A 57671-nucleotide genomic window follows, 5' to 3' on the forward strand; every position below is an offset into this window, starting at 1 on the left:
CGCCCGGTTACATTCCGAACCCGGAAGCTAAGCCTTACAGCGCCGATGGTACTGCAGGGGGGACCCTGTGGGAGAGTAGGACGCCGCCGAACAATTATTCCGAAAAGACCCCCTCCCGTCCGGGAGGGGGTCTTTTTGCGTTAACCTCTGCCAACACACGAACCAGAGTTTGTCGGAGAGGCGCGATCCGTTGCAGAACCTGACCCTTACCTGGCAGTCCGCCGGGGGCGCCGCGGTCGCTCTCTACGGCGGGGCGTACGCCGCCGCCAGGGTCCGGAAGCCGTCCTTGTCGGCGCTGTTGCGGGAGGCCGGCACGCTGCTGGCACTGTTCGCGCTCTGGCAGCTGGTGGGTCACCTCTCGGTGATGAGCGGGGACCACGCGCTGGACCGGGCGGATTGGATCCACCGCACCGAGTCGGCGATCGGTCTACCGGACGAGGCGTCCTGGCAGGCGGCCGTCACGCCGTACCCGGTGCTGGTGAGGCTCGCGAACTACTACTACGCGGCGATGCACTTCGCGGTGATGCTGGCGGTGCTGCTCTGGGTGTTCGTGCGGCACCGGGAGCGGTACGCGTGGGTGCGGAACACGGTGGTGATCACCACGGCGGTGTGTCTGCTGGTGCAGTTCATCCCGGTGGCGCCGCCCCGGATGCTGCCGCAGCACGGGTTCGTCGACGTGGCCGCCGAGTACGGGCAGTCGGTGTACGGGGGCGCGGTGGGCGGTGTGGTGGTGGCCGACCAGCTGTCGGCGATGCCCTCGGTGCACGTCGCGTGGTGCGTGCTGGCGGCGGTCGCGGTGGTGCGGGTCTCGCGGAGCCCGCTGCGGTGGGCGATGGTGCTGCACCCGGTGCTGACCGTCGCGGTGGTCGTGGTGACCGCGAACCACTTCTGGGCGGACGGCATCGTCGCCGTCGTGATCCTGCTGTTCGCGTACGCCGCCCAGGCCCTGGTGGCACGTCGCCGGGGTCGGGCCTCCGTCGACACGGAGGTCCGACCCCGGCGCGCCACGGCGGATCAGCCGCAGCGGGTCACTTGACGGGCAGGGCGATCCTGCCCCAGGAGCCGTTGCTGAGCGCGGAGGTGGCCCAGTACCAGGCGGTGAGCCCGGAGACGGCCGCGATCCAGCCGGCGAACTTGGCGAGGCCGCTGTAGCCGCCGAAGGCGGCGATGGCGTTCAGCAGCAGGGACAGCGTCAGCAGGCCGTAGACGGCGCGGCTGAACAGGCCCGCGCCCCAGCTGGCGGCGGTCAGGGTGAGGGCGAGCAGGGCCCAGAGCAGGAGGAACAGGCCGGCGGCGTTCTTGCCCGCCCCGCCGGCCGCCGACCAGGTCGCCCAGAAGGCGCCGAGGCTGGTGAAGGCCGTTCCGGTGAAGCCCTCGCCGCCGCGGAGCTGCCACAGGCCCGCGATGAAGAGGGTGACTCCGCCGACCAGGTGGGCGAGGTGTGCCGCGTCCCCGACCCCGGTGCCGCTCAGGACGCCGGTGGAGAGCAGGCCGTAGGCGAGCAGTGTGAGGCCGAGTGCGAGGTAGCCGAGGTTACCCGCGTCGGCTCCGGTGGAGCGGGCGTTCGTTGCCCCGGTAGCTTCGTTGCTCACCGGAGGCTCCTTTCACTTTGGGCGCGCGCAGGGCGCAGTCAACGCAGTGGTGTGGTCCGATGAGGTGGATGCGCGCGACCGCGCCGAGGGCGCACGGCTGGAGCGTGCGCGGGCTGCGGTCAGAAGTGATGGGCCGGCGGAAGAGCCGCCGGTCGTGTCCCCGCCGGGGGATTCCCCGGTGAGATCGGTGTACCCGGCCGTACTCGCTTGTACCCTTGTGAATATAACAATTTGTGACGATGTCAGTTGTGGAACGCTCAGGGCCGACCGGGACGCCGGGGGCTGACCGAGAGGCGGCGTCGGCTCACGAGGTGCGCTGGGTCGGCACCCGCAGGGTCAGGATGGCCATGTCGTCGGACGGCGGTTCCGGGGCAAAGCGCTCGACGGCGCGCTGCACCCGCATCGCGACCGCCCCGGCGGTCAGGCCGGTACAGCCCGTGAGCACCTCGGCGAGGCCGTCGTCGCCCAGCATCCGGCTGCCCTCGCGGCGTTCGGTGACGCCGTCGGTGACGCACAGCAGGACCTCGCCGGGGGAGAGCACCAGGCGCTCGGCGGTGAGGTCGAGGTCCTCCATGACGCCGAGCAGCGGCTGCGGGGTGGCGGCCCGGTCGACCTGGCCGTCGGTGCGCAGCCGGAGCGGCAGCGGGTGGCCGGCGCAGACCAGGGACAGTTCGGTGCTGCCGTCCGGGCGGGGCGTCAGCTCGCCGTAGAGCAGGGTGAGGAAGCGGCTGCGCGAACCCTCGTCCAGGATGGCCGCGTTGAGGCGGCGGAGCACCTGCGGTGCGTCCAGGCCCTCGCGGGCGAGCAGGCGCAGAGAGTGCCGGGCGAGGCCGGTGACCGAGGCGGCCTCGGGGCCGGTGCCGCAGACGTCGCCGATCGCGAAGCCGTAGGTGCCCTCGCGGATGGTGAACAGGTCGTAGAAGTCGCCGCCGACCTCGTTGCCCTCGCCGGCGGCCTGGTAGTAGACGTCGACCTCGACGCCCGGGATCTCGGGCAGGTCCGGCGGGAGCAGGCTGCGTTGCAGGGCCTGGCTGGTGGCGGTGCGCTCGGAGTAGAGGCGGGAGTTGTCGAGTGCGAGGGCGGCCCGGCGGGAGAGGTCCTCGGCGAGTTCGAGGATCTCCTGGCGGAACCGGACGCCGGCCGGGACGCCGAGCGCGAGCAGCCCGATGACCCGGTTGCGGGCGGTCAGCGGCAGGACGACGGTCTCGCCGAGCAGTCCGGCGAGTTCGGGGCTGTCGGTGAGGCCGCCGGCGGCGGCGGTCTCGGCGGGCGCCGACCAGAAGCGGACGCCGTGGGTCGGGCCGGCGTCGGGGGCCGGGGTCTTGTCGAGCAGGTCGCGCAGCGGGTCGATCCGGTCCTCGTCCTCGTGCAGGACGAAGGCGAGGCCGGCCGCGGCGCGGTGGTCGCCCTTGGTGTAGACGGCGCACCAGGAGGCGAGGGTGGGGACGGCCATCTGGGCCATCAGGGCGAGGGTCTGCTCGTGTTCGAGGGTGCCGGCGAGCAGGTCGGAGGCCTCGACGAGGAAGGACAGCGAGCCCCGGCGGAGTCGTTCGAGCTCGGTCAGCCGGGTGCTCTCGACGGCGAGGGCGACCCGGTCGGCGGCGAACTGCAGCCGCAGGGCGTCCTCGTTGTCGTAGCGGCCGGGCGCGGCGGTGGCGATGCCGAGCGAGCCGATCAGCCGGCCCTCGACCTTGAGCGGGACGGTGACCAGGGAACGCATGCCGCTGCCGGTGAGCAGGGGCAGGCCGGTCGGGCGGGCGGTGAGGTCCTCGTGGACGGAGGGCAGCCGGGCGGAGTCGTAGCGGCTGCCGGTGTCGACCGGGAAGCGGGTGTGCCGGCGGTGTCCGGAGGTGAAGCCGGTGGCGGCGCGGACCTCGAACTCGGTCTCGTCGTCGGTGGTCAGCAGCAGGTACGCGGCGTCGGCGTCGAGCAGGTCGCGGGCGCGTTCGACGGTGCGCTGGAGCAGGGTGTCGAGGTCGTCGGTGGCGACCGGGCCGGCCAGCAGGTCGAGTCGGGGGCCGGTCGGGTCGGAGCGCTCGCCGGGCAGGGCTCGGGCGGGGGAGCGGAGCACCGCGCGGTCGGGTTCGAGGACGAGCAGGCAGAGGGTGGAGGGGACGCCCTCGGTGTCGCGCACGCGGACCTGGACGCCGTACACCTCGACCTCGTGGCCGTCCGCGCGGCGGACGGCGTAGCCGCCCTCCCAGCGGGCCAGTCGCAGGGTGTCGGCGAGGCCGAGGCCGCGGCCGGCGGACTGCGGCCAGACGGCGAGGTCGGCCCAGGGGCGGCCGAGGACGGTGGTGGCGGGGTACTGGAAGAGCGCCTCGGCGTCCGGGTTCCAGGCGAGGACGCGGCCGTCCTCGTCGAGCTGGACGACGGCGACGTGCACCGGGCCGGGGCCGCTGGGCAGGTCGCTGCCGGGGGTCGCGGGGACGGCGTAGCGGGTGCCGGCCACGGGGGCGGGCAGGGCGAGCCGGAACCAGACGGTCTTGCGCCCGGCCGCGTACTCGACGCCCCAGCGCTCGGCGAGGGCGGAGCACATCAGCAGGCCGCGGCCGCCCTCGCCGTCGGGGTCGGCGTAGCGGTCGGAGGAGGTGACGGGGCCGTCGCCGAGGGAGGGCAGGCCGCGTTCGGGGTGGTGGTCGGTGACTTCGATCCGGACGGTGCCCTCCTCGCGCAGGCAGCACACCTCGGCGGCGGTGCCGGCGTGGACGACGGCGTTGGTGACCAGTTCGCTGACCAGGACGACGGCGTCGTCGACGACCTCGGGCAGACCCCAGCCGAGCAGCGCGTCCCGTACGAAGCCCCGGGCGGCGGCTGCGGACCGGCCGTCGGGGGCGAAGGTGGCGGCTGCGCGCGCGGTGACCACGTTGCCACTTCTCCTCTGCTGCTCTGGCCTTGACTGTCCGGGGCGTGGCGCCGACTCCCGGTGCGTGCCGCCGGGGTGGCGGCGCTGGGTCGGGTCATGGCCCGGTGCAGCGCTCCACCCTACTTTCCGCTTGGTTCCCCGTGGGGGCGGGGCGTTGAAACAGGCACCTGAGAGTGATTCTGCCCACCTGTTTCGGACGGTCGGCTACCAACCGGGCGCAACCGGCCGTATACCCGGCGCCGGTGCTGCCAGACTGGGGGGTCCGCGACGGCCGGTCGGAGCAGTACGGTCGATGCGGGTGCCGGTGTGCCGCGTGGGGCGCCGGTACGCAGCCCGACCGGGCCGGTGCCCCGGTGCGTGCCGTACCGGCACGGACGGTCACCGGAAAGTTCACGATGTGGGAGGGGCCCGTTGAGTTCGGCCACCAAGGACGCAACCGGTACGACGCCGCCCGTTCCGCGCGGTGGGCGGTCCGGGACCGCGCCGCGGAACGCGGCCGGCCGGCGAGTGAGCCACAACCGGGGGGCGGAGCCGGCCGAACTGCGGAAGCTGTTGGCCGCGCTGACCGCGATGCGGGACGGCAACTTCCGCCGCCGGCTGACGGTTCCGGGGGACGGGCCGCTGGCGGAGATCGCCGCGGTGTTCAACGAGGTCGCCGAGCGCAATCAGCACCTGACCGGAGAACTGGCCCGGGTGCGGCGGGCGGTGGGCCGCGAGGGCCGGCTGAACGAGCGGCTGGAGACCGGCGCGGGCGAGGGCGCCTGGATGGCGGCCGTCGACAACTGCAACGCGCTGATCGACGATCTGGCCCGTCCGATGGCCGAGGTGGGCCGGGTGCTCTCGTCGATCGCCGAGGGCGACCTGGACCAGAAGATGGAGCTGCGCTCGCTGCACAGCAACGGGGTGAGCCACCCGCTGCGCGGCGAGTACCTCAAGATCGGCCGGACCGTCAACGGGCTGGTGGACCAGCTCTCGGAGTTCACCGACGAGGTGACCCGGGTGGCCCGCGAGGTGGGTACCGAGGGCAAGCTGGGCGGCCAGGCCAAGGTCCGCAGTGTGTCCGGCAGTTGGAAGGACCTGGCGGATTCGGTCAACACCATGGCCGGCCGGCTGACCGCGCAGGTGCGCAACATCGCCCAGGTGACCACCGCGGTGGCCAAGGGCGACCTGTCCCGCAAGGTCACCGTCGAGGTGGCCGGCGAGATGCTGGAGCTGAAGAACACCGTCAACACGATGGTGGACCAGCTGAACGGGTTCGCCGCCCAGGTCACCGGGGTGGCCAGGGACGTGGGCACCGAGGGCCGGCTCGGCGGCCAGGCGCAGGTGCCGGGCGTGGCCGGGGTCTGGCGGGACCTGACCGACTCGGTGAACTTCATGGCCGACAACCTGACCGGCCAGGTGCGCAACATCGCCCAGGTGACCACGGCGGTGGCGCGCGGGGACCTCTCGCAGAAGATCGAGGTGGACGCGCGCGGCGAGATGCTGGAGCTGAAGAACACCATCAACACGATGGTCGACCAGCTCTCCGGCTTCGCCGAACAGGTGACCAGGGTGGCCCGCCAGGTGGGCACCGAGGGGCGGCTCGGTGGCCAGGCGCAGGTGCCCGGGGCGGCCGGGGTGTGGCGCGACCTGACCGACAACGTCAACTTCATGGCGAACAACCTCACCGATCAGGTGCGCAACATCGCGCAGGTGACGACCGCGGTCGCCAAGGGCGACCTGTCGCAGAAGATCCAGGTGGACGCGCGCGGGGAGATCCTGGAGCTGAAGAACACCATCAACACGATGGTGGACCAGCTGGGCGCCTTCGCCGACGAGGTCACCAGGGTGGCCCGGGACGTCGGCACCGAGGGCATCCTCGGCGGTCAGGCGAGCGTGCCCGGGGTGTCCGGGACGTGGAAGGACCTGACCAACAGCGTCAACCTGATGGCCAACAACCTGACCAGCCAGGTCCGCAACATCGCCGAGGTGACCACGGCGGTGGCGCGCGGCGACGTGTCGAAGAAGATCACCGTCGACGCCCGGGGCGAGATCCTGGAGCTGGTGACGACCGTCAACACCATGGTCGACCAGCTGTCGGCGTTCGCCGACGAGGTGACCCGGGTCGCCCGCGAGGTGGGCACCGAGGGGATCCTGGGCGGCCAGGCGCGGGTGCGCGGGGTGTCGGGGATCTGGAAGGACCTGACCGACAACGTCAACTTCATGGCCTCCAACCTGACCGGGCAGGTCCGCAACATCGCCGAGGTCGCCACCGCGGTGGCCCGCGGCGACCTGTCCAAGAAGATCACCATCGAGGCGCAGGGCGAGGTCGCCGCCCTCGCCGGGACCTTGAACACCATGGTCGACCAGCTCTCCTCCTTCGCGGTGGAGGTGACCAGGGTGGCCCGCGAGGTCGGCACCGACGGCACCCTGGGCGGTCAGGCGAGCGTGCCGGGCGTGGCCGGCATCTGGAAGGACCTGACCGACAACGTCAACCTGATGGCCAACAACCTCACCGGCCAGGTCCGCAACATCGCGCTGGTGATCACGGCGGTGGCCCGCGGCGACCTCTCGCAGAAGATCGACGTCGACGCGCGCGGCGAGATCCTCCAGCTCAAGACCAGCATCAACACCATGGTCGACCAGCTGTCGGCGTTCGCCGACGAGGTCACCCGGGTCGCCCGCGAGGTGGGCACCGACGGGCGGCTCGGCGGTCAGGCCCGGGTACCCGGCGTGGACGGCACCTGGCAGGACCTCACCGAATCGGTGAACGAACTGGCCAACAACCTGACCCGGCAGGTGCGCGCGATCGCCCAGGTCGCCACCGCCGTGACCAGGGGCGACCTGAGCCTGCGGATCGACGTGGACGCCGCGGGGGAGCTCGACGAGCTCAAGGACAACATCAACCAGATGATCGCCAACCTGCGCGAGACCACCCGCACCAACCAGGAGCAGGACTGGCTCAAGACCAACCTGGCGCGGATCTCCGGCCTGCTCCAGGGCCGCCGGGACCTGGAGGCCGTCGCCTCGCTGATCATGACCGAGCTGACCCCGGTGGTCTCCGCCCAGCACGGCGCCTTCTTCCTCGCCCAGCCGGCCGGCCGCACCGCCGAGCTGATCACCGAGGACGACGACGAGAACGACACCGTCCTGCGGCTGATCGGCAGTTACGGCTACCAGCGGCGCGCGATGCCGACCACCTTCCGGCCCGGCGAGTCGCTGATCGGGCAGGCCGCGGTGGAGAAGCGGGCGATCATCCTCAAGGAGGCGCCGCCCGGATACCTCAAGATCGCCTCCGGCCTCGGCGAGGCCTCGCCGGCCCACATCGTGGTGCTGCCGGTGCTGTTCGAGGGCCGGCTGCTGGGCGTGATCGAGCTGGCCACCTTCAGCTCCTTCACCACCGTCGCGCTGGACTTCCTCAACCAGATCGCCGACCTGATCGGCGTCACCGTCAACACCATCAGCGTCAACACCAAGACCGAGGGCCTGCTGCTGGAGTCCCAGCGGCTCACCGCCGAACTCTCGATGCGATCCGCCGAGTTGGAGGCGCGCCAGGAGGAACTGGAGCGCACCAACGAGGAGTTGCAGGAGAAGGCCGAGCAACTCGCCCAGCAGAACCGCGACATCGAGATCAAGAACAGCGAGATCGAGGAGGCCCGGCAGGTCCTGGAGGAGCGCGCCGAGCAGCTCGCCCTGGCCTCCCGGTACAAGAGCGAGTTCCTCGCCAACATGTCGCACGAGCTGCGCACCCCGCTCAACTCGCTGCTGATCCTGGCCAAGCTGCTCTCCGACAACAATGAGGGCAACCTCTCGCCCAAGCAGGTCGAGTTCGCCGACACCATCCACGGCGCCGGATCCGACCTGCTCCAGCTGATCAACGACATCCTCGACCTCTCCAAGGTCGAGGCCGGCAAGATGGACGTCCGCCCGGCCCGGATCGCCCTGGTCCAGCTGGTTGACTACGTCGAGGCCACCTTCCAGCCGGTCGCGCTGGACAAGAACCTGGACTTCGCCGTCCGGGTCTCGCCCGCCCTGCCGGTCACCCTGCACACCGACGAGCAGCGGCTCCAGCAGGTGCTGCGCAACCTGATCTCCAACGCCGTCAAGTTCACCGACGCCGGCGCGGTCGACTTCTCGATCTCCCCGGCAGGTGCGGAGGTCCCGCAGCACGTGCGCGAGCGGCTGCTGGAGTCCGGCTCGATCAAGGACCCGGACGACGAACTGATCGCCTTCGCGGTCTCCGACACCGGCATCGGCATCCCCGGCAACAAGCTGCGGGAGATCTTCGAGGCGTTCAAGCAGGCCGACGGCACCACCAGCCGCAAGTACGGCGGCACCGGGCTCGGCCTGTCGATCAGCCGCGAGATCGCGCGGCTGCTGGGCGGCGAGATCCACGCTGAGAGCGAGCTGGGCAAGGGCTCCACGTTCACGCTCTACCTGCCGCTGCGCACCGAGGCCCCGGACCCGACCCAGGTCGAGCGCCCGGTCGTGTCGAGCGTCCCGGCGCTGCGCGCCTCCGTCGGCGTGACCCCGATCGGGGTGCCCGTGCCGGTCGGCGAGAACCCGGCCGACCACTGGGCCCAGGAGGTCCGCGAGCTGGCCGAGGAGCGCCGCCGCGGCGCGGTGGAGCGCCGGCGCAGCGCCTCCCTGGAAGCCGCCGCCGGGACCCGCCCGGTGGAGCCCGCGCCGCCCCGCCCCAGCCGCAGCGACGTGCGTTTCGACGGCCAGCAGGTGCTGATCGTGGATGACGACGTCCGCAACGTGTTCGCCCTCACCAGCGTGCTGGAACAGCACGGCCTGACCGTCCTGTACGCCGAGAACGGGCGCGAGGGCATCGAGATGCTGGAGCAGCACGAGAACGTGGCGCTGGTCCTGATGGACATCATGATGCCGGAGATGGACGGCTACGCGACCACCGAGGCGATCCGCCGGATGCCCCAGTTCGCCGGCCTGCCGATCATCGCGCTGACCGCCAAGGCGATGAAGGGCGACCGCGAGAAGTCGCTGGAGGCGGGCGCCACCGACCACATCACCAAGCCGGTGGAGACCGACCACCTGCTGGCGGTGATGCGCGAGTGGCTGCGGGCGGACCGCACGTAGCGCCAGGGGAGGGCGCGAACTCCGGGGCGGGCTCCGGAGTTCGCGCCGTCCGGTGGGCCGGTTTGCTGGCGGTCGGGCCCGGGAACCGGGTAGGGTCACCGATCGTTGCGAACAGTGACCGGACGGCGACACATTGCTGAGCGTGCGCCGGAGCACTGGGCGCGCGCCGCTCCGGATCGGGTCACGACGGAGCGATGTGCCGGGCGAGGGGGTGCGGCTAGCATGACCGGGGTAGCGGTGGGCAGTACGCGAGTGCCATCACCGGGCGGCAGGCAGGCGACAGGAGGGCGAGCCCTGATGCAGAAGGCGAAGATCCTCCTGGTCGACGACCGACCGGAGAACCTGCTGGCGCTGGAGGCGATCCTCTCCGCGCTGGACCAGACGCTGGTGCGCGCCGTCTCCGGCGAGGAGGCGCTCAAGGCGCTGCTCACCGACGACTTCGCGGTGATCCTGCTGGACGTCCAGATGCCCGGGATGGACGGCTTCGAGACGGCCGCCCACATCAAGCGCCGCGAGCGCACCCGGGACATCCCGATCATCTTCCTGACCGCGATCAACCACGGCCCGCACCACACCTTCCGCGGCTACGCGGCCGGCGCCGTGGACTACATCTCCAAGCCGTTCGACCCGTGGGTGCTGCGCGCCAAGGTCTCGGTCTTCGTCGACCTGTACGTGAAGAACTGCCAGCTGAAGGAGCAGGCCGCGCTGCTGCGGCTGCAACTGGAGGCGGGCGGCGGCGAGCCGCCCCTCGGCGGGGCGCTGCTGGGCGAGCTGTCCGCGCGGCTGGCGGCGGTCGAGGAGCAGGCGGAGGCGCTGGGCAAGCAGCTGGACGGCGTCGAGGACGCCGGGGTGGCGGCCACCGCGGCGCACCTGGAGCGCAAGCTGGCGGGGCTGCGCCGGGCCCTGGACGCGCTCCGGCCGGGAACCGCGTAACCGATCGCCGGGGTTCACTCCCGCGGGTGAATTTCCGACGCGGCCGGGTGAAACCGGGTCAGCGTGACGGTGTGTCTGCGACACGTCCCCGAGCCCCGGCTCGGGCACATGTGCACTGGTGGCCCACCCCGGTAGGCTGCTGACCCATGGCCACTCGTACGCCCGGAAGCGCGGCACGCAACCCGAGTCCGGGACCGTCCAAGAAGGCCGCGGCGAAGGCCCCGGGCAAGCCGCCCGCGAAGAAGGCGGCGGCCAAGAAGGCGGCCCCGGCGAAGAGGGCGGCGGCCAAACCGGCCCCGCCGTCCCCGCCGCCGCCCAAGCCGATACTCTTCCGGGCCGTCCGGGCCGTCTGGCTCGGCGTGGCGAACAGCATCGCCGCGATCTTCCGGGGCTTCGGCGACGGAGCCAAGAATCTCCACCCCGCCCACCGCAAGGACGGGCTGGGCCTGCTGCTGTTCGCACTCGCGCTGGTGACCGCCGCCGGCACCTGGTTCAGCCCGCAGGGCTGGCTGGGCGAGGCGGCCACCGCCGTGGTGTCCGGGCTGTTCGGGCGGCTCGACGTGCTGGTGCCGTTCCTGCTGGCCGGGATCGCGGTCCGGCTCTGGCGCCACCCGGAGCTGCCGGAGGCCAACGGCCGGATCATGATCGGCCTGAGCGCGCTGCTGGTCGGCGTCCTCGGCCTGGTGCACATCGGCTGCGGCGCGCCCATGATGGGCAGCGGCGCCTCGCGGATACGGGCGGCCGGCGGGATCATCGGCTGGGCCGTGTCCACCCCGATGATGGCCGCCGCCGGGCCGGCGCTGGCCGTGCCGCTGCTCCTGCTGCTGTCCTTCTTCGGCCTGCTGGTGGTCACCGCCACCCCGGTCAACCGCATCCCCGAGCGGCTGCGGTCGGCCGGCGTGCGGCTCGGCGTGGTGGAGACCGGGCCGGAGGACGAGCTGCGCGAGGGGCGTACGCCGGAGCGCGACCTGTCCACCGAGCCGCCCGAGGACGCGGACCCCTCCGCGCTGCCGTTCACCGTGGGCAGCGAGGACCCGGGCGACGAGGTGGCCGCCCGCCGTCGGCGCCGCCGCCGCAAGCCGGCGGACGACGAGGACCAGCCCGATGCCGTCCGGGTGTCCCTGGACAAGGAGCCGCTGGACCCGTACGCCACCCGCGACCTCGCCGCCGGCGCCGCCGCCGACCTGGACGGGGCACTCGTCTACGGCGTGCCCGCCTCCTCGGCGGTGGCGAACATGATGCACCAGGTGCAGGACCGCACCGTCCCGCCGGAGGAGGCCGCCGTCCCGGCCGCCCGCAGCGCGGGCCCGGGCGCGCCCGAGGAGCACGGCCCGGCGCCGGTGCGGATGGAGCAGCTCCAGCTGGCCGGCGACGTCACCTACGCGCTGCCCCCGCTCGACCTGCTGGAGCGCGGCGGCCCGGCCAAGGCCCGCAGCGCCCTCAACGACGAGGTGGTGGCCCAGCTCAGCAGCACCTTCACCGAGTTCAAGGTGGACGCCAGGGTCACCGGTTTCACCCGGGGCCCGACGGTGACCCGCTACGAGGTCGAGCTCGGCCCGGCCGTCAAGGTGGAGCGGATCACCGCGCTCGCCAAGAACATCGCGTACGCGGTGGCCAGCGCCGACGTGCGGATCATCAGCCCGATCCCGGGCAAGTCCGCGGTCGGCATCGAGATCCCCAACCGGGACCGCGAGATGGTCAACCTCGGCGACCTGCTGCGCTCGCGCACGGCCGCCGAGGACACCCACCCGATGGTCGTCGGCATGGGCAAGGACGTCGAGGGCCAGACCGTGATGGCCAACCTCGCCAAGATGCCGCACATCCTGGTGGCCGGCGCGACCGGCGCGGGCAAGTCGTCCTGCATCAACTGCCTGATCACCTCGATCCTGGCCCGGGCCACCCCGGACGAGGTGCGGATGGTGCTGGTCGACCCCAAGCGGGTCGAACTGACCGCGTACGAGGGCATCCCGCACCTGATCACGCCGATCATCACCAATCCGAAGAAGGCCGCCGAGGCCCTCCAGTGGGTGGTCCGCGAGATGGACCTGCGCTACGACGACCTCGCGGCGTTCGGCTTCCGGCACGTGGACGACTTCAACGCGGCGGTGAAGGCCGGCACGGTCACCCCGCCGCCGGGCAGCGAGCGCGAGCTGACCCCGTACCCGTACCTGCTGGTGATCGTCGACGAGCTGGCCGACCTGATGATGGTGGCGCCGCGCGACGTCGAGGACTCGGTGGTCCGGATCACCCAGCTGGCCCGCGCGGCCGGCATCCACCTGGTGCTGGCCACCCAGCGGCCCTCGGTGGACGTGGTCACCGGTCTGATCAAGGCCAACGTGCCGTCCCGGCTGGCCTTCGCGACCTCCGCGATGGCCGACTCCCGGGTCATCCTGGACCAGCCCGGTGCGGAGAAGCTGATCGGCAAGGGCGACGCGCTGTTCCTGCCGATGGGCGCCGGCAAGCCGATCCGCCTCCAGGGCGCGTTCGTCACCGAGGCGGAGATCGCCGCGGTGGTGCAGCACTGCAAGGACCAGCTGACCGCCGTCTACCGGGACGACGTGACGGTCGGCGGCGGGGCCAAGAAGGAGATCGACGAGGAGATCGGCGACGACCTGGACCTGCTGATCCAGGCGGCCGAGCTGGTGGTCTCCACCCAGTTCGGCTCGACCTCGATGCTCCAGCGCAAGCTCCGGGTCGGCTTCGCCAAGGCGGGGCGGCTGATGGACCTGATGGAGTCGCGCGGGATCGTCGGGCCGAGCGAGGGTTCCAAGGCCCGCGACGTCCTGGTGAAGCCGGACGAGCTGGACGGGGTGCTGGTCGGCCTGCGCGGTTGACGACCCGCGCCCGCGGCGAGTGTTCACTCGTTCGGAGGAGGGTAGGCGCGTGCAGGGGAACCGAACGTCCGTACGCCGCGTCACAGGCCGGAAAGCGAACCCCCCGGGTTCCCCGTGCGGGCCCGCTGACGGCCGTTCAGCGGGGTGCCGGGCCCCCGTCGGGGCGGGCGCGCGCATTCGGGCCTGTTCCGCTTGAGAAACGATCCGCCCGCGCCCCTAGACTGTTCCCCAGCAGGTGGCCATCCGCTCGAAAGGCGTGCCCCGTGACCATCGGCAAGTCCCCCGACCGCGAGAACGCCCCGTCGTCCGTCGAGTCGACCGACGACGCGGTGCAGGCGGCCGATGCCCCGAGCATCGGCCGGGTGCTGTCCACCGCCCGGATCGAGGCCGGGCTCACGGTGGACCAGGTGAGTACGGCGACCCGGGTCCGGGTGCCGATCGTCCATGCCATCGAGGAGGACGACTTCGGCCGCTGCGGCGGCGACTTCTACGCCCGCGGGCACATCCGCGCGATCGCCCGCGAGGTCGGCGTCGACGGCGAGGCCCTGATCGCCCGGTACGACGCCGCGCACGGCGGCTCGCCCGCCTCCAAGCGGCCGACCCAGCTGATCGACAGCGGCCCGATCAAGGTGCCCGGCCGCGGCCGGCCGAACTGGGCGGCGGCCATGGTCGCCGCGATCGTCGTGGTGGTCGTCCTGATCGGCTTCAACCTGGTCAGCGGCAAGGACGGCCACACCGGCACCGGCTCCGCCAGCGCGCCGCTGCCCAGCGGCTCCGGCACCGGCTCGGTCGCCTCCGTGCCCTCGCCCACCGTGCAGCCGCCGGCGCCCGTGCCGAGTGCGGCCGCGATCGCCGCCGTCCCGGCTGACAAGGTCACCGTGAAGCTGGTCGCCGAGGGCAGCACCAGCTGGGTGTCCGCGGTGGACGGCAGCGGGAAGTCGCTGTTCCAGAACAACATCAGCGACGGCCAGGACCAGACCTTCACCGACGCCAAGCAGATCAAGCTGGTGCTCGGAAACGGCGGGGCCGTGCACGCGTACGTCAACGGCAAGGACCTCGGCCTCCTCGGCAAGGACGGCCAGGTGGTGCACGTCACGTACACCCCCGGCGATCCGCAGGCGGGCTGACCACAGGCCTGCGGAGGCCCTGGAGAGCGGCCCTGCGGCCTGGCGAAGATCTGGTAATCCGAGGCGCGCGGCCTCCGGGGCGAACGGCACCGGAGGCCGCGCGTTAATCTTGGCCCTATGCCTGAACGCCGTACTGTCGCCCTTGTCACGCTCGGATGTGCCCGCAACGAGGTGGACTCCGAGGAACTCGCCGGGCGACTGGAAGCCGACGGCTGGTTGCTCGTCGACGACGCCGCCGAAGCGGACGTCGCCGTCGTCAACACCTGCGGCTTCGTCGAGGCCGCCAAGAAGGACTCCGTGGACGCCCTGCTGGAGGCCAACGACCTCAAGGGGCACGGCCGCACCCAGGCCGTCGTCGCGGTCGGCTGCATGGCCGAGCGGTACGGCAAGGAGCTCGCCGACGCCCTGCCCGAGGCCGACGGCGTGCTCGGCTTCGACGACTACTCCGACATCTCCGACCGCCTCCAGACCATCCTCTCCGGCGGCCACCACGCCCCGCACCTCCCGCGCGACCGCCGCAAGCTGCTGCCGATCAGCCCGGCCGAGCGGCAGTCCGCCGCCGAGGCCGTCGCGCTGCCCGGCCACGGCGCCGCCGAGACCCCGGCCGAGCCGATCGCCGACCTGCCCGAGGGCCTCGCCCCGGCCTCCGGCCCGCGCACCCTGCGCAAGCGGCTCGACGACAACCCGGTCGCCTCGGTCAAGCTCGCCTCCGGTTGCGACCGGCGGTGCTCCTTCTGCGCCATCCCGGCGTTCCGCGGCTCCTTCATCTCCCGCCGCCCCTCCGACGTGCTGCACGAGGCCCAGTGGCTGGCCGAGCAGGGCGTGCGCGAGGTCGTCCTGGTGAGCGAGAACAACACCTCGTACGGCAAGGACCTCGGCGACATCCGGCTGCTGGAGACGCTGCTCGGCGAGATCTCCGCGCTCGAGGGCGTCGAGCGGGTCCGGGTCTCCTACCTGCAGCCCGCCGAGATGCGCCCCGGGCTGATCGACGCGATGACCGGGACCACGGACGTGGTGCCCTACTTCGACCTGTCCTTCCAGCACTCGGCGCCCGCCGTGCTGCGCCGGATGCGCCGCTTCGGCTCCACCGACCAGTTCCTGGACCTGCTGAAGACCATCCGCGACCGGGCCCCGCAGGCCGGCGCCCGGTCCAACTTCATCGTCGGCTTCCCCGGCGAGACCGAGGCGGACTTCGCCGAGCTGGAGCGCTTCGTCACGCACGCCGGGCTGGACGCGATCGGCGTCTTCGGCTACTCCGACGAGGACGGCACCGAGGCCGCGACCTACGACGGCAAGCTGTCCGAGGACGTGATCGCCGACCGGCTGAACCGGCTCAGCCGGCTGGCCGAGGAGATGACCGCCCAGCGGGCCGAGCAGCGCGTCGGCACCGAGGTCGAGGTCCTGATCGAGTCCATCGAGGACGGCGTGGTCGAGGGCCGGGCCGCCCACCAGGCCCCCGAGACCGACGGCCTGACCACCCTCACCGGCGTCGAGGACCCGCAGATCGGCCAGTTCCACCGGGCCAAGGTGGTCGCCAGCGAGGGCGTCGACCTGATCGCCGAGGCGCTGGAGCCGGTCCGGGTCCGTCAGGCCCCGGGAGCCGGGGAATGACCAAGGGGCCCGGCGCCCCGGCCGCGGCCCATCCGGGCAGACCGCCGGCCGCGGTGCCGCCGGCGCCGGCTGTCTGGAACATCGCCAACATGCTCACGATGCTCCGGCTGCTGCTGGTGCCGGTCTTCGTGTCGCTGCTGTTCGCCGACGGCGGGCACGACCCCAAGTGGCGCTCGGTCGCCTGGGCGTCGTTCGCCATCGCGATGATCACCGACCTGTTCGACGGCGAGCTGGCCCGGCGCAAGGGCCTGGTCACCGACTTCGGGAAGATCGCCGACCCGATCGCCGACAAGGCGATCATGGGCTCGGCGCTGATCGGCCTCTCGCTGCTCGGCGACCTGCCCTGGTGGGTCACCGCGGTGATCCTGGCCCGCGAACTCGGCATCACCCTGATGCGTTTCTGGGTGATCCGCTACGGCGTCATCCCGGCCAGCCGGGGCGGCAAGATCAAGACGCTGACCCAGGGCATCGCGGTCGGCATGTACGTGCTGGAGCTGACCGGCTGGCTGGCCACCGCCCGGGCCGTGCTGATGGCCCTGGCGGTACTGCTGACCATCGGCACCGCGCTGGACTACGTCGGACAGGCGCTGCGCATGCGCCGCGAGGGACTGGCCGCGGAGCGCGCGGGCCGGTGAGTGACGGGGGAGACCGGGTGACGGACCACGAGCTGGCGGTACGGGCGCACGAGGCGCTGCGCTCCAGGGGCGGCACGCTGGCCGTCGCCGAGTCGCTGACCGGAGGGCTGCTCGCGGCCGCCCTGGTCGACGTCCCCGGGGCGTCCGCGACCTTCCGGGGCTCGGTCACGGCGTACGCCACCGAGCTGAAGGCCTCGGTGCTCGGCGTGGACGAGGGGCTCCTGGCGGTGTACGGGCCGGTCCACCCGGTGGTGGCGGGGCAGATGGCCGAGGGCGTGTGCCGGCTGCTGGGGGCCACGTACGGGATCGCGACGACCGGGGTGGCCGGGCCGGACCCGCAGGACGGGCAGCCGGTGGGCACCGTACACCTGGCGGTCGCCGGTCCGGAGGGAACTCTGGTCAGTTCGCCCCGGCTGTCGGGCGGGCGTGCCAGAATCCGTCACGGGGCGGTGACCGCCGCTCTGGAGCTGTTCGTCGGGCGGCTACGGGCCGCTACGCCCACGACCTGAACCCCGCGGGGCCCGCACCCGGGCGTCCTGCAGCCCGTGTGGAGGCGCCGCGGAGGCGTGGTGGAGTCCCGGTCGCGGCGATCTCCACCGAACCGCGATCTGCCGATCCGGTCCGCGGGCATGGCACAGCTGGAGGATCGTGTTACATCCAACGGCCTGGTTGGGCAGAAACCAGGTGGCGAACGAGTTGCGTGACGGTGGCCGGGCGGCCCACGGCGGGTACCACGAGGGGCCCGCGGACCCGGGAACGACACCGGAACGAGGAGGGGGACAGCCTTGCAGCCCAGAGTGAACACGACCAGGGTCCCCGCACGCGATGCGGGCAAGGCGGTACGGTGGGGTCGTGACATCTCGATCCGCAGTCCGAGGAGGGAGGCACCGATGATCCTGCTTCGTCGCCTACTGGGCGATGTACTGCGTCGGCAGCGCCAGCGCCAGGGCCGCACACTCCGCGAGGTGTCGGCGGCAGCCAGGGTTTCGCTCGGTTACCTCTCCGAGGTCGAGCGGGGACAGAAGGAGGCCTCCTCGGAGCTGCTCTCCGCCATCTGCGACGCGCTCGACGTCCGGATGTCCGAGGTCATGCGCGAGGTCAGCGACGAACTGTCGCTCGCCGAACTTGCGGCGATGGCCACCCTCTCCGAAGGTGATCTGCTGAGGCCGGTACTCGAACCGGTTCCGCTGCCCGCCCCCGGCACCGACCGGGCGAACATGTCGCCCAAGGCCGCCGCGATGGACGTGGTCGCCGCCTGAACCCGGCCTCGACTCCCGGGCTCCTGGTGCCCGGGGCGAGCGAAGGAGGGCGGTCGTGCGCAGAGCCGCGACGGCGTGCACGGAGGCTCGAATACGGCTGCGGCGACTGATGCCGTGGCCGGCCCGCCGGGTCCTGGTGATCCTGACGGCAGGGCTGGTCTGGTGGCTGCCGGCGGTCCGGGGACAGTTGGCCGACGGCGCCGCGCTGGGGTTGCTCGCGGCCGGCGGCTGGGGACTCGGCCTGATCCCGGTCCACGCCGACCGGGACGCCACCGGGCCGGAGCGGCGCCCATCGGCGGCCGTGGCCCGGGTGGAGGCGCAACCGCCGACGGTCGGCTGAGCCACTCGAACGGGTGATACGAGCGAACGAAGGCCGCGGGGCACCGGATGCCCCGCGGCCTTCGCTGTCGGCGGACCTCAGGAGGACCGCAGGCGCAGGCCGCGCGGGGTGGCGTGGAAACCGGCCTCCTCCAGCGCGGCGCCCAGCGCCGAGCCGAGGGCAGGCTCGCCGTTCGCCCGCTCGACCGTGACGCTGCCGAGCGCACCCTCGCGGACCGCGGCCGCCAGCGCGCCCACCGCCAGCGCCCGGGTGGCGCCGTCCTCCGGCCAGGCCAGCAGTGACTTGCCGCCCCGCTCGACGTACAGCGCCAACTCGCCGTCCACCAGCACCACCAGGGCGCCCGCCTTGCGGCCCGGGCGGTGCGCCCGGGCCTCCTTGGCTCCGGGGGCCGTCGGCGGCTCCGGCCAGGGCAGCGCGGAGCCGTAGGCGTTCGCCGGATCGGCGGCGGCCAGCACCAGCACCTGCGGCGGCTCGGTGGCCGGGGCGGCCGGCCACTCGGCGGCCCGGGCCCGCTCCAGTCGTCCGTTGACCGAGCGCAGCCGGTCGGCCGCGCCCTCCATGGCGAACTGGGCGCCGCCCAGCCCCTCGACGAAGTAGCCCCGGCGGGCCCGGCCGCGCTCCTCCATCGCGGCGAGCACCCGGTACACCCCGGCGAAGCCGCCCGGCACCCGCTCGGCGGCCACCGCGCCCCGGGTGACCAGGCCGTGCCGGTCCAGCAGGCTCTGCGCCTGGGTGGTGGCCCGGACCGTCGGGTCGGTGGTGAAGGCGGGCAGCAGTGACCAGCGCCCGGCCACCGTCGGCGGGCCGCTGCGCAGCGCGCCGCCGACCCGGCCGAAGGCGCGGCCGGCGCCGCCGTAGCGGCCGCGCGGGGTCGCCCGGGGCGCGCGGTGGGCGGTGGCACCGGCCGTCCGGCCGGAGCCGAGCAGGGCGCGCAGCGGGGCGAGGGTGTCGTTGGTGACGTACCCGGCCCAGACGAGGTCCCAGAGCGCCTCGACGGCCTCCGGCTCCGGCGTCTCCTCCGGCAACTGCTGGACCAGCTGGCGGAAGAACAGGCCGTAGCCGCCGGCCAGTGCCGCCATCAGCGCGCTGTGCACGGGGGTGAGCGCGGGCGGGACGGGCTCGGGGCGCAGCAGGTGGGCGTGCTCGGCCAGGTGCAGGCTGAGCCAGCCGTCCTTGCCGGGCAGTGCGCCGGCCCCGCACCAGCCGATCTCGCCGGCCGCCGTCAACTCGTCCAGCAGGCCGGGGGAGTAGTCGGTGAGCCGGGCCGGGAGGATCAGCTTCTCCAGGGCGGAGGCGGGCAGGGCGGTGCCCTGGAGCTGTTCGACCACCCGCAGCAGGCCGTCCGGGCCGCGCAGTCGGTGGCCGGCCAGGTGCTGCCACTGCGGGAGGAACGCGGCCAGGGCGCGCGGTGGGACGGGTTCGACCTCCTGGCGCAGGGCGGCCAACGAGCGGCGGCGCAGCCGGCGCAGGACCTCGGCGTCGCACCACTCGGTGGTGGTGTGGTCGGGAGGGGTGGTGTGGAGCGCCTCCGGCGAAGGGTGTTGGCGGGCGACGGGTGGGCGGAACTGGCCCTGGACCAGTCGGCCGGCGGCGGTGAGCCGGTGCAGGGTGCCGGTGACGACGGCGGTGCCGAGGCCGAAGCGGGCGGCCGCCTCGGCGGCGGCGAACGGGCCGTGGGTGCGGGCGTGGCGGGCGAGCAGGTCTCCCAGCGGATCCTTGACCGGCTCGGTGAAGGCCTCGGGGACGCCGACCGGCAGCGGGGTGCCGAGCGCGTCGCGCAGCCGCCCGGCGTCCTCGACGGCGGACCAGCGCCGCTCGCCGGCGATCCGGACCTGGATCACCCGGCGGGCGGCCTCCAACTCCAGTGCCCAGAGCGGCTCGGCGCCGCGGGCCGCCAGCTCGGCCTCGGTGAGCGGGCCGAGCAGGCGCAGCGCGTCGGCGACGCCCTCGGCGTCCTTGATCCGGCGCTCGGGGGTGAGGCGCTGGAGCTCGGCCTCCAACTCGGCGATGACCTGCGGGTCGAGCAGTTCGCTCAGCTCGGCCTGGCCGAGGAGTTCGGACAGCAGCCGGGAGTCGAGCGAGAGGGCGGCGGCGCGGCGCTCGGCGAGCGGGGAGTCCCCCTCGTAGAGGAACTGGGCGACGTAGCCGAACAGGAGGGAGCGGGCGAAGGGCGAGGGCTCGGGGGTGGTGACCTCGACCAGGCGGACGGCGCGGGATTCGAGGTCGCCCATCAGCTCGACCAGGCCCGGCACGTCGAAGACGTCCTGGAGGCACTCGCGGACGGCCTCCAGGACGATCGGGAACGAGCCGTACTCGGAGGCGACTTCGAGCAGTTGGGCGGCGCGCTGGCGCTGCTGCCAGAGCGGGGTGCGGCGGCCGGGGCTGCGGCGCGGGAGCAGCAGGGCACGGCCGGCGCACTCGCGGAAGCGGGAGGCGAACAGGGCGGAGCCGCCGACCTGGTCGGTGACCAGCTGCTCGATCTCGGCGGCGTCGAACAGGGCGGCGTCGGCGCCGACCGGGGCCTCGTCCGAACCGGACCGCTCCGAAGGGCTGTTGAAGTCGAAGTCGGTGGCGAGGAGGTCGGCGTCCGGCAGGCGCAGCACGATGCCGTCGTCGGCGTGCATGACCTGGGGGTCGAGGCCGTGCTTCTCGCGCAGCCGGGCGCCGAGCGCGAGCGCCCAGGGGGCGTGCACCTGGGCGCCGAAGGGGGAGTGGATGACGATCCGCCAGTCGCCGAGCTCGTCCCGGAAGCGCTCGACGACGATGGTGCGGTCGTCCGGGAGGTGGCCGGTGGCGGCGCGCTGCTGGGCGAGGTAGTCGAGCAGGTTGGCGGCGGCCCAGTCGTCCAGGCCGGCCCGGTGCAGCCGGGCGGTGGCGGCCTCGGGCGTCAGGGCGCCCAGCTCGCGGGTGAACGCGCCGAGGGCGCGGCCGAGTTCGAGTGGGCGGCCGAGGGTGTCGCCCTTCCAGAACGGGAGCCGGCCGGGCACGCCGGGGGCGGGGGTGACCAGCACCTTGTCGTGGGTGATCTCCTGGATCCGCCAGGAAGTGGTGCCGAGGGTGAACACGTCGCCGACGCGGGACTCGTAGACCATCTCCTCGTCGAGCTCTCCGACCCGGCCGCCGCCCTTCTTGCCCGTCTTCGAATCGGACCCGGTGGCGCCGGCGATGAAGACGCCGAACAGGCCGCGGTCGGGGATGGTGCCGCCGGAGGTGACGGCGAGCCGCTGGGCGCCGGGCCGGCCGGTCACGGTGCCGGCCACCCGGTCCCAGACCACCCGGGGGCGCAACTCGGCGAAGGCGTCCGAGGGGTAGCGGCCGGCCAGCATGTCGAGCACGGCTTCGAAGGCGGACTGCGGGAGGGTGGCGAAGGGCGCGGCGCGGCGGACCACGGTGAGCAGGTCGTCCACCGGCCAGGCGTCCAGCGCCGTCATCGCGACCAGTTGCTGGGCGAGCACGTCCAGCGGGTTGCGCGGGACGCGCAGCGCTTCGATCCGGCCGGCCCGCATCCGCTCGGTGACCACGGCGGACTGCACCAGGTCCCCGCGGTACTTGGGGAAGAAGACGCCGGTGGAGACGGCGCCGACCTGGTGGCCGGCCCGGCCGACCCGTTGCAGGCCGGAGGCGACCGAGGGCGGGGACTCGACCTGGACGACCAGTTCGACGGCGCCCATGTCGATGCCCAGTTCCAGGCTGGAGGTGGCGACCACGGCGGGCAGCCGGCCAGCCTTCAACTCCTCCTCGACCAGCGCCCGCTGCTCCTTGGAGACCGAGCCGTGGTGGGCGCGCGCGATGACCGGCGGGGCGCCCTTGGCGACGCCGGACTCGGCCATCAGCTGGGCGGGGGAGTGCGCCTCGGGCAGCCGCTCACCGGTGGCCCGTTCGAGGGCGATCTCGTTCAGCCGGTTGCACAGGCGCTCGGCGAGGCGGCGGGAGTTGGCGAAGACGATGGTCGAGCGGTGCGCCTGGACCAGGTCGACGATCCGCTCCTCGACGTGCGGCCAGATCGACGCCTGCCGCTGCGGGTCGGCGTCGGAGGAGGCGCCGGTGGCCGGGGCCGCGGGCAGGTCGTCCAGGTCGGGGACGGGGACGACCACCGACAGGTCGAACTCCTTGGCGGCGGCGGGCTGGACGACGACGGCGCCGCGCTGCGGGCTGAGGTAGCGGGCCACCTCCTCGACCGGGCGGACGGTCGCGGACAGGCCGATCCGGCGGGCCGGGCGCTCCAGCAGTTCGTCCAGCCGCTCCAGGCTGAGCGCGAGGTGGGCGCCGCGCTTGGTGCCGGCGACGGCGTGCACCTCGTCGAGGATCACCGTGTCGACGCCGCGCAGTGCCTCCCGGGAGGCGGAGGTGAGCAGCAGGAACAGCGACTCGGGGGTGGTGATCAGAATGTCCGGCGGGTGGGTGGCGAAGCGGCGGCGGTCGGCGGCGGGGGTGTCGCCGGAGCGGGTGGCGACCTGGACCTCCGGCTCGGGCAGGCCGAGCCGGACGGCGGCCTGGCGCAGGCCGGTCAGCGGGGCACGCAGGTTGCGCTCGACGTCCACCGCGAGGGCCTTGAGCGGCGACACGTACAGGACCCGGCAGCGGCGCTTGGGGTCCGCCGGGGGCGGGGTGCTGCTCAGCCGGTCCAGGGCGGAGAGGAAGGCGGCGAGCGTCTTGCCGGAGCCGGTGGGGGCGACCACCAGGACGTCGGTGTCCTGCCGGATGGCGCGCCAGGCCTCGGCCTGGGCGGTGGTGGGGGCGGAGAAGGCGCCGGTGAACCAGGCCCGGGTGGTCGGGGCGAATCCGGCCAGGGGGTCGTCGTTCGGCGGGGTCGGGTGCGGGGGCGCCATGCCCCCATGGTGCCGGGTGGCACCGACAACCGGGGTGGGGGAGCGGAGGTCGCACGGGTGTGGTGAGCCCGGGTGTAGTTAAAGGAGCAAAAAGGCAAATCCGCTCATATGGTGATGAATCAGGCCAGTGATCCACCCCCGACCCACCGGACCGACGAGCGGAGACCGTGCGATGGCGCAGGTGAACCCGTCCGGCAGTCCCGCCCGTGCCGCCCGCCGCCGCGTCCGCGGGCCCGCCCGGGCGCTGCTCGCGATGCTGCTCACCGCACTCGTGGTCGGCGGCGCCGTCCCGTACGTGTCCGGATCCGGCCGGCCCTACCTCAGCTACCTGGTGCTCGCCGGGCAGGAGGACGCCGCCGGGGCCGCCCTGGCCGGGGCCGAGAGCCGGGCGGCGGGCGGGCAGGTGGTCCAGGAGTACCCGCAGATCGGGGCCGTCCTGGCGTACGCCACCGGCGGCTTCGCGGGCACGCTGCGGGCCCGGCCCGGGATCGCCGCCGTCGGCACCACCCGGACCGAACCGGTGGTCGCCCCGCCCCGCCTGCTGGACGGCGCCGGGGACTTCGCCGCCGGTACCGACCGCGCCGACCGCGCCGGCCGCAGCAGCACCGATCAGACCCGTCGCGACAGCGATCACGCCCGTCGCAGCAGCACCGACAGCACCGACCGGCAGGACGGCGGCACCGTCACGGTGCCAGACCCGGGCGAGGGCGACCCGTGGAACCTCGCCATGCTCGGCGGCGCCGGCGCCCGGGCCGGCGACGCCTCCACCGGGATCCGCGGTCCCGCCGGCGCGCCGACCGCCGACGCGCTGCACAAGGTGCTCGTCGCGGTGCTCGACTCCGGCGTCGACGACACCCACCCGGACCTGCGCGCCGCCGTCGACCCGAAGGCCTCCGTCTCCTGCGCCGACGGCCGGCCCGACGCCCGCTCCGGCTCCTGGCGGCCCGACCCCGGGGTCAGCGAGAGCGGCCACGGCACCCACGTCGCCGGGATCGTCGGCGCCACCCGGGACGGCCACGGCGTCACCGGGGTCGCGCCGGGCGTGCGGATCGCCGCCGTCCGGCTGCTCGGACCGCTCGGCCAGTACTACGCCGAGAACATCGTGTGCGGCATGCTCTGGGCCGCCGACCACGGCGCCAAGGCGATCAACAACAGCTACTTCGCCGACCCGTGGAAGTACAACTGCCCGGAGGACCAGGACCAGGCCGCGCTGATCGCCGCCGTCGGCCGGGCCTCCGCCTACGCCCAGCGCAAGGGCGCCGTCGTGGTCGCCTCGGCGGGCAACGACGGGCAGGACCTCGGTGCCGCCCGGACGGACGAACGCAGCCCCAACGACCGGGTCTCCGGCCCGGCCCGCTCCCGCTACCTGGGCACCGAGTGCATCCGGCTGCCCGGCGAACTGCCCGGCGTCGTCACCGTCACCGCCGTCAACCGGGACGGCCGCCCGTCCGGCTACTCGAACTACGGCCGCGGCCGGGTCTCGCTGGCCGCCCCCGGCGGCGACCCGGACAGCGGGCCGCAGGGCGCGGTCGTCTCCGACTGGCCGGGCGGGCAGTACGCGGCACTGGCCGGCACCTCGATGGCGGCGGCGCACGTCACCGGCGTGGTCGCGGTGGCCGCCGCCCTGCACCCGGACTACGGCTCCGCCCCGCTCGCCGCCCTGCTCGCCGGCACCGCGGCGGCCGCCTGCCCGCCCGGGCCGTACGCCTGCGGGGCCCGGCAGTACTTCGGTGCCGGGCTGCTCGCGCTGCCGCGCTGAGGCGGGCGGAAAACCGGGTGACGCCGCCCGGGCCGGCGGGTGAGGATCGGGGCGTGACCGTCTTCCTCGCCACCGAGCGGCTGGTGCTGCGCCGCTTCACCGCAGCGGACGTCGACCACCTGGTCGAACTGGACGGCGACCCGGAGGTGATGCGCCACCTCACCGGCGGGCGGCCGACCGCGCGGGAGCGGGTCGAGGGCGAACTGCTGCCGCTGTACCTCGCGCACCACCGGCGGTACGGCGACCTCGGCTGGTGGGCGGCCGAGGAGCGGGACGGCGGGGCCTTCCTGGGCTGGTTCGAGTTCCGGCCGACGCGGGACGGCGACCGCTCCGAGGTCGAGCTGGGGTACCGGCTGCGCCGGGCCGCCTGGGGGCTCGGGTACGCGACCGAGGGGGCGCGGGCGCTGGTCCGCCGCGGCTTCACCGAACTGGGCGTGCGGCGGGTGGTGGCGTACACGATGACGGTCAACGCGGGCTCGCGGCGGGTCATGGAGAAGACCGGGCTGTCGTTCGTCCGCACCTTCCACGAGGACTACCCGGAGGCGATCCCCGGCAGCGAGCACGGTGAGGTCGAGTACGCGCTGACGGCCGGGCAGTGGCGGGCCCGGAGCGGGGCCGCGCGGTCCGGGATACTGGAGCCATGAGGCTGACGGAGTTCTGGCGACGGATGCACGCGCACTTCGGGGAGGCGTACGCGGAGTCCTTCGCCTCCGACCACGTGATGAGCGAACTCGGCGGGCGGACGGTGCGGCAGGCGCTGGAGGCGGGCTGGGAGGCCAAGGACGTCTGGCGGGTGGTCTGCGAGACCCAGGGCGTCTCCGGCGTGCTGCGCTGACCACCGCCCGCCCGCGGGACCGACCCCGCCCCGGCGGGGTGCCCGGTGCTCGGGCGGTTCCGGGGGATGGGTGAGACTGTCGGAGTGACAAGCAGCGCAGAAGCACAGAATTCGGACAGGACGGCGCGGGTCGCCGACGAGGCTCCGGGCCCGCCGCCCGAACCGCGGCTGCCGGAGGGCGCGGCCGGCGGCCTCTGGGGTGGCGGGATGCCGCGCTGGCTGCCCCGGGCGATGGTGCTGGCCCTGGTGCTGGTCGGGCTGTTCCAGCTCGCGGACTGGGCCTTCCACCAGCTGATCGACCTCTTCGTGATGCTGCTGGTGGCCTTCTTCCTCTCGCTGGCGCTGGAGCCGGCCGTCGACCGGATGGCGGCGCGCGGGGTGCGTCGCGGGATCGGCACCTTCCTGGTGTTCGTCGCGGTGGGGATCGCGGTGATCGGGTTCCTCGCGGCGCTCGGCACGCTGCTGGTCGATCAGGTCGCGAAGATCGCCGGGGACCTGCCGCACCTGGTCGACAACCTGATCAACTGGGTGAACCGGACGTTCCATCAGGACCTGTCGCTGGGCGAGCTGCAGAAGAAGCTGCTCAAGGACTCCGGCGCGATCGAGAGCTACGCCCAGCAGGCCGCCGACAACGTCTGGGGCCTCTCCTCCACCGTGATCGGCGGGCTCTTCCAGGCCTTCACGGTCGGGCTGTTCACCTTCTACTTCACCGCCGAGGGCCCGCGGGTCCGCCGGACGGTCTGCTCGATGCTGCCGCCCGCCAAGCAGGGCGAGGTGCTGCGGGCCTGGGAGATCGCACTCGCCAAGACCGGCGGCTACCTGTACTCCCGGGCGCTGCTCGCGGTGGTCTCCGCGATCGGGCACTGGGTGATGTTCGCGCTGCTCGACCTGCCGTACGCGGCCGCGCTGGCGGTCTGGGTCGGCGTCATGTCGCAGTTCGTGCCGACCATCGGGACGTACCTGGCCGGCGCGCTGCCGGTGCTGGTGGCGCTCACCGTGCAGCCGGTGGACGCGCTCTGGGTGCTGATCTTCGTGGTGGTCTACCAGCAGGTCGAGAACTACCTGCTGCACCCGAGGATCACCGCGCGGACGGTGGACGTGCACCCGGCGGTCGCGTTCGGCGCGGTGATCGCGGGCGCGGCGCTGCTCGGCGCGGTGGGCGCGCTGATCGCCATCCCGGCGGCGGCCACCTTGCAGGGCTTCGTCGGGACGTACGTGCGGCGGTACGAGGTGGCCACCGACCCGCGGATCGACCGGGGCGAGCAGCGGCGGGCCCGGCGGGAGCTGCGCCGGGAGGCGGCGCGGCGGCTGCGGCGGATGGTCGGCGGCGACGGGAGGTGACCCGGCCGGCGGTGGCGGCACCGTTCGGACGTGCGAGGCTTGAATCGAACAGTTGTTCTCTATACTCTCCGGCGAGGAGTTTTCCACAGGCGGAGCCGGGTCGGGCTCGTTTGTCAGTGGGACGCGCTAGCGTCGAGGACGATGAAGCGCACAGCACAGAACCCGAGGGTGGAAGCCATGGCAGGTACGGACCGCGAGAAGGCCCTTGAGAACGCACTCGCTCAGATCGAGCGGCAGTTCGGCAAGGGCTCGGTGATGCGCCTGGGCGAGAAGGCCAACGAGCCGATCGACGTGATCCCCACCGGGTCCACCGCCCTGGACGTCGCCCTCGGTGTCGGCGGTATCCCGCGCGGCCGGGTGGTCGAGATCTACGGCCCCGAGTCCTCCGGCAAGACCACCCTGACCCTCCACCTGGCGGCCAACGCCCAGCGGGCCGGCGGCACGGTCGCCTTCGTCGACGCGGAGCACGCGCTCGATCCCGAGTACGCCAAGAAGCTCGGCGTGGACACCGACGCCCTGCTGGTCAGCCAGCCGGACACCGGTGAGCAGGCGCTGGAGATCACCGACATGCTGATCCGCTCCGGCGCGGTCGACCTGATCATCATCGACTCGGTCGCGGCGCTCGTCCCGCGCGCGGAGATCGAGGGCGAGATGGGTGACTCGCACGTCGGTCTGCAGGCCCGGCTGATGAGCCAGGCGCTGCGCAAGATCGCCGGTGCGCTGAACCAGTCGGGCACCACGGCGGTGTTCATCAACCAGCTGCGCGAGAAGATCGGCGTCATGTTCGGCTCGCCGGAGACCACGACCGGTGGCCGGGCGCTGAAGTTCTACGCCTCCGTCCGGCTGGACATCCGCCGGATCGAGACCCTGAAGGACGGCACCGAGGCGGTCGGCAACCGCACCCGCGTCAAGGTGGTCAAGAACAAGGTCGCCGCGCCGTTCAAGCAGGCCGAGTTCGACATCCTCTACGGCGTCGGCATCAGCCGCGAGGGCGGCCTGATCGACATGGGCGTCGAGCACGGCTTCATCCGCAAGTCCGGCGCCTGGTACACCTACGAGGGCGACCAGCTCGGCCAGGGCAAGGAGAACGCCCGCAACTTCCTGCGGGACAACCCGCAGCTCGCCGACGAGATCGAGCGGAAGATCAAGGGCAAGCTCGGCATCGGCCCGAAGACCGAGGAGCCGGCAGAGGGCGAGGCCGCGGCCGCTGCCGCCGACGGCGCCGCGAAGCCGATCACCGCGACCGCCGCCAAGACGGCCGCGGCGAAGAAGACGGCGGCGGCCGCCAAGGCCTGAACCGTTGACGCAGCACGACGCAGTGGGTGAGGGCGGACCGGCGGGTCCGGACGGCGACGACTACGGGCCGCCGGACTGGTTCGCCGCCGTGGCGGGGGAGCCGGAGCCGCCGTTCGAGGCGACGCCCCGGGCGCGGTCGCAGTCCCGGAAGGGGCGGCGGCGGGAGCGGTCCTCCGCCGCACAGTGGGCATCCGGTCCGGAGCCGGAGTTCGACCGGGCGCCGGCCCGGGCGGTGCGCGGCGCGGCGCCCGGGCCGGCTCCGGCGGAGCCGACGGTGGACGAGCTCGGGCTCGTCTCCGCCTCCGAACTGCCCACCGGCCGCCGCAGGCGGCGATCGGCACTGGCGGCCGAGGAGTTCGACGAGGCCGGCTCCGCGACGGCGGGCAGCGGCCGGGGCGAGGCCGGGGCGGTCGGTCACGGGGGTGTGACCGCCCCGGCCCCGCGCACCGGTGCCGGGGCGCGTCGTGGGCGGCGCACTGCGGCCGGGCGCTCCGCCGGGCACGCCTCGGACGAGGCGGGCGCTCCGGGTGACGAGCGAGACCCCTCCGCCCGTACCGGCCGAACCGCGCGGAAGCGGGCCGGGGCCGAGGAGACGGCCGATCCCGAGGGCCGTGCCCGCGACATCTGCCTGCGGCTGCTCACCGGCGCCGCCAAGAGCCGCAAACAGCTCGCCGACGCCCTGCGCAAGCGGGAGATCCCGGACGACGTCGCCGACGAGGTGCTCACCCGGCTCGAAGAGGTCGGGCTGATCGACGACGCGGCCTTCGCCGCGGCCTGGGTGGAGTCCCGGCACGCCGTCCGGGGGCTGTCCCGGCGGGCGCTGGCCCAGGAACTGCGCACCAAGGGCGTGACCGCGGACCTGGTCGAACAGGCCGTCGCCCAGCTCGACCACGACGACGAGACCGAGGCCGCCCGGGCGCTGGTGGACCGCAAGCTGCGGTCCACCCGGGGGCTGGACCCGCAGGTCCGGATACGGCGGCTGGTCGGCGTGCTGGCCCGGCGCGGCTACTCCGAGGGGCTGGCGTTCCGGGTGGTGCGGAGCGCGCTGGACGAGGAGGAGCCGGGCGAACCGTCGGGAACCGGGAGGGACTAGTGGCCGTCCGGTAGCTATTGCGTACGCTTCTTGGTCCAGTCCAGGTCGAGTCTTGACCGTTTCGTGACCCGCGCCTAGCCTCGCACTCAGTGCGGGGGCGCTTCCGGACGGCGGTCCACGCCGGGCGGCGGACAGCGGTGACGGGGAGTGGGCGGCATGAGGATCTCTGCGGGCACCGGATCGGACGCCTCCCTGCTGCTCCTCGCCGGGTCGGCCGGCGCCGTCCTGCTGCTCCTCGCCGTCCTGGTCGGGTTGCTGGCCAAGCGGCTCCGGGCCGCCCAGCGGCGCGCCGGCGTCGAGGCCGAGCGCGTTCGCGGCTGGGCCGAGCAGCAGACCTCCCGGCAGCGGGCCGAACTCGACCGGCGTGAGGAGCAGTTGGCCGAGGAGCTGCGCCGGGTCCGGACCAGGGAGGACGAACTCGCCGCGCGCTCCGCCGAGCTGGAGCGCGCCCGGGGCGAGGCCGAGGCGCTGGTGACCCGCCGGGTGGCGGTGCTGGAGCGGGCCGGCGGACTCTCCGCCGAGCAGGCCCGCGCCGAACTCCTGCGCGAGGCCGCGACCACGGCCCGGCGGGAGGCCGCGGTCACGGTCCGGGAGCTCGAGCGCGAGGCCAGGGAGGAGGGCGAGCGCCGGGCCCGGGGCATCCTCGCCGGGGCGATCCAGCGGCTGGCGACGGTGCAGACCGCCGAGACGGCGGTCACCGTCTTCCGGCTGCCGAGCGAGGACATGAAGGGCCGGATCATCGGCCGCGAAGGCCGCAACATCCGTGCCTTCGAGGCGGTCACCGGCGTCAACCTGATCATCGACGACACCCCCGCGACGGTGCAGCTCTCCTGCTTCGACCCGGTCCGCCGGGAGACCGCCCGGCTCACCCTGGAACAACTGGTCGAGGACGGCCGGATCCACCCGACCCGGATCGAGCACGTCCACGAGCGCAGCCGCGAGGAGGTCGAGCAGTGCTGCGTCCGGGCCGGTGAGGACGCCCTGCTGGACGCCCGGGTCGGCGGGATGCACCCCGAACTCGTCCGCACCCTGGGCAGTCTGCGCTACCGGGTCTCGTACGGGCAGAACGTGCTCGGGCACCTGCTGGAGTCCGCGCACCTGGCCGGGATGATGGCCGCCGAGCTCGGGGTGGCCCCGGAGCCGGTACGGCGGTCGGCACTGCTGCACGACATCGGCAAGGCGCTCACCCACGAGGTCGAGGGCAGCCACGCGGCGGTCGGCGCGGACTTCGCCCGCCGGCACGGGGAGTCCCCGGAGGTGGTGCACGCGATCGCCGCGCACCACGGCGAGGTGGAGCCGCGCACCGTGGAGGCCGTGCTCACGCAGGCCGCGGACGCCTGTTCGGGCGGGCGGCCCGGGGCGCGCAAGGAGTCGCTGGAGGTGTACGTGCGGCGGCTGGCGCGGCTGGAGGAGATCGCCCGCGCGCACGAGGGCGTGGCCGAGGTGTACGCGATGCAGGCGGGGCGCGAGGTACGGGTGATGGTGCGGCCGGAGGAGGTGGACGACCTCGGGGCGCAGCTGATCGCCCGCGAGGTCGCCCGGCAGGTCGCCGAGGAGCTGACCTATCCCGGCCAGATCCGGGTGACGGTGGTCCGGGAGAGCCGGGCCATCGCGGTGGCGAGTTAGGCCCTGCCCGGCCCTGCCAGGCCCTGTCCGGCGCACGCCCGGGGCGCGCGCCAGGGCCCTACGCGCGGGGTGAGTCCACCTGCCGGGGCGCCTGGCGGACGGCGGGCTCCGGCGCGGGGTCCTGGTCGGGCTCGGCTTCGGGTGCGCCGGCGAGCGGGGCCGGCCCGCCCCGGGCGCGGTCGGCGAGCGCCAGCAGGTCTTCGGCGGCGGCGCCCTGGGTGGCGCCGACCAGGTGCCCGTCCGGCCGGATCAGCAGCACGGTGTGCGGCCCGGCCTCCGGGTACTCCTCGGTGACCAGCACTTCGGCGGGCACCGGCAGCGCGGCGGCGACCTCGGCGAGCCGGGGCATCAGGCCGGCGCCCAGCCAGTGCTCGGCGGACCAGACGGCGGTGCCGGGGGCGACCAGCAGCAGCAGGAAGGTGACGCCGAGCCGGGCGTGCAGGTGGTCCGGGGTGCCGTCGGCGGCGAGCACCGGCAGGTCCGGGACGAGCACGCCGGGGGCGGTGGCCGGCAGCAGTTCGCTGAGCGAGGTGGTGCCGCGGGCGCCGCGCTGGACCGGCACCCGGCCGGGGACGCCCGAGGGCGCGGCCGGGTAGGCGGGCGCGCCGCCGAAGCGGCCGGTGCCGAGCTGTCCGTCGGCGAGCAGCGGTGCGTGCTTGCGGAAGCCGCCGACCAGCAGCGAGCGCCGGGTCTGCTGCCAGCCGCGCAGCGGGCGCAGCAGCGGCATGGACTGGTCGACGGCGCGCAGCCGGGCGCCGACCGCGCCGCGCCGTTCGGCCTCGTAGCCGTCCAGCAGGGAGCCTCCGGGTTGTGGGCCGCCGGAGTGGAGGTGCCAGGCGAGGGAGAGCCGCCAGGCGAGGTTGTCGGCGTCGCGCAGCCCGTCGGCCAGGTTCTGCATGCCGAGCGCGCCGTGCAGGTGGGCGGCGTCGCCGGCGAGGAAGCAGCGGCCGCTGCGGAACCGGGCGGCGAGGCGCTGCTGGGCGGTGTGGTCGGCGGCGGCGAGCAGGTCGAAGCGGGGGAGTTCGCCGCACCAGCCGGTGAGGGTGGCGGTGACCCGGGTGAGCAGGGTGTCGCCGGTGACGACGCCGGGCCAGGTGGCGTGCGGGTCGACGGTTTCGGTGGGCGCGGGCCGCCCGGGGGGCAGCCGCCAGTCGAGCCGCCAGACGCCGTCCGGCAGCGGGCGTGCGGAGGCCTCGCGGTCGCCGCGCCACGGGGGCTCGCGGTGCAGCCGGGCCTCGTGGAAGGGCAGGTCGACCCGGACGGTGGCGATGGCGTTGCGGTCGACGGCGGGGCGGCCGGGGAAGCGGATCTTCAGGAGCTTGCGGACGGCGGATCTGGCGCCGTCGCAGCCGACCAGGTGGCTGCCGCGCCACCAGGTGCTGGAGCCGTCCTGGGTGCCGTGGGTGCGGACGCTGACGCCGTCGCGGTCCTGTTCCAGTTCGACGACCCGGCTCAGCGGGACCAGCCGGACCAGCGGGGTGCCGGTGAGGGCGTCGCGCAGGCCGCGCTGGAGGCGGTGCTGGGGCAGGTGGAAGGCGGGGGAGTCGGTGAGGTCGATCCGCAGCACCTCCTGGCGGCGGCGCCAGACGGTGAAGGAGTCCCAGAGGGCGGAGTCCGAGACGGCCCGCGGGTAGCCGATCCGGGTGAGGAAGGCGGCGGTGTCGGCCCCGAGGACGACGCTGCGCGGGCCCTCGGGGCAGAGCCCGGAGCCCTCGTCCAGGACGATGGTCGGCACCTCGTGCCGGGCGAGGGCGAGGGCCAGGGCCAGACCGACCGGTCCGGCCCCGACCACGATCACCGGGTCCATGTGGTGACCTCCGGGCACGAACCGGCCGATGGGCCGGCGTCAGTTACCGCTGCCGCATATGCCGCGTGGATGCTCCCGGGAGGTGTCACGAAGAGCAATGCAACAGTTCACCTGCGTGTGCGTCAAGCAGCAGCTGAAGTGCGCCGGTTCGCGCCGCGACGGCCGCGCGCTTCGATCCACCGGGCGAGGGCGGTCAGCAGCAGGCACATGGCGATGTAGATCGGACCGATCACCAGCACCACGGGGATGTAGGGGAAGCCCGCGGCGTTGATCGGCTGGCTGGCGATCGCCTTGCCGACGAACAGCAGCTCGTGGAAGGTGATGACGAAGCCGAGCGAGGTGTCCTTCAGGGTGACGACCAGCTGGCCGATCATCGAGGGCAGCATCGAGCGGATCGCCTGCGGCACCAGGATGCCGGCCATCACCTGGGTCTTGCGCATGCCGAGCGCGTAGGCCGCCTCGGCCTGGCCGCGCGGGACGGCGTTGACGCCGCTGCGGATGATCTCGGCCTGCACCGAGCCGTTGTAGAGGGTGAGGCCGAGCACCAGCGCCCACATCGGCTCCTTCGCGAAGAACGCGTAGTAGAGCGCGACGATCAGGATCAGCAGTGGCATCGCCCGGAAGAACTGGACGAAGCCGACGGCCGCCCAGCGGACCGGCTTGTGGTCGGAGAGCTGCCCGGCGGCGAGCAGGCCGCCCAGGGCGAGCGAGAACAGTGCGGCCAGGCCGAAGGCCTCCAGGGTGGAGAGCAGGCCGTCCACGATGCGCTGCTGGACGGTGTTGTACTGGAACGCGTCCCACATCTGCGGGTCGAACTGGCCGTTGTCGGAGAGCGCGGCGAAGACGTACCAGAGCAGGGCGGCGACACCGATCAGCGCCAGCACCCCGAACAGCCGGTACCGGGTGCGGGCCCGCGGGCCGGGGGCGTCGTAGAGGACGCTGGCCGTGGGGGTGCGGGTGAAGAGGTTGCTCATCGGGCCACCGCCAGTCGGGATTCCAGGACGCGGAACAGCGTGGCGACCGTGGCACTGATCACCAGGTAGGCGCAGGCCACCCAGAAGAAGATCCCGAAGATCGCGTAGCCGCGCTCGGAGAGGGTCTGCTGCACGCTGTACAGCTCGCTGACGCTGAACGCGCCGGCGATCGCCGAGTTCCTCGGCAGCGCGATGAACACGCTGCTCAGCGGGGCCAGGACGGTCCGGGTGGCCTGCGGCAGGATGACCAGGGTGAGGGTCTGGCCGAAGCTCATGCCGAGGCTGCGGGCCGCCTCGGCCTGGCCGAGCGGCACGGTGTTGATGCCCGAGCGGATCACCTCGCAGACGAACGAGGCGGTGTAGCCGCCGAGCGCCAGCACCGCGAAGGTGAGGTGGCCGAAGTGCACCCCGAGCGGCGGCAGGCCGAAGGTGACGGCGAAGAACAGCAGGGTCAGCGGGGTGTTGCGGAACAGCGTGACCCAGGCGGTGCCGAAGGCACGCAGGACCGGCACCGGGGAGACCCGGAAGGCCGCCAGCAGGGTGCCCAGCAGCAGGGCGAGCAGGGCGCTGAGCGCGCTCAGCTCGATCGTCTGCAGGAAGCCGTCGCGGAACAACGTGAAGTTGTCCTGCTCGAACAGGAACCCCATCCGGCGGCCCTCCTCTCATCAGATGGTCAGGACGGATGGTCGGGCGTGGACCGGATCAGTAGCGTTCGAGGGCCGGCACGGCCGGCGCGGCGGAGCCGGACGCGCCCAGGGTCGCGTCGTAGGCCTTCTTCCAGTCGCCGTTGTCCTCGTGGGCCTTGAGCGCGTCGCTGATGGCGTTGCGCAGGACCGCGTCGTCCTTGTTGAGACCGACGCCGTAGTTCTCCTTGGTGAACGGCTTGCCGACCACCTTGAGCTTGGGGGCGTACTTGGAGGCGTAGCCCTTGAGGATCGCGTCGTCGGTGGTGACCGCGTCGACCTCGCCGGACAGCAGCTTCTCGACGCAGGCCGAGTAGGTGTCGAACTGCGTGATCTTCGGGTTGTACTGCTGGATGTTCTTGATCGAGGTGGAGCCGGTGGCGGTGCAGATGTTCTTGCCGCCGACGCTCTCCGGGCCGGTGATCGAGGTGTTGTCGGCCTTCACCAGGAAGTCCTGGCCGGCGATGTAGTACGGGCCGGCGAAGGAGACCGTCTTCTTGCGCTCGTCGTTGATGCTGTAGGTGCCGACGTAGAAGTCGATCTGGCCCTTGGCGATGGCCGGCTCGCGCTGCGAGGAGACCAGCGTCTGCCACTTGATCTGCTGCGGGCTGAAGCCGAGGTCGGCGGCGATCATCTTGGCGATCTCGATGTCGAAGCCGCTGCGGTCGCCGCTGGCGACGTCCTCGAAGCCCAGGAACGGCTGGTCGGCCTTGGCGCCGATGATCAGCTGACCGTGCTTCTTCGCCTCGGCGAGGATCGCCGAGTCGATCTTGACGTCGGTCTTGACCGTGTAGGTGGGCAGCGCCGGGGCGTTGCCGCTGCTCGCGGCGGTGGCGCCGGGGGTGCCGTCCTTGCCACAGGCGGCGGTGGCGGTGAGCGCGACGGCACAGAGCGCGACGGCGAGGGTGCGACGAGTCCTCATGAGGGTTGTTCTCCTGGGAGCTGGGCCACGGCTAACCGGGCTCTGGCGTCTGGAAGGTGCGTGCGCGGGCAGGGCCGCCCGGCGTCCTTGCCGGCGGCGGTCCCGCGTGGTCTCGAAGCGTCAGTGGTGGAGGATCTTCGAGAGGAAGTCCTTGGCGCGGTCGGAACGCGGCGCGGTGAAGAAGGCGTCCGGGGTGTTCTGCTCGACGATCCGGCCGTCGGCCATGAACAGCACGCGGTTGGCGGCGGAGCGGGCGAAACCCATCTCGTGGGTGACCACGACCATCGTCATGCCGTCGGCGGCCAGCTGGCGCATGACCTCCAGCACCTCGTTGACCATCTCCGGGTCGAGGGCCGAGGTGGGCTCGTCGAAGAGCATCACCTTGGGCTTCATCGCCAGCGCCCGGGCGATCGCCACGCGCTGCTGCTGGCCGCCGGAGAGCTGGGCGGGGAACTTGTCCGCCTGTGCGCCGACACCGACCCGCTCCAGCAGTTCGCGGGCGGTCTTCTCGGCCTGCGCCCGGGCGATCCCGCGCACCTTGACCTGGCCGATGACGACGTTCTCCAGCACCGTCTTGTGCGCGAACAGGTTGAAGCTCTGGAACACCATGCCGACCTCGGCGCGCAGCCGGGCCAGCTCCTTGCCCTCGGCGGGCAGCGGGCGGCCGTCGATGGTGATCGTGCCGGAGTCGATGGTCTCCAGCCGGTTGATCGTCCGGCAGAGCGTCGACTTGCCGGAGCCGGACGGCCCGATCAGGACCACGACCTCGCCCTGGACGATCTTCAGGTCGATGTCCTGGAGGACGTGCAGCGCTCCGTAGTGCTTGTTCACGCTGCTCAGCACGACCAGGGGGGCGGCTGCAGGGGTGGAGTCCTCGACCGGATTCTCGGCCATCGCGCCTGCTCCCTCGTGTCGGCCCGTGAAAGTCTGAACTCCCTTGGGCGGCAATGGTGGTACGAAATCCGGGAGCCGCGACCGGCGGAGCCGCAGCCCCCGGTGGGCCGACCATAGGAGTGATGACGACGTGCCGTCAGCCGATCTGAGCGGAACTTGAGGATCACGAAACGGCCACACGCTGCTCGCGGGCCGTTCGCCGGGTCGCCAACGGGGCATGTGAAAGCGGGCGTCCGCGCCGGCGCGCCCCGCCCCGTGGCAGCCGTCGGGCGACCGAGCCTGGCGCCGGGCCGCCCACTGGCTCATACTGCGCAGGACCGGGGCCCGACCGGGCGGTCCCGGTGATCAGGTGGGGGAAGGAGGAGAACAGGATGCGACTGCTGCTCGTCGAGGACGACGAACGCGTGGCCGCCGCGCTGGTCGCGGTACTGGGCCGGCACGGCTTCCAGGTCCGGCACGCCCGCAGCGGGCACGAGGCGCTGGACGCCCTGGTGCCGGACGGGAACGACCCGTACCGGGTGGTGCTGCTCGACCTCGGGCTGCCCGACCGCGACGGCTTCGAGGTGTGCAGCCGGATCAGGGCCGGCAGCGGCGTCCCGGTGATCATGGTCACCGCCCGCGCCGACATCCGCTCCCGGATCCACGGCCTCAACCTGGGCGCCGACGACTACGTCACCAAGCCCTACGACATGGGCGAGCTGCTCGCCCGCATCCACGCGGTGGCCCGCCGCGGCGCCGCCCCCGCCTCGGTGGCGGTGCCCGCGCCCGACGCCGTCCCGCAGCAGCGCGGCCCGCTGGAGTCCCGCGGCATCCGGATCGACCGGGAGCGCCGCCGGGTCAGCGTGGACGGCCGGGACGTGCCGCTCACCCGCAAGGAGTTCGACCTGCTCGCCCTGCTCGCCCAGAGCCCCGGCGTGGTCTACCGGCGCGAGCAGATCTTCAGCGAGGTCTGGCGCAGCGGCTGGGAGGGCAACGGGCGCACCCTGGAGGTGCACATCGGCTCGCTGCGCAACAAGCTCGCGCTGCCCGGCCTGGTCGAGGCCGTCCGCGGCGTCGGCTACCGCCTGATCCCGGAGTCCCCGGCGCCCGCCGCGGACCCGGCCCCGCCCGCCCCCGCGGAGCGCTGACCGCACGTGCGCACCCGCCTGCTCGGCATCCTGATCGCCCTCATGCTCTGCGTCCTGGCCGCCCTGGGGCTGCCGCTCGCGGCGGCGGTCGCGGCGGCCGAGCAGAGCAAGGTGGTCGTCGACCGGCTCGACGACGCCGCCCGCTTCGCCCAGGACCTGCCCACCTCCGGCCCCTCGGCGGTGGAGTCCGCGCTCAAGGGCGACCCGGAGCCCGCCCCCGGCGACGTCAGCCGCCGGCACGCGATCGACGCCGAGGTCCGCCGCTACCACGACCTGTACGGCGTGCGGCTGGGCATCTTCCAGCGCGACGGCGTGCCGATCGCCGCCGCCCCCGCCGACTGGCGGGTGCCCCCCGGGGGCTGGGGCGCGCAGGCCTTCCAGGAGGCGCTGGACGGGCGGCGCAGCCACAACCCGCCCCAGGTCTGGCCGTGGACCGACGACCGCACCCTGACCGTCGCCACCCCGGTGGTGCGCGACGGCGACGTGGTCGCGGTGGTGCTCAGCGAGTCCCCCACCGGGGCGCTGCGCACCCGGATCCTGCACAGCTGGCTGGTGATCGGCGCCGGCGAGGCCGCCGCGATGATCGTCGCGGTGCTGCTGGCCGGTCGGCTCACCGAGTGGGTGCTGCGCCCGGTCCGCACCCTCGACCGGGCCACCCACGACATCGCCACCGGCCGGATGGCCGCCCGGGTCGCGCCCGGCGGCGGCCCGCCCGAGCTGCAGCGGCTGGCCCGCTCGTTCAACGAGATGGCCGACCACGTGGTGCTCGCCATGGACCAGCAGAAGGCCTTCGTCGCGGACGCCTCGCACCAGCTGCGCAACCCGCTGGCGGCCCTGCTGCTGCGGGTCGAGGTGCTCGGCCTGGAACTGCCCGAGGGGCACGAGGAGGAGCTCGGCGGCGTCCGGGAGGAGGGCGTCCGGCTGGCCCGGGTGCTGGACGACCTGCTGGGCCTGGCCACCGCCGAGCACGCCCGCCCCGAACCCGAGCAGACCGATCTCGCCGCGCTCACCCTGGCCCGGGTCGACGCCTGGCGGCCGGTCGCCGAGCAGCGCGGGATCGAGCTGCGCTGGGAGGGCCCGGCGCTCGCCGTCGGCATGGCGGACCCGATCGGCTTCGGCTCCGCCCTGGACGCCGTGCTGGACAACGCGCTCAAGTTCGGCCCGGCCGGCAGCGGGGTGCGGCTGAGGGTCTCGGTGCGCCGGGACGAGGTCGCGGTGACCGTCACGGACGCCGGGCCCGGCCTCGCCGAGGACGAGCTGCCCCGCGCCGGGGACCGCTTCTGGCGCAGCCCGCGGCACCAGAACGTGGACGGCTCCGGGCTCGGCCTGTCGATCGCCCGCACCCTGCTGGCGGCGGGCGGCGGTTCGCTCGCCTTCGCCCCGGTCCAGCCGACCGGGCTCGCGGTGACGCTGGCGGTGCCGCGGCCGGAGAAGCGGTAGCCCGTACGGGCCCACGGCGCCCGTGCGGCGTCAGGGCTTCCGGGCTTCAGGGCTTCACCTTCAGGGCCTCACCTTCAGGGCTCCACCTTCAGGGCTCCACCTTCAGGGCTTCACCGAGCGGTAGTAGCGGGCCGCGCCCTCGTGCAGCGGGAGCGGGTCGGTGTAGACGGCGGTGCGCAGGTCGACCAGCTGGGCGGCGTGCACCTGAGCGCCGATCTGGTCGCGGCTGTCGATCACCGCCCGGGTCATGCCCTCGACCAGGCCCGGGTCCACGTCGTCCCGGGTGATCAGCAGGTTGGGCACGGCCACGGTGGAGACGGCGTCCTTGGGGTCGGCGTTCGGGTAGGTGCCCTTGGGCATGGTGGCCGCCCGGTAGGCGTCGGTGCCGCCGCCCTCCATCTTGTGGATGGCCCCGGCGAGGTCCCCCAGCGGCACGACCCGCATCCGCATGTGGTCGGACAGGTCGGTGAGGGCGCTGGTCGGCAGCCCGCCGGACCAGAAGAAGGCGTCGAGCTTGTTCTCCCGCAGCTGGTCGGCGGCGTCCCCGACGCCCGCCGACACCGGGACGATGTCGTGGTCCGGGTCCAGGCCGGCCGCGGCCAGCAGCCGCCTGGTCACCAGGTTCACCCCGGACTGCGGCAGGCCCACGCCGACCCGCAGCCCCTTGAGGTCGGCCGTGCGGTGCACCGTCGAGGAGGACGGGACGATCAGCTGGAGGTAGTCGTCGTACAGCCGTGCGATCGCCCGCAGCCGGTCCTTGCCCGGGCCCTGGTAGTCGGCGACGGCGTCGGCGGTGGCGATCGCGAAGTCGTCCTGGCCGCTGGTCACCCGGGCCAGGTTGTCGATCGAGCCCTCGGTGTTGTCCAGGGCCAGCCGCACCCCCGGCATGGCCTTGGCGACGTGGGCCTCCAGCAGCTGCCCGTACCGGTCGTAGACACCGCGCTGCACGCCGGTCGCGAAGCGCGTCTCGCCGCGCGGGTAGCCGGGCGAGCGGCCCGCCGACAGCCACCAGCCGCCCAGCCCCGCGACCAGCAGCACCAGCACCAGCACCGTCCGCCACAGCGGGCTGCGGGCCGCGGTGCGGACGGCGGCGCCGAGACGGGACGGGGTGGTGGGGGTCATGCAGGGATACTGCCAGGCGCTCCGCCGGAACGGGAGGGGAAACGGTGGGGGAAAAGCGCTTCGCGGCTGCCCGTACCCTGGTCTGGTGAGCGGTGAGAGCGGATTGAAGAGCTACAAGGTCGTCACGTACGGCTGCCAGATGAACGTCCACGACTCCGAGCGGCTGTCCGGCCTGCTGGAGGACGCGGGTTACGTCAAGGCCGGGCAGGACGGCGACCCGGACCTGGTCGTGTTCAACACCTGCGCGGTGCGGGAGAACGCCGACAACAAGCTGTACGGCAACCTCGGGCAGCTGGCGCCGGTCAAGAGCCGCCACAAGGGCATGCAGATCGCCGTCGGCGGCTGCCTCGCCCAGAAGGACCGCGACACCATCGTCCGCAAGGCCCCCTGGGTCGACGTGGTGTTCGGCACCCACAACATCGGCCACCTGCCGGCGCTGCTGGAGCGGGCCGCGGTCGAGCGCAAGGCCCAGGTCGAGATCCTGGAGTCGCTGGAGACCTTCCCCTCCACCCTGCCGACCCGCCGCGAGTCCGCGTACGCCGCGTGGGTCGCCATCTCCGTCGGCTGCAACAACACCTGCACCTTCTGCATCGTCCCCGCGCTGCGCGGCAAGGAGGAGGACCGCCGCCCCGGCGACGTCCTCGCCGAGATCGAGGCGCTGGTGGACGAGGGCGTCATCGAGGTGACCCTGCTCGGCCAGAACGTCAACGCCTACGGCTCCGACCTGGGCGACCGCGAGGCCTTCTCCAAGCTGCTGCGCGCCGCCGGCCAGATCGAGGGCCTGGAGCGGATCCGCTTCACCTCGCCGCACCCGCGCGACTTCACCGACGACGTGATCGCCGCGATGGCCGAGACGCCGAACGTGATGCACCAGCTGCACATGCCGCTGCAGTCCGGCTCCGACACCGTCCTCAAGGCGATGCGCCGCTCCTACCGCCAGGAGCGCTTCCTCGGGATCATCCGGAAGGTCCGCGAGGCGATGCCGGACGCGGCCATCTCCACCGACATCATCGTGGGCTTCCCCGGCGAGACCGAGGAGGACTTCGAGCAGACGATGCACACCGTCCGCGAGGCCCGCTTCACCAACGCCTTCACCTTCCAGTACTCCAAGCGCCCCGGCACCCCGGCCGCCGAGATGGCGGACCAGGTGCCGAAGGCCGTCGTGCAGGCCCGCTACGACCGGCTGATCGCCCTCCAGGAGGAGATCTCCTGGGAGGAGAACAAGAAGCAGGTCGGCCGCACCCTGGAGATCCTGGTCGCCGAGGGCGAGGGCAAGAAGGACGACAAGACCGACCGGCTCTCCGGCCGCGCCCCCGACAACCGGCTGGTGCACTTCACCAGGCCGACGGAGCCGGTGCGCCCGGGCGACCTGGTGACCGTCGAGATCACCTACGCCGCCCCGCACCACCTGCTCGCCGAGGGCCCGTCGCTCGCGGTGCGCCGCACCCGGGCCGGCGACGCCTGGGAGAAGCGCCAGGCCAAGCCCGCGGCCAAGCCGGCCGGGGTGATGCTCGGCCTGCCGGGCATCGGTGCCCCGGCCGCGCTGCCCCTGGCCGCTCCGGCGGGCGGGGCCTGCTGCGGCGACTGACGGCCCGCTCCTCGAACGGGTCCCGCTCCTCGAACGGCGGCCCGCTCCTCCACCGGCGGCCCGGCGGGACTTCGAGTCCGGCCGGGCCGCCGTCGCCGTTTGGCTAGAGTGATCCGCATGCTGGTAGCCGCCGCCGTGTGCCCCTGTCCGCCGCTGCTCGTCCCCGAGGTCGCCGCCGGGGCGGCCGCCGAACTGGACCCGCTGCGGGCCGCCTGCGACGAGGCCCTCGCGGCGCTGATCGCGGCCGGACCGCAGCTGGTCGTGGTGGTCGGCGCCGGCCCGGAGGCCGAGGTGTGGACCGAGGGCGGGGCCGGCTCCTTCCACCGCTACGGGGTGCCGCTGGTCGCCAAGCTGCCCGGCGGCCGGGTCGAGGGGCCGGAGCTGGCGCCCTCGCTGACGGTCGGCGCCTGGCTGCTGGAGCGCGCCGGGGTGACGCTGCCGACGCACGCCTGCGCGGTGCCCGCCGACGCGCCCGCCGACCGGATGCTCGGGCTCGGCCAGGGCCTGGCCCAGCTGGCCGACCGGGTCGGCCTGCTGGTGGTGGGCGACGGCAGCGCCTGCCGCTCGGTGAAGGCGCCCGGCTACCTGGACGAGCGCGCCGAGGGCTTCGACGCCGCCCTGGCCGCCGCGCTGGGCTCAGCCGACCTGCCCGCGCTCGCCGCTTTGGACGCCGGGCTGGCCGCCGAGCTCAAGGCCGAGGGCCGGGCGCCCTGGCAGGTGCTGGCCGGCGCCGCGGAGGGCGCCGGCCTCACCGCGCGGCTCGGCTACCAGGACGCCCCGTACGGGGTCGGCTACGTCGTGGCGTCCTGGAGCTGATCGGAGCGCGGGGCGTCAGGCCCGCGGCGCCTGGCCGTTGCCGCCGGCCGGCCCCTCCTCGCCCGGCTTCGGCTTGTGGGCGAAGTCGTCCACCGCGCCCTTGGCCTTGCTGGCGCCGTGCTCGATCTTCTCGCTGTACTTGCCCTTGGTCGCCTTGTCGATCGCGCCGCCGGCCTTGTCCACCGCGTGCTCGATCTGCTCGCTGTGCTTGCCGGCGAGCTCACTGGCCTTGCCCTTGAGCTCTTCGGCCTTGCCCTTGAGGTTGTCCATCAGACCCATGGCGATCTCACCCTTTCGTCCCTGTCTCCTGCCCAACGTCCGTCACCGCCGAACCGTTCGCAAACCGGCTCAACTGCGGAAACGGCGGAGATGGCCGGAGACGGCTGGACACAGTCACATCGTCGCGCAGTCGGGGCCGACGGGCAGCCCGGTCACCGGTGCGGCGGCGGTTTTGCGAGACTGGAGCGGTGAGCAGCTCCCGTACCGACCAGTCCCGCGCCGCCCAGCCCCGAGTGGTCTGCATCGTCGGCGCGACCGCCGCCGGCAAGTCCGACCTGGCCGTCGCCATCGCCCGCAGCCTCGGCGGCGAGGTGATCAACACCGACTCGATGCAGCTGTACCGGGGCATGGACATCGGCACCGCCAAGCTCACCCCCGCCGAGCGCGGCGGCGTGCCGCACCACCTGCTGGACGTCTGGGACGTCACCGAGGCCGCCAGCGTCGCCGAGTACCAGCGGCTGGCCCGGGCCGAGATCGACCGGCTGCTCGCGGCCGGGCGCACGCCCGTCCTGGTCGGCGGCTCCGGGCTGTACGTCCGGGCGGCGATCGACGAGATGGAGTTCCCCGGCACCGACCCGGCGGTCCGGGCCCGGCTGGAGGCCGAGCTGGAGGAGGCCGGCCCGCTCGCGCTGCACCGGCGGCTGGCCGAGCTGGACCCGGCGGCCGCGGAGGCGATCCTGACCGGCAACGGGCGGCGGATCGTCCGCGCGCTGGAGGTCATCGAGATCACCGGGCAGCCGTTCACCGCGAACCTGCCCGGCAACACCGCCGTCTACGACGCGGTGCAGATCGGGGTCGCGGTGCCGCGCCCCGAACTGGACGAGCGGATCACGCTGCGGGTCGACCTGATGTGGCGGGCCGGACTGCTGGACGAGGTGCGCGCGCTGGAGCGGGTCGGGCTGCGGGAGGGGCGGACGGCCTCCCGGGCGCTCGGCTACCAGCAGGTGCTGGACCACTTCGCCGGCGAGTGCACCGAGGACGAGGCACGGGCGGAGACCGTCCGGGCCACCAAGCGCTTCGCCCGCCGTCAGGAGTCCTGGTTCCGCCGCGACGGCCGGATCAACTGGCTGTCCCGGCCGGCCGGCACCGACCCCGTCGAGCTGCTGGAACGCTCCCTGGAGCTGATCGACCGTCAGGAGCGTCCGGCCGGGTAGGCGGGTTCCGGCCAATCCGGCGGTGCACCTGCGCGCGCAGGTGGCCGTGCAGGACGAACCGGCGGTCACGGCCCGATCACGTGATGGCCACGGATCACCCGTCGACGCCGGTCAGGCCCGGAACGCCCGTCTGGACATGCCATCATCGAAGGCGTAGGGGTCGGCCGCGCGGGCCGACCGTGCCCGACCGCGAGTTCGCTCGTGTCGAACTGTCAGGGGAGGCCGCGTGTCGACGGGTACCGGCCCCGAACCCGGCCAGAGCGGGAGTGTCACCGCACCGGCCGACGAGTCGACGATGGGTGACCTCCCCGTGCTGACCGGCCTGGAGGCGCCCACCTCCTACGCGGTCGCACTGCCGGCCCTGGACACCCGCACCCCGGCGGGCGCGGTGCACGAGCGGGAGATCCGACCGCTGCGCCGGCTCCGCTGGTGGCAGACCCTGCCGATCGCCCTGCTGGGCATCCTCGGCTCGCTGATGTTCGCCTTCCCGCTCGCCTTCGGCTCGGCCGGCGCGCGCGCCACCATGGTCGGCATGCTCGGGCTGCTGCTCACCGCCGCCTCGGTCGGCTGGGGGGCGATGGCCGCCCGGCACGCCGGGTACAAGTGGCCGGGCCTGCCGCGCCGCGGCTCCGGGCAGCGGGCCGGCTGGAAGGCGATCGCGCTCTACACCCTGATCGCGCTGGTGGCCTGTGCGCTGGCCGTCTGGCGGGTCGCCTACCTGCGCTGATCCGTGGGCTGCCGGTGTCGCCCCCCTGCTGCCCCGCGCCGATCCACCGGTCGGACCGCCCGGGTGGCCGGTGCGCCCGTTCAGTACCATCGGGAGGGTGAGCGCATCCTCCCCGCAGCCGGTCGGCGTCCCCTTCTTCAAGGGGCACGGCACCCAGAACGACTTCGTCATCGTCCCGGACCCGGACGGCGCGCTGGAGATCGGCCCCGCGGCCGTCGCCGCGCTGTGCGACCGGCGGGCTGGCATCGGCGGGGACGGGCTGCTGCGCGTGGTGCGCTCCGCCGCCGAGCCGGCCGCCGCGGACCAGGCCGACCGGGCCGAGTGGTTCATGGACTACCGCAACTCCGACGGCAGCATCGCCGAGATGTGCGGCAACGGCGTGCGGGTCTTCGCCCGCTACCTGGTCGAGGCCGGCCTGGCCGAGCCCGGCGAGTTCGCGGTCGCCACCCGCGCCGGGGTGCGGACGGTGCGGGTCGCCGAGGACGCCGGGGACGGGACGCCCGGCGAGGTCACCGTCGACATGGGTCGGGCCCGACTGCCCGGGCCGGACGGCGTCGAGGTCGCGGTCGGCGCGCGGCGCTGGCCCGCGCTGAACGTCAACATGGGCAATCCGCACGCGGTGGCCTTCGTGGACAGCCTCGACCACGCCGGGGACCTGCTGTCCGCGCCGCTGACCAGCCCCGAAGGGGCCTACCCGGAAGGCGTGAACGTCGAGTTCGTGGTGGACCGCGGGCCGCGGCACGTCGCCATGCGGGTGTACGAGCGCGGCTCCGGCGAGACCCGCTCCTGCGGGACCGGCACCTGCGCCGTCGCGGTGGCCGCCATCCGCCGGGACGGCGTCGACCCGGCGGTCACCGGCGAGCCGGCCACCTACACCGTGGACGTGCCGGGCGGCCGACTGGTCATCACCGAGCACCCGGACGGCCGGATCGAGAAGACCGGCCCGGCGGTCATCGTGGCCGCCGGCGAGATCGACGCCCGCTGGTGGGCCGAACTGGGGCGGGTCTGACACGCCTGGGGCGCGGCTCGGACAGCTGACGGCCCGGTTTGCCCATTTCGCGCGGCGGTGAATCCGCCCGTTCGAGTGACGCGTGTCGCGGACGGGAAGCAAGGCATCGCGGAACGTGCTCTGCTCGGTAGCATGGACCACCGGGAAGACGCCCCTCGGCGGGGTGGCGGCCGGTGATCGCTGCCGGAGGTGCGCCGATGACCATCGAAGCCGGGCAGTCCCTGACGGGGCAGCCGACGTCCGCACGGCAAGCCGGGGCCAGGCGGCCCCTGGGGGAGCTCGGCCGGGCCGCGCTCGGCCGGGCCGGGCGGGCCGCCCTGCTGGCCACCGGCCGGCCGCCCGTCCCGGACGCCCTCGAACCGCTCGTCCGAGTCCACCGCGAGCACCATCCGCAGGCCGACCTCGGCCTGCTCGCCCGGGCCTACCGGCTCGCCGAGGCCAGCCACCGGGGCCAGAAGCGCAAGAGCGGCGGGCCGTACATCACCCACCCGCTCGCCGTCACCATGATCCTGGCCCAACTCGGCGCAGGGACAACCACCTTGGTCGCCTCGCTGCTCCACGACACCGTCGAGGACACCGAATTGACGCTCGATCAGGTGAGTGCCGGCTTCGGGCCCGAAGTCGCCTACCTGGTCGACGGGGTGACGAAACTGGAGAAGGTCGACTTCGGCGCCGCCGCCGAGGCCGAGACCTTCCGCAAGATGCTGGTCGCCACCGGCGACGACGTCCGGGTGATGGTGATCAAGCTCGCCGACCGGCTGCACAACATGCGCACCATCCGGCACATGAAACCGGCCAGCCAGGTGCGGATCGCCAAGGTCACCCGGGACGTGCTGATCCCGCTGGCCGAACGGCTCGGCATCCAGGTGCTCAAGGCGGAGCTGGAGGACATCGTCTTCGCCACCCTGCACCCCGAGGAGCACGCCCGCACCCGGGCCCTGATGGCCGGTCACGAGGGCGAGCCGGACACCCTGCTGGCCCCCTTCGCCCGGCTGCTGGCCCGCCAGCTGTCCGAGACCGGGGTGGCCGCCGAGGTCACCGTCCGGCCCCGGCACTGCGTGTCGCTGCACCGGGTGCTGCTCAAGCGGGCCGCCGCGCCCGGCCCGGACGGGCGGCCGCAGGGGCCGCAGCCCGCCGACTTCGGGCGGCTGCTGGTGGTCGTCGAGGAGAACGCCGACTGCTACGCCGTGCTCGGCGAGCTGCACACCTGCTGGACGCCGCTGCCCGGCGAGTTCAAGGACTTCGTCGCCGCCCCCAAGTTCAACCTCTACCAGTCGCTGCACACCGCCGTGGCGCTCAGCGGCGGCACGGTCGTCGAGGTGCTGGTGCGCACCCGGCGGATGCACGAGGTCGCCGAGACCGGGGTGGTCGCGCTCGGCGACCCGGAGCCGGCCGGCGCCGTCCAGGACGCCGACGAACTCGACCGCACCGACCCGGCCCGGCCCGGCTGGCTCAGCCGGCTGCTGGAGTGGCAGCAGGAGACGCCCGACCCGGACGCCTTCTGGTCCGCGCTCACCGCCGACCTGGCCGGCGACCGCGAGATCACCGTCGTGACGGAGAGCGGCGAAACGCTTCAGCTGAGGGCCGGCGCCACCTGCGTGGACGCCGCCTACCTGCTCGGCGAGGAGACCGGCCACCGGTGTATCGGAGCCCGGGTCAACGGCCGGCTCACCGCGCTCTCCACCGTCTTGCAGGACGGCGACCTGCTCGCCGTGCTCACCGAGGCCGTGCCCACCGGAACCGTGCTCACCGAGGACGGGCCGCGCCCCGCCGAACCCTCCGGGCCCGCGCCCGAGTGGCTCGCGCACGCCCGGACCCCGGCCGCCCGGCTGGCCATCGAACGCTGGCTCGCCGACCACCCGGCCCGGCTCCCGGCGGTGCGCACCGGCCCCTCCAGCGGCCAGCCCGTCCCGCCCGCGCACCGCACCACCGAGCGCCGACCGGCCCCGGTCGCGGTGGCCGGCCGGCCCGGGGCGCCGGTCCGGCTGGCCCGCTGCTGCACGCCCGTGCCGCCGGACGAGGTGGCCGGCTACCCGATCCGCGGCGGAGCCGTCGCCGTGCACCGCACCGGCTGCCCGGCCGGGGAGCGGATGCGCGCGGCCGGGCGCGCCGAGCTGGAGGTCCGCTGGCGGCCGGAGGGCACCCCGGCGGCCGGCCACCGGGCCACCCTGCGGGCCGAGGCGCTCAACCGGCCCCGGCTGCTCGCCGACCTCACCGCGGCCATCTCCGCCGAGGACGTCGGCATCGTCTCGGCCGAGGTCGAACCGCCGCAGGAGCTGCGGGTCCGGCACACCTACACCGTCGAACTGCCCGAGCCGGCCGCGCTGCCCGCGCTGATGCGGGCGATGCTCAAGGTCTCCGGGGTGTACGACGTCAGCCGGCCGCAGGCCCCGGACACCGGCGGGGCCCGCCACTCCGGGGAAAATGGGGATGACCGGTCCGCGCCGGGCGTGGGACCATCATGGGGAATTCACGGCCGGTCCACGGCGTTCTCAGGGCACAGGAGCCCCGATGGCACCCGAGGACCTGAGGGGTAGCTCACCTCGCCCGGCGGTAACCGGGGCGGCAGCTGGGCAGACTCCGGGTGGGACCGCACAGGGCGGTCCCCACAGGCCATCCGCACCAGCGACCAAAGGACAGAATGACCTCCACGTCCGACACCCGCGACCACGCCGACGCCCCGCGCCGCCTGAACGGTCTGCGGGCGGAAGCCCTCATGGACGAGGACCTCGCGGCCATCGACGAGGACCGCGGCCACCACTACGACGGCGACCAGTACGACCGCAGCGAGCGTGCCGCCCTGCGCCGCGTCGCCGGCCTCTCCACCGAACTCGAAGACGTCACCGAGGTCGAGTACCGCCAGCTCCGCCTGGAGCGCGTGGTGCTCGTCGGCGTCTGGACGGACGGCACCCTGGAGGAGGCGGAGAACTCGATGGCCGAGCTCGCCGCCCTCGCCGAGACGGCCGGCTCCCAGGTGCTGGACGGCGTGATCCAGCGCCGCGACAAGCCCGACGCGGCCACCTACATCGGCTCCGGCAAGGCGAAGGAACTGCGCGACATCGTGGCGGCCACCGGCGCCGACACCGTGGTCTGCGACGGTGAGCTCACCCCCGGCCAGCTGATCCACCTGGAGGACGTGGTCAAGGTCAAGGTCGTCGACCGGACGGCCCTGATCCTGGACATCTTCGCCCAGCACGCCAAGTCCCGGGAGGGCAAGGCGCAGGTCTCGCTCGCGCAGATGCAGTACATGCTGCCGCGCCTGCGCGGCTGGGGTCAGTCGCTGTCCCGGCAGATGGGTGGTGGCGGCTCCGCCTCGTCCGGCGGCGGCATGGCGACCCGTGGTCCCGGTGAGACCAAGATCGAGACCGACCGGCGCCGGATCCGCGAGAAGATGGCGAAGCTCCGCCGCGAGATCGCCGAGATGAAGAAGGGCCGCGACACCAAGCGCCAGGAGCGCAAGCGCCACCAGGTGCCGTCGGTGGCCATCGCCGGGTACACCAACGCCGGCAAGTCGTCCCTGCTCAACCGGCTCACCGGGGCGGGCGTCCTGGTGGAGAACTCCCTGTTCGCCACCCTGGACCCGACCGTCCGCCGGGCCCAGACCCCGAGCGGGCGGCTCTACACCCTGGCCGACACCGTCGGCTTCGTCCGGCACCTGCCGCACCACCTGGTCGAGGCCTTCCGCTCGACCATGGAGGAGGTCGCCGACGCGGACCTCATCCTGCACGTGGTCGACGGCTCGCACCCCGAGCCGGAGACGCAGCTGGCCGCCGTCCGCGAGGTCATCGTCTCGGTCGACGCGCAGAACGTGCCGGAGATCGTGGTGATCAACAAGGCGGACGCCGCCGACCCGCACGTGCTGCAGCGCCTGCTGCTCCGCGAGCCGCATGCCATCGTGGTGTCGGCCCGCAGCGGCGAGGGCATCGAGGAGCTGCTGAAGCTCATCGACGACGAGCTGCCGCGCCCGGCGATCGAGGTGCGGGCCCTGGTGCCCTACACCCAGGGCGGGCTGGTCTCCCGGGTGCACGCCGAGGGCGAGCTGCTCGGCACCGAGCACACCGGCGAGGGCACGCTGCTGCACGCCAAGGTGCCGGCCGAGCTGGCCGCCGAGCTGGAGCGCTACGCGGTGGCGCTGCAGGTCTGAGGCGACGGGCCGACGAAGGGCCCCCGGACGCGACCGTGATGCCGTTGGGCATCGCGCGAGCGTGCGGGGGCCCTTCGCGTGCGCGAGCGTGCGGGGCCGTGCGGGGGCTCGTCCGGGCGTCCGGGCGTCCGAGCGTGCGGGCGTGCGGGCTACTTCACGTTCTTGGCGAAGTAGTCGAAGGCCTGCTTCGCCTGGTCCTGGAGCGAGGGGCCGGCCAGGTACCCGGGCGGGTTGCGGCTGCCGATCGCGGTGACGCTGATCAGGTTGGGCTTGCCGTCCTTGGTGATGAACCAGCCGCCGCCGCTGGAGCCGCCGGTCACGGTGCAGCCGGTGACGTACATCGGCGGGCGGCTCCGGTCGGGGGAGAGCCTGGCCGGCGGGACCGGGGACTCGCAGCGGGAGAGCTCCAGGCCGTCGGACGGCCGATCGGTCGGGTAGCCGTACGCGGACGCCGAGCCGATCTGCTCGCGCGGGGCGTTGAACCAGACCGGGACCGAGCCGCCGACCGCCTCCTCCAGCGACGCGCCGGAGCCGCCCTCGCCGCGCACCCGGATGATCCCGTAGTCGTACTGGTGGTGGGCGCCGACGCCGCCCTCCCCGAGCCAGGTCGGCGACACCAGCGCGCGCACCGCCACCCACCGGCCGTACGGGGCCGCCTGCTGCTCGGTGAGCGGTTTGCCGCGGGCCGCCTGGCCGTCCCGGTTGAAGCCGGGCACGAAGGTGATGTTCCGCAGCCAGCCGCCACCCTTGCCGTCGTGCAGGCAGTGCGCGGCGGTGTAGACGAGGTTGCTGCGGCCCGGGTTGGCCGGGTCGGAGACCACCGTCGCGGAGCAGACCGCGTCGCCCTGGGGCGTGGTGACGAAGAGCCGGCCGACCACGGCGGTGGCCGGGCCGTACGGGTGCGGCTGCGGCGTGGCCGCGACGGCCGCGGGCGGGGCGTCCGGCCGGCCGCCGTCCGGTGCGGCGGTGAGCGGGTACTCCGGGGTGGGCCGGCCCTTGGCGGCGGCCATCCGGGTGGTCGACCAGAAGCCCGGGGCCACCTCGTTGGCGAAGCCGCTGCCGGAGACGAACCGGGCCCAGTCCTCCACCTTCCAGCCCGTCAGGTCGCCCAGGCTGGTGGGCGCCGAGGTGGGGAGGGCGGGCGGTGGCGCGGCCGCCGCGGCGCCGGAGTCGTCCGGCCCGCAGGCGGTCGCGGCGAGCGCGAGCACGGCGAGCACCGCGGCGCCGGTCGGTCCGGATCGGCGCCGCGGTCCGCGGCCGGTGTGCTTCGGCATGCTGCATCGTCCCCCGGGGGCGGCCTCCGCCGCCCGTACGGCTTGGTCCGGTCCGACCGGAAAGGGCCTACGGCTTCTTGGAGATCCAGTCCAGCGCCTGCTTGGCGACCGTCTCCAGGTACGGGCCGCTCAGCGAGGTGTGGTCCTCGGTGCCGATGGACGTGTTGCTGACCAGGGCGGTCTTCCCGTCCGGCATGGTGGCGAACCAGCCGCCGCCGCTGGAGCCCTGGGTCATGTTGCAGCCGATGGTGAGCATCGACGGGCGCTTGGCGTCGAACGACAGCCGGGTCGGCTTGCCGCCGTCGCACCTGTACAGCTCCTGGCCGTCGAACGGCTTGTAGAGCGGGTAGCCGACCGCCGCGACGGACACCTTGTCGCGCGGGGCGTCGAACCAGACCGGGACGGCCGAACCGACCGTCTCCTCCAGCGACTTGCCGGAGTCGTTCTGGTTGTGCACCCGCATGACGGCGAAGTCGTACTGGTTCGCGGCGTCACCGGTGCCGCCGCCCTCGACCATCCACTGCGGCGAGGTGGTGACCAGGTCGGCCCACCAGGTGCCCAGCGGGGCCAGTTCGGACAGCGGGGCCTTCTTGCCGCCGCTGGAGGCGCCCGAGTTGTTGTAGGCGGGAACGAAGACCAGGTCCTTGAAGAAGTCGCCGCCCTTGCCCGCGTGCACGCAGTGGCCGGCCGTCCAGACCAGATTGCTCCTGCCCGGGTGCTGCGGGTCGGTGATCACCGTCGCCGAGCAGTTGCCCCGGCCGCCCTGGGCACTGAAGAACACCTTCCCGGACGGCTGCTTGGTGTACGGGCGGGGCACCGGCACGGCCTTGACCACCGGCGGGTCCGGGTCCGTCACGCCGTTGTCGGCGGCCGGCTTGGCGGTGGGCGGAGCCGGATCGGCGGGCTTGGAGTCGCCCATCTTGTCCGGGTTCCAGAAGTCCTTCACCACCGGGTTGTTGAAGACGTGCTTGGACGCCCACGAGTCCCAGTCCTCGAACTTCCACTTCTTCAGGTCGTCCCAGGACTTCGGCAGGCCCTCCAGCAGACTGGTCGGGATGCCCGACGGGAGGGTGATCCCGCCGATCACGCCGCCCCCCGGGGCGGCGGTGCCGGACGCGGGCGGCGGCGCGGCGCTGCCGCCCCCGTCGCCCGCCGGGCCGTCCGGCCCGCAGGCGCTCGCCGCGAGCAGCGCCCCCGTGACGAGGGCGACGGCCATGGCTGACCGGTGGATCGATGGCATGTGTGCGCTTCCCCCTGTGCTCGATCGGGCTGTCGTGCGGCGACTCGCCGCTGTGGAGTCTTCCACCGGTCACCAGGACGGCGGCGGTCGCCCCCCGGGTTGCGGCCCCGACCGGAGGTCACCGATCCGTGACGTGGCCGCCGACGGCCCGTCGGCCCAGCAGGGCCCCGCGCGCCGGACGCGGACAATCCCCGATCTTCACCCGGACGAGTGAGTCAACCTTGTGATCACCCGTCAGGGATAGGTAACCCTTACCTGACGCGACGGTGCGAGCGCCCGCCGATCCTCTCCACCACCCGTGCGTCCGCACCCCCACGCGCCCCAAGGAGCAGCCTTGAGCACCGCCCTCACCGGAGCCCCGCCCGCCCCGCTGCTGCCCGCGGACCGGCCGGCCGAGCCCGATCCGCTGCTGCACCCGGACCCCGCCGTCGCCGCCGAACAGGCCGCACTGGAAGCCCTGCTGCGCTGCTGGACACGCGAGACCGGCGCCCGCCCCGGCCCCGACGGTCGGCTGCGGATCGCCGTCCTCGGTGGCGCCGCCCGGCTCTCCGCCCCCGTCCGCTACTGGTCGCCCGGCGGCTGGCACCGGTTCGGCCCCGCCGTCCTCTCCGCCGGGGAGGGCACCGCCGACGCCCCCGTGGACGCCGTCACCACCGCCGCGCTGCTCGCCGCCGCGGCCGCCGACCGCCCCGACCCCGGGCAGGTCGCCGACCTCGCCGCCCGGGTCGCCGACTCGGTCGTCCGCACCGCCGACATCCTCGCCCACCGCCGCACCGCCGCCCCCGCCGGCGGCCCCGAACGCTCGCACTTCCTCGCCGCCGAACAGTCCCTGCTGCTCGGCCACCCGCTGCACCCCACCCCGAAGAGCCGCGACGGCCTCGGCCCGGCCCAGAGCGCCGCCTACTCGCCCGAACTGCACGGCTCCTTCCAACTCCACTGGTACGCGGTCCACCGCGACCTGCTCGCCGCCGGCTCCGCCCTCACCGAGAGCGCCGACCGGATCACCGCGGACCTGCTCGGGGACCATGCCGCCCTGCCGCCCGGCACCGCCGCCCTGCCGCTGCACCCCTGGCAGGCCCGCGAACTCGCCCACCGCCCGGCCGTCGCCGCCCTGCTCGCCGACGGGCTGCTGCACGACCTCGGCCCGGCCGGCGAACCCTGGCACCCCACCTCCTCGGTGCGCACCGTCTACCGCCCCGGCACCCCCTGGATGCTCAAGCTCTCGCTCGGCCTGCGGATCACCAACTCCCGCCGGGAGAACCTGCGCAAGGAACTCCACCGCGGCCTGGAGGTGCACCGGCTGCTGGAGAGCGGCCTGGCCGCCGAATGGCACCGCGCCCACCCCGGCTTCGACATCGTCCGCGACCCGGCCTGGATCGGCGTCGACCACCCCGCCCTCGGTGACCCGGGCGGCCTGGACACCGTGCTGCGCGCCCAGCCCTTCGCCCCCGCCGACCGCGCGCTGTGCGTCGCCGGGCTGGTCGCCGAACAGCCGCTCGGCACCGGCGACACCGTGCCGTCCCGGCTCGGCGACACCCTGCGGGCGCTCGCCGTCCGCTGCGGGCGCCCGCTGCGGACCGTGGCCGCCGAATGGTTCCTGCGCTACCTGGACGCCGTCGTGCTGCCCGTCCTCTGGCTGGACGGCACGGCCGGCATCGCCCTGGAGGCGCACCAGCAGAACAGCCTCGTCCTGCTCGACGCCGACGGCTGGCCCAGCGGCGGCCGCTACCGCGACAACCAGGGCTACTACTACCGGGAGAGCGCCGCCGACCGGCTCACCGCGCGGCTGCCCGGGCTCGGCGAGCACAGCGACACCTTCCTGCCCGACGAGGTGATCGACCACCACTTCGCCTACTACCTCGGCATCAACCACGTCCTCGGCCTGGTCGGCGCCTTCGGCAGCCAGGGGCTCGCCGACGAGACCGTGCTGCTGGCCGGGCTGCGCCGCTTCCTGGCCGGCCCGCGGGCCGCCGCCACCGGCTCGGCGCTGCCCGGGCTGCTGCTCGACGCGCCCACCCTGCCGTGCAAGGCCAACCTGCTCACCCGGATCAACGGCCTGGACGAACTGGTCGGCCCGGTCGCCACCCAGTCCGTCTACGTGGACATCCCCAACCCGCTGGCGGGCGCATGAGCCTGCTCGACGACCCGCCGGGATGGGGCGCGATCCCCACCCCGGCCGGCGAGTTCCGGCTCAGCCCGGTCCGGCTGCCCGCCGACCTGGACCTGCTCGCCGGGTGGATGAACGACCCCGAGATCGCCGCGTTCTGGCAGCTCGCCGGGCCGCCCGACGCCACCGAACGGCACCTCCGGGCCCAACTCGACGGCGACGGCCGCAGCGTGCCCTGCCTCGGCCTGCTCGACGGCGCCCCGACGAGCTACTGGGAGGTCTACCGCGCCGACCTCGACCCGCTCGCCCGGCACTACCCGGCCCGGCCGCACGACACCGGCGTCCACCTCCTGCTCGGCCCCGTCGAGAGCCGCGGCCGGGGCCTCGGCGCCGTCCTGCTGGCCGCCCTCGCCGAGCGGATCCTGCGGCAACGGCCCCGCTGCGAACGGGTCGTCGCCGAACCGGACGTCCGCAACCGGCGCTCCGTCCGGGCCTTCGAACGGGCCGGATTCCGGCTGGACACCGAACTCGACCTGCCCGACAAGCGCGCCGCCCTGATGGTCCGTGCCCGCGTCCCCTTCGTCGCCTAGGACACCCCCGTGGACACCCCAGCACCCCAGCCGCCGTACGACCTGCTCGGCGTCGGCATCGGCCCCTTCAACCTCTCGCTCGCCGCGCTCGCCGCGCCCGTCCCCGGCCTGCGCACGCTCTTCTGCGACCAGCGCCCGGAGTTCCGCTGGCACCCCGGCATGCTGGTGGACGGGGCCCGGATGCAGGTGCCGTTCCTCGCCGACCTGGTCTCCCTCGTCGACCCGACCAACCCGTGGTCCTTCCTCAACTACCTGCGCGACCAGGACCGGCTCTTCCCGTTCTACTTCGCCGAGCGCTTCCAACTGCCCCGCCGCGAGTACGACCACTACTGCCGGTGGGCCGCCGAACGGCTCGCCAACTGCCGCTTCGGCACCGAGGTCACCGCCCTGCACTGGGAAGCCCCGCACTTCCGGGCCGAGCTGACCGACACCGCGACCGGGCGGCGGACCGAGGTGCACGCCCGCAACCTCGCCCTCGGCGTCGGCACCCGGCCCGTCCTGCCCGAGGCCTTCACCGCCCTCGACGGTCACCCGCGCGCCTTCCACTCCGCCGACTACCTGGACCGCCGCGGCGACCTCGTCGGCGCCCGGGACATCACCGTGGTCGGCAGCGGGCAGTCCGGCGCCGAGGTCTTCCTCGACCTGCTCCGCCGCCACGACGGCGACGGCGTCCGGCTGCGCTGGCTCACCCGGACCAGGGCGCTCGCGCCGATGGAGTACTCCAAGCTCGGCCTGGAGCACTTCACCCCCGACTACACCCGCTACTTCCACAGCCTGCCCGAACCCGTCCGGGACACCCTGGTCGCCGCCCAGTGGCAACTCCACAAGGCCGCCAGCGCCGAAACCCTCGCCGAGATCCACGACCACCTCTACGAACGCACCATCGGCCGCCCGATCGACACCGCCCCGGTCGACATCACCCCCGGCACCGCCGTCACCGAAGCCCGCCCCGGCCCCTGCGGCGGCCTCGAACTGCACTGCCGGCACGGCGACTCCGGCGCCGAACACGTCCTGCGCACCGACGCCGTGGTGCTCGCCACCGGCTACCGGGCCGCCCGGCCGGCCGCGCTCGAACCGCTCGCCCGGCTGATCGACTGGGACCGGGGCGGGCGCTACCGGGTCGACCTCGACCACCGGGTCGCCACCCGGCCCGAACTCACCGGCGGCCTCTACGTCCAGAACGCCGAACTGCACACCCACGGCGTCGGCGCCCCCGACCTGGGACTCGGCGCCCACCGGGCCGCCGTGATCCTCAACGCCGTCACCGGCCGGACCGTCCACCGGCTGCCCGCCCGCACCGCCTGGACCGGCTTCGCGCCGCCCGGGACCGCCCCCGCCGCGGGCGCTGCCGCCGCTGCCGCCGAGGGCACCCCCACCGAGAGCACCCCCACCGTCCCCCGTCCCCAGGAGCTGACCCGTGCCGCAACCGTCGGCCGCTGAACCGCCGTTGTACCTGCCCCCGCACCTGACCGCCGGGCACTGGCGGCGGGCCGGGCGCGCCCTGCTGGCCAAGATGCTCGGCGAGTTCGCCTACGAGGAACTGCTCACGCCCGTCCGCGCCGCCGCCGACGGCGAGTACCTGCTCTGGCTGCCCGAGGCCGAGTACCGCTTCACCGCCCGCCGCGGCGCGTACGGAAGCTGGCGGGTCGACCCGGAGTCGGTCCGCTGCTCAGACCCGGACGGCCTCGACCCGCTGCGCTTCCTCCCGCACGCCCGGCACGCCCTCGGCCTGCGCGGCGAGACCACCGGCCACCTGATCCGCGAACTCACCGCCACCCTGACCGCCGACGCGCACCAGCTCGCCACCGCGCTCACCGCCGCCGAACTCGCCGACCTCGACCACCCCGCCCTGGAGGGCCGCCAGGACGGCCACCCCTGGATCGTCCCCAACAAGGGCCGGATCGGCTTCTCCGCCACCGACGCCGCCCGCTGGGCCCCGGAGGCCCGCACCCCGCGCCCGCTGCCCTGGATCGCCGTCCACCGCCGGCTCGCCGAGTACCGCGGCGTGCCCGGCCTGGAGCGGCCCGAGCAGCTGTACGCCCGCGAACTCGACGACCCGGACGCGCTGCGCGCCGCCCTCGGCCCGGCCGCCGACGACTACCTGCTGCTGCCCGTCCACCCCTGGCAGTGGGACGAGACGATCGTCCCGCTGTTCGCACCCTGGATCGCCTCCGGCGAGATCGTCCCGCTGCCCTCCGACGGCGACCCACGGCTGCCCCAGCAGTCCATCCGCTCCTTCTTCAACACCGCCCACCCCGAGCGCTGCACCGTCAAACTGCCGCTGTCCGTCCTCAACACTCTCGTCTGGCGCGGCCTGCCCACCGAACGCACCCTCGCCGCGCCCGCCGTCACCGCCTGGATCCACGGTCTGCGCGACGCCGACCCGTACCTGCGCGACGAGTGCCGGGTGATCCTGCTCGGCGAGATCGCCTCCGTCACCGTCGACCACCCGCTCTACCGAGAGCTGCCCGAGGCGCCCTACCAGTACAAGGAACTCCTCGGCGCGATCTGGCGCGAACCCCTCGGCCCCTTCCTGGCCGGCGGCGAACGCGCCCGCACCCTGGCCGCCCTGCTGCAGACCGGCTCCGACGGCCGGGCGCTCGCCGCCGAACTGATCGCCCGCTCCGGGCTCACTCCCGCCGCCTGGACCGGCCGGCTGTTCGGCGCGGTGCTGCCGCCGCTGCTGCACTTCCTCTACCGGTACGGGCTGGTCTTCTCC

Annotated in this window: 42 protein-coding genes and 1 rRNA gene (1 of these 43 running past the window's edge); 31 read left to right on the top strand and 12 right to left on the bottom strand. The window is 73.8% G+C overall.

Annotation, left to right across the window (positions count from 1 at the left end):
* Both rrf and AC07AL_RS18910 read left to right on the top strand, forming a co-directional pair.
* A 5S ribosomal RNA gene (gene rrf / locus AC07AL_RS18905) occupies window positions 1-92 on the top strand; the annotation flags it as partial.
* 98 nt (window positions 93-190) lie between these two features.
* Complete coding sequence (locus tag AC07AL_RS18910) at window positions 191-1036, top strand: phosphatase PAP2 family protein (protein ID WP_478317815.1); 846 nt, start codon at window positions 191-193, stop codon at window positions 1034-1036.
* Here AC07AL_RS18910 and AC07AL_RS18915 read toward each other — a convergent pair.
* Together AC07AL_RS18915 and AC07AL_RS18920 are read right to left on the bottom strand one after the other, a co-directional pair.
* Window positions 1029-1592: a GPR1/FUN34/YaaH family transporter gene (locus AC07AL_RS18915; RefSeq protein WP_363584619.1), complete on the bottom strand. Its 564-nt coding sequence runs from the start codon at window positions 1590-1592 to the stop codon at window positions 1029-1031. The two genes, AC07AL_RS18910 and AC07AL_RS18915, sit on opposite strands and share 8 nt — an antisense overlap.
* Before the next feature lie 304 nt (window positions 1593-1896).
* Entirely contained in the window at window positions 1897-4458 is a 2562-nt protein-coding gene (locus tag AC07AL_RS18920) for a SpoIIE family protein phosphatase (protein WP_363584617.1), read from the bottom strand.
* A gap of 570 nt (window positions 4459-5028) precedes the next feature.
* Here AC07AL_RS18920 and AC07AL_RS18925 point away from each other — a divergent pair.
* The 9 genes from AC07AL_RS18925 to AC07AL_RS18965 all read left to right on the top strand — a co-directional run bounded on the left by AC07AL_RS18925 (window position 5029) and on the right by AC07AL_RS18965 (window position 18276).
* Window positions 5029-9537, top strand: a complete 4509-nt coding sequence (locus tag AC07AL_RS18925) for a HAMP domain-containing protein (RefSeq protein WP_478317829.1) — start codon at window positions 5029-5031, stop codon at window positions 9535-9537.
* Window positions 9538-9831: 294 nt separating this feature from the next.
* The gene (locus AC07AL_RS18930) at window positions 9832-10470 is read left to right on the top strand and encodes a response regulator (protein WP_063351395.1); all 639 of its coding nucleotides are present in this window, start codon (window positions 9832-9834) and stop codon (window positions 10468-10470) included.
* A gap of 146 nt (window positions 10471-10616) precedes the next feature.
* On the top strand, window positions 10617-13304 hold the full coding sequence (locus AC07AL_RS18935) for a DNA translocase FtsK (RefSeq protein WP_478317816.1): 2688 nt from the start codon (window positions 10617-10619) through the stop codon (window positions 13302-13304).
* Between the two features lie 263 nt (window positions 13305-13567).
* The gene (locus tag AC07AL_RS18940; protein WP_363584611.1) at window positions 13568-14431 is read left to right on the top strand and encodes a helix-turn-helix domain-containing protein; all 864 of its coding nucleotides are present in this window, start codon (window positions 13568-13570) and stop codon (window positions 14429-14431) included.
* 117 nt (window positions 14432-14548) lie between these two features.
* Window positions 14549-16042, top strand: a complete 1494-nt coding sequence (gene rimO / locus AC07AL_RS18945) for a 30S ribosomal protein S12 methylthiotransferase RimO (protein ID WP_363584609.1) — start codon at window positions 14549-14551, stop codon at window positions 16040-16042.
* Window positions 16039-16677 carry a CDP-diacylglycerol--glycerol-3-phosphate 3-phosphatidyltransferase gene (gene pgsA, locus AC07AL_RS18950; RefSeq protein ID WP_363374405.1) on the top strand — a complete coding sequence of 213 codons (639 nt, stop codon included), beginning with the start codon at window positions 16039-16041 and terminating at the stop codon, window positions 16675-16677. The genes rimO and pgsA overlap by 4 nt, the downstream gene beginning before the upstream one ends.
* 32 nt (window positions 16678-16709) lie before the next feature.
* Window positions 16710-17186 (top strand): CinA family protein, encoded by a 477-nt coding sequence (locus AC07AL_RS18955; RefSeq protein WP_400808726.1) that lies wholly within the window; start codon window positions 16710-16712, stop codon window positions 17184-17186.
* Window positions 17187-17567: 381 nt separating this feature from the next.
* On the top strand, window positions 17568-17936 hold the full coding sequence (locus AC07AL_RS18960; protein WP_049660741.1) for a helix-turn-helix domain-containing protein: 369 nt from the start codon (window positions 17568-17570) through the stop codon (window positions 17934-17936).
* Window positions 17937-17991: 55 nt separating this feature from the next.
* The gene (locus AC07AL_RS18965; RefSeq protein ID WP_363584605.1) at window positions 17992-18276 is read left to right on the top strand and encodes a hypothetical protein; all 285 of its coding nucleotides are present in this window, start codon (window positions 17992-17994) and stop codon (window positions 18274-18276) included.
* A 77-nt stretch (window positions 18277-18353) separates the two neighbouring features.
* Here AC07AL_RS18965 and AC07AL_RS18970 read toward each other — a convergent pair whose 3' ends face one another.
* Window positions 18354-23105, bottom strand: coding sequence for an ATP-dependent helicase (locus AC07AL_RS18970; RefSeq protein ID WP_363584603.1), 4752 nt, complete (start codon window positions 23103-23105; stop codon window positions 18354-18356).
* A 172-nt stretch (window positions 23106-23277) separates the two neighbouring features.
* Here AC07AL_RS18970 and AC07AL_RS18975 point away from each other — a divergent pair, with 172 nt between their 5' ends.
* The 7 genes from AC07AL_RS18975 to rny all read left to right on the top strand — a co-directional run bounded on the left by AC07AL_RS18975 (window position 23278) and on the right by rny (window position 31055).
* Entirely contained in the window at window positions 23278-24864 is a 1587-nt protein-coding gene (locus AC07AL_RS18975; RefSeq protein ID WP_478317817.1) for a S8 family serine peptidase, read from the top strand.
* A gap of 53 nt (window positions 24865-24917) precedes the next feature.
* Window positions 24918-25508 (top strand): GNAT family N-acetyltransferase, encoded by a 591-nt coding sequence (locus tag AC07AL_RS18980; RefSeq protein ID WP_478317818.1) that lies wholly within the window; start codon window positions 24918-24920, stop codon window positions 25506-25508.
* Window positions 25505-25699 carry a DUF3046 domain-containing protein gene (locus tag AC07AL_RS18985; RefSeq protein WP_363584597.1) on the top strand — a complete coding sequence of 65 codons (195 nt, stop codon included), beginning with the start codon at window positions 25505-25507 and terminating at the stop codon, window positions 25697-25699. The genes AC07AL_RS18980 and AC07AL_RS18985 overlap by 4 nt, the downstream gene beginning before the upstream one ends.
* 207 nt (window positions 25700-25906) lie before the next feature.
* Entirely contained in the window at window positions 25907-27040 is a 1134-nt protein-coding gene (locus tag AC07AL_RS18990; RefSeq protein ID WP_363584633.1) for an AI-2E family transporter, read from the top strand.
* 177 nt (window positions 27041-27217) lie between these two features.
* The gene (gene recA / locus AC07AL_RS18995; RefSeq protein WP_363630360.1) at window positions 27218-28336 is read left to right on the top strand and encodes a recombinase RecA; all 1119 of its coding nucleotides are present in this window, start codon (window positions 27218-27220) and stop codon (window positions 28334-28336) included.
* 4 nt (window positions 28337-28340) lie between these two features.
* The gene (gene recX, locus AC07AL_RS19000) at window positions 28341-29429 is read left to right on the top strand and encodes a recombination regulator RecX (RefSeq protein ID WP_400808578.1); all 1089 of its coding nucleotides are present in this window, start codon (window positions 28341-28343) and stop codon (window positions 29427-29429) included.
* 156 nt (window positions 29430-29585) lie between these two features.
* Complete coding sequence (gene rny / locus AC07AL_RS19005) at window positions 29586-31055, top strand: ribonuclease Y (protein WP_363630359.1); 1470 nt, start codon at window positions 29586-29588, stop codon at window positions 31053-31055.
* 58 nt (window positions 31056-31113) lie between these two features.
* Here rny and AC07AL_RS19010 read toward each other — a convergent pair whose 3' ends face one another.
* The 5 genes from AC07AL_RS19010 to AC07AL_RS19030 all read right to left on the bottom strand — a co-directional run bounded on the left by AC07AL_RS19010 (window position 31114) and on the right by AC07AL_RS19030 (window position 36335).
* On the bottom strand, window positions 31114-32862 hold the full coding sequence (locus AC07AL_RS19010; protein ID WP_363584591.1) for an FAD-dependent monooxygenase: 1749 nt from the start codon (window positions 32860-32862) through the stop codon (window positions 31114-31116).
* A gap of 122 nt (window positions 32863-32984) precedes the next feature.
* Window positions 32985-33836, bottom strand: a complete 852-nt coding sequence (locus tag AC07AL_RS19015) for an amino acid ABC transporter permease (RefSeq protein WP_363584589.1) — start codon at window positions 33834-33836, stop codon at window positions 32985-32987.
* Window positions 33833-34483, bottom strand: coding sequence for an amino acid ABC transporter permease (locus tag AC07AL_RS19020; RefSeq protein WP_363584587.1), 651 nt, complete (start codon window positions 34481-34483; stop codon window positions 33833-33835). The genes AC07AL_RS19015 and AC07AL_RS19020 overlap by 4 nt, the downstream gene beginning before the upstream one ends.
* Window positions 34484-34538: 55 nt before the next feature.
* Entirely contained in the window at window positions 34539-35441 is a 903-nt protein-coding gene (locus AC07AL_RS19025) for a glutamate ABC transporter substrate-binding protein (RefSeq protein WP_478317819.1), read from the bottom strand.
* Window positions 35442-35561: 120 nt separating this feature from the next.
* On the bottom strand, window positions 35562-36335 hold the full coding sequence (locus tag AC07AL_RS19030; protein ID WP_363584583.1) for an amino acid ABC transporter ATP-binding protein: 774 nt from the start codon (window positions 36333-36335) through the stop codon (window positions 35562-35564).
* 371 nt (window positions 36336-36706) lie between these two features.
* Between AC07AL_RS19030 and AC07AL_RS19035 the strand changes: the two genes are divergently transcribed.
* Both AC07AL_RS19035 and AC07AL_RS19040 read left to right on the top strand, forming a co-directional pair.
* Window positions 36707-37462 carry a response regulator transcription factor gene (locus AC07AL_RS19035; protein ID WP_350880177.1) on the top strand — a complete coding sequence of 252 codons (756 nt, stop codon included), beginning with the start codon at window positions 36707-36709 and terminating at the stop codon, window positions 37460-37462.
* Window positions 37463-37468: 6 nt separating this feature from the next.
* Complete coding sequence (locus tag AC07AL_RS19040; protein ID WP_363630357.1) at window positions 37469-38902, top strand: sensor histidine kinase; 1434 nt, start codon at window positions 37469-37471, stop codon at window positions 38900-38902.
* Window positions 38903-39004: 102 nt separating this feature from the next.
* Here AC07AL_RS19040 and AC07AL_RS19045 read toward each other — a convergent pair whose 3' ends face one another.
* Window positions 39005-40024, bottom strand: coding sequence for a TAXI family TRAP transporter solute-binding subunit (locus AC07AL_RS19045; RefSeq protein ID WP_363584579.1), 1020 nt, complete (start codon window positions 40022-40024; stop codon window positions 39005-39007).
* Between the two features lie 85 nt (window positions 40025-40109).
* Here AC07AL_RS19045 and miaB point away from each other — a divergent pair, with 85 nt between their 5' ends.
* Window positions 40110-41612: a tRNA (N6-isopentenyl adenosine(37)-C2)-methylthiotransferase MiaB gene (gene miaB, locus AC07AL_RS19050; protein ID WP_363584577.1), complete on the top strand. Its 1503-nt coding sequence runs from the start codon at window positions 40110-40112 to the stop codon at window positions 41610-41612.
* A gap of 117 nt (window positions 41613-41729) precedes the next feature.
* Complete coding sequence (locus AC07AL_RS19055; protein ID WP_363584575.1) at window positions 41730-42428, top strand: class III extradiol dioxygenase subunit B-like domain-containing protein; 699 nt, start codon at window positions 41730-41732, stop codon at window positions 42426-42428.
* A 15-nt stretch (window positions 42429-42443) separates the two neighbouring features.
* Here the strand turns inward: AC07AL_RS19055 and AC07AL_RS19060 are convergent, their stop codons facing one another.
* Complete coding sequence (locus AC07AL_RS19060; protein ID WP_363584573.1) at window positions 42444-42707, bottom strand: antitoxin; 264 nt, start codon at window positions 42705-42707, stop codon at window positions 42444-42446.
* 188 nt (window positions 42708-42895) lie between these two features.
* Between AC07AL_RS19060 and miaA the strand changes: the two genes are divergently transcribed.
* The 5 genes from miaA to hflX all read left to right on the top strand — a co-directional run bounded on the left by miaA (window position 42896) and on the right by hflX (window position 49741).
* Window positions 42896-43861 (top strand): tRNA (adenosine(37)-N6)-dimethylallyltransferase MiaA, encoded by a 966-nt coding sequence (gene miaA / locus AC07AL_RS19065; protein ID WP_363584571.1) that lies wholly within the window; start codon window positions 42896-42898, stop codon window positions 43859-43861.
* A 226-nt stretch (window positions 43862-44087) separates the two neighbouring features.
* Window positions 44088-44588 carry a hypothetical protein gene (locus AC07AL_RS19070; protein WP_363374361.1) on the top strand — a complete coding sequence of 167 codons (501 nt, stop codon included), beginning with the start codon at window positions 44088-44090 and terminating at the stop codon, window positions 44586-44588.
* A gap of 97 nt (window positions 44589-44685) precedes the next feature.
* A complete protein-coding gene (dapF, locus tag AC07AL_RS19075; RefSeq protein ID WP_363584569.1) occupies window positions 44686-45597 on the top strand; it encodes a diaminopimelate epimerase in 912 nt (303 codons plus the stop codon).
* 197 nt (window positions 45598-45794) lie between these two features.
* Window positions 45795-48134, top strand: coding sequence for a RelA/SpoT family protein (locus tag AC07AL_RS19080; RefSeq protein WP_363584567.1), 2340 nt, complete (start codon window positions 45795-45797; stop codon window positions 48132-48134).
* A gap of 104 nt (window positions 48135-48238) precedes the next feature.
* Entirely contained in the window at window positions 48239-49741 is a 1503-nt protein-coding gene (gene hflX / locus AC07AL_RS19085) for a GTPase HflX (protein WP_363584565.1), read from the top strand.
* Between the two features lie 149 nt (window positions 49742-49890).
* On the opposite strand, the gene AC07AL_RS19090 is transcribed toward hflX, so the two are convergent.
* Entirely contained in the window at window positions 49891-51015 is a 1125-nt protein-coding gene (locus AC07AL_RS19090) for a trypsin-like serine peptidase (protein WP_478317820.1), read from the bottom strand.
* A 67-nt stretch (window positions 51016-51082) separates the two neighbouring features.
* Window positions 51083-52255: a trypsin-like serine peptidase gene (locus AC07AL_RS19095; protein WP_363584561.1), complete on the bottom strand. Its 1173-nt coding sequence runs from the start codon at window positions 52253-52255 to the stop codon at window positions 51083-51085.
* A 334-nt stretch (window positions 52256-52589) separates the two neighbouring features.
* Here AC07AL_RS19095 and AC07AL_RS19100 point away from each other — a divergent pair, with 334 nt between their 5' ends.
* The 4 genes in view from AC07AL_RS19100 to AC07AL_RS19115 are tightly spaced (at most 9 nt apart) and all read left to right on the top strand, a layout consistent with a single transcriptional unit that may run on beyond the window.
* Window positions 52590-54386, top strand: coding sequence for an IucA/IucC family protein (locus AC07AL_RS19100; protein WP_363630351.1), 1797 nt, complete (start codon window positions 52590-52592; stop codon window positions 54384-54386).
* Entirely contained in the window at window positions 54278-54952 is a 675-nt protein-coding gene (locus AC07AL_RS19105) for a GNAT family N-acetyltransferase (RefSeq protein WP_478317821.1), read from the top strand. Before AC07AL_RS19100 ends, AC07AL_RS19105 begins: the two co-directional genes overlap by 109 nt.
* Before the next feature lie 9 nt (window positions 54953-54961).
* Window positions 54962-56392, top strand: coding sequence for a lysine N(6)-hydroxylase/L-ornithine N(5)-oxygenase family protein (locus AC07AL_RS19110; RefSeq protein WP_478317822.1), 1431 nt, complete (start codon window positions 54962-54964; stop codon window positions 56390-56392).
* On the top strand, window positions 56370-57671 hold the 5' portion of the coding sequence (locus AC07AL_RS19115; RefSeq protein ID WP_400335081.1) for an IucA/IucC family protein. Its footprint extends 522 nt past the window's final position; the window shows 1302 of its 1824 coding nt (coding positions 1-1302); it begins with the start codon at window positions 56370-56372; the stop codon falls past the right edge of the window. Before AC07AL_RS19110 ends, AC07AL_RS19115 begins: the two co-directional genes overlap by 23 nt.

The sequence above is a fragment of the Kitasatospora sp. NPDC043949 genome (genome assembly GCF_056435365.1).

Bases quoted from the DNA above. Each gene is read 5' to 3' on its own strand.
- AC07AL_RS19045 (WP_363584579.1), bottom strand. From the start codon at position 40,024: ATGACCCCCACCACCCCGTCCCGTCTCGGCGCCGCCGTCCGCACCGCG.
- AC07AL_RS18990 (WP_363584633.1), top strand. From the start codon at position 25,907: ATGCCGCGCTGGCTGCCCCGGGCGATGGTGCTGGCCCTGGTGCTGGTC.
- hflX (WP_363584565.1), top strand. From the start codon at position 48,239: ATGACCTCCACGTCCGACACCCGCGACCACGCCGACGCCCCGCGCCGC.
- AC07AL_RS18970 (WP_363584603.1), bottom strand. From the start codon at position 23,105: ATGGCGCCCCCGCACCCGACCCCGCCGAACGACGACCCCCTGGCCGGA.
- AC07AL_RS19060 (WP_363584573.1), bottom strand. From the start codon at position 42,707: ATGGGTCTGATGGACAACCTCAAGGGCAAGGCCGAAGAGCTCAAGGGC.
- rimO (WP_363584609.1), top strand. From the start codon at position 14,549: ATGCCTGAACGCCGTACTGTCGCCCTTGTCACGCTCGGATGTGCCCGC.
- AC07AL_RS19025 (WP_478317819.1), bottom strand. From the start codon at position 35,441: ATGAGGACTCGTCGCACCCTCGCCGTCGCGCTCTGTGCCGTCGCGCTC.
- AC07AL_RS19015 (WP_363584589.1), bottom strand. From the start codon at position 33,836: ATGAGCAACCTCTTCACCCGCACCCCCACGGCCAGCGTCCTCTACGAC.
- AC07AL_RS18935 (WP_478317816.1), top strand. From the start codon at position 10,617: ATGGCCACTCGTACGCCCGGAAGCGCGGCACGCAACCCGAGTCCGGGA.
- AC07AL_RS18985 (WP_363584597.1), top strand. From the start codon at position 25,505: ATGAGGCTGACGGAGTTCTGGCGACGGATGCACGCGCACTTCGGGGAG.
- AC07AL_RS19090 (WP_478317820.1), bottom strand. From the start codon at position 51,015: ATGCCGAAGCACACCGGCCGCGGACCGCGGCGCCGATCCGGACCGACC.
- recA (WP_363630360.1), top strand. From the start codon at position 27,218: ATGGCAGGTACGGACCGCGAGAAGGCCCTTGAGAACGCACTCGCTCAG.
- AC07AL_RS19055 (WP_363584575.1), top strand. From the start codon at position 41,730: ATGCTGGTAGCCGCCGCCGTGTGCCCCTGTCCGCCGCTGCTCGTCCCC.
- AC07AL_RS18975 (WP_478317817.1), top strand. From the start codon at position 23,278: ATGGCGCAGGTGAACCCGTCCGGCAGTCCCGCCCGTGCCGCCCGCCGC.
- AC07AL_RS18960 (WP_049660741.1), top strand. From the start codon at position 17,568: ATGATCCTGCTTCGTCGCCTACTGGGCGATGTACTGCGTCGGCAGCGC.
- AC07AL_RS19035 (WP_350880177.1), top strand. From the start codon at position 36,707: ATGCGACTGCTGCTCGTCGAGGACGACGAACGCGTGGCCGCCGCGCTG.
- pgsA (WP_363374405.1), top strand. From the start codon at position 16,039: ATGACCAAGGGGCCCGGCGCCCCGGCCGCGGCCCATCCGGGCAGACCG.
- AC07AL_RS19030 (WP_363584583.1), bottom strand. From the start codon at position 36,335: ATGGCCGAGAATCCGGTCGAGGACTCCACCCCTGCAGCCGCCCCCCTG.
- AC07AL_RS19095 (WP_363584561.1), bottom strand. From the start codon at position 52,255: ATGCCATCGATCCACCGGTCAGCCATGGCCGTCGCCCTCGTCACGGGG.
- AC07AL_RS19010 (WP_363584591.1), bottom strand. From the start codon at position 32,862: ATGGACCCGGTGATCGTGGTCGGGGCCGGACCGGTCGGTCTGGCCCTG.
- AC07AL_RS19020 (WP_363584587.1), bottom strand. From the start codon at position 34,483: ATGGGGTTCCTGTTCGAGCAGGACAACTTCACGTTGTTCCGCGACGGC.
- rny (WP_363630359.1), top strand. From the start codon at position 29,586: ATGAGGATCTCTGCGGGCACCGGATCGGACGCCTCCCTGCTGCTCCTC.
- AC07AL_RS18925 (WP_478317829.1), top strand. From the start codon at position 5,029: ATGCGGGACGGCAACTTCCGCCGCCGGCTGACGGTTCCGGGGGACGGG.
- AC07AL_RS19080 (WP_363584567.1), top strand. From the start codon at position 45,795: ATGACCATCGAAGCCGGGCAGTCCCTGACGGGGCAGCCGACGTCCGCA.